Genomic DNA, 57,671 nt, shown 5'->3' with positions numbered 1-57,671 from the left:
AAACCTGCAACGAGCAATGCTGCAATGGATGCATCTGCTGCGGCAATCTGTTTTGCAACGGTAAACATTTCTGGAATTGCAATAACGAATGAGAGGGAAGTATCTTTTACAAGAGTAATTACTTCATTAGTTATTGAAGGAAGAACTATTTTAATTACTTGCGGTAACACGATTATAAAGAATGTTTCTATTTTATTATATCCGAGTACCTGTGCCGCTTCGTATTGTCCTTTTGGAATAGCTTCAATTCCACCTCTATAAATTTCAGCAAAGTACGCTGCATAATTGATTGTGAATGCAATGATAACTGCAATAAATCTATAATCAGCAGACAAATTTATACCAAATATGTAATACGGTGCGAAAAATACAATAATTAATTGTAACATCAATGGTGTACCTCTCATAATAGAGATATAAATCTTCATTAACCATCTTATTGGTGCAAAATTACTCATTCTTCCTCCGGCAACAACTAAACCGAGAGGAAGAGAGAATAATAATGTAAGTAAAAATATCTCAACTGAGGTAATCATACCTCCGAGTAATTGTTCAATTACGTTACTTAATATCATTTATCAAATTCTCCCTTCAAACTAATTAATTTATGGTTGGATTAAAGCATCTTCAGAGATACCATATTTTTGTGCAATTTTAGCTACAGTACCGTCTTTAAACATATCATCTAAAGTAGATTGTACTTGATCTTTTAATTCAGTGTTTCCTTGTTTGAATCCAATACCGTATTTTTCACTGGTAATTGAGTCTTTTAAAACTTGGAAATCATCAGTAGCGTTTTTATTTTTAATATCGTATTCTGCAACACCAATATCCATAGCGATTGCATCACATGCACCGGATTCTAAGTCCATGAATGCAGTGTTGTAATCAGCAACTTCGGTTAAAGTTCCGAAAGTGTCAGCTAAAGTTTTGTTGTCTCCTTGGAGAGCAGCTAAAGCTGAGGAATCTTTTTGGGTTTCAACAATTTTACCAGCTAAATCATCAGGAGAGCTGATTCCAGCATCGGATTTAACAACAAATACTTGTTTGTTGTCAAAGTAAGGGTTGGACCAAGTGTAATTGTCTTCTCTTCCATCCATGGTGAATCCGTTCCAGATACAGTCAATAGAACCGGAGTCTAATTCTGCATCTTTAGCATCCCAATCGATTGGTTGTGCTTTGAATGTCCAATTATTTCTTTCACAAACTTCTTTTGCTAAGTCTAAGTCGAAACCAGTGTAGTTTCCACTATCGTCTTTATATCCATATGGTGGGAATTCTGCATCAAAACCAACAATGAATGTATTATCATCGTTTGATGAATCGCTTCCTCCCATAAAATCAAATAAACCTGCGCTTACAGTAGAACACATCATTAAAGATATAACTACTAAAGCTAAAATAAAACCTATCTTTTTATTCATTAAAAACACCAGTATTTTTTATAGAATAGAGAAATTCTAATCTACAAATAAATTTTTGTTTTTGATATATTTATGCATTTATATTTAATTTTATTTGAAACACTGTTTAATTGATGTTAAATTAAAAATAAAAGGCAGTGAGTTTATTATTTATTTTTAATAAAATCACCTTAAATTTAAACATTAAGATATATATCTTCATTAATTTTTTAATGTGAACCAGTTATTTTTCTTAAAATAGGTATCTTATCAAATATCCACAATACTATCCATGTACTTCCAATAATCATGATCATTACTATTGGTAACCAGATAATTGGATTATGAGTGAATAATATGGTGTATTCATATTTGAGGAAGAATAATGGATTGTAATGTGCTAAATAAATACCATAACTAAAAGTACTTATTGAAAAGATTACTTTAAACATAAATGATTCCTTAAATATCAAATAAATCTTATTTTTAATTGATTTTGGATTATTGGAACTGACTAAAGCAAAGTATCTTATGAACATGAATAATCCTGCTGACTGCATTACAGTAACAATAGTTTCATATTTATAATAAAGTAACTTATTTTTTAAAAAACACATTGTTAATGTATAATCCATGTTGATGAAGGTGAATATTAAAAATATGAGTAATGATATCTTTAGTAATCTTGAATCAGTCAAATTGAATTTTTTGTTTGTTAAATAGTAACCTAATACAAAATAACCTAAATAACCTGCAAAATAACTTAATTCAAGTTGATGGAATGGGTACTGGCCAATATTATTTAAAAACATTACTGTTCCCCAGATTAATAAGAAATACTCAACACCTTTCATACCATATTCTTTAATGAATGAATTTATAATTGGGATAAATAAATAAACACCTAAAATCATCCAAACAAACCAGTAATTATTATCAAAGTATAATTTTATAAAATTAACTGCTGTTGCCGGTTCTCCTGCAAATAGCATTTTAGTTATTGGAAATATCATTGCCCAAAATAGAAATGGGATTAAAACTCTAGAATATCTGCGCTTTAAGAAATCTCCAAGCTCATAATCTCTATTCAATAGTAATGCTCCACTTATCATTAAAAATAATGGAACACCAAGCACACCAAAATCAATAAATGGTGCAACGAAATGAATATTAAAACCACCAGGATTAGCATTTTGAAAGAAAGCACGAGTTACATGAGCTAAAATTACCAAAATAATTGCTAATGCCCTTATAAAATCTAAATAAAATATTCTTTTTTTACCATTAACTATTTTATACATCCATATCACTTAATTTTTATAAATCCAATCATATGTTCTTTTACAGTTGTTTTTATCTGTGTGTTTGAAGAAATAATCAACTCTTTTTTTGTATTCATCTTCCATAACACATTTGTTATCCAGATAATACTTAATTTTACTAACCATTTTATCTTCATCCCTGATTACTTCACCAAATCCCATGGATTCATAATCAAAATAGCCATTTTCTGAGTCAAAATGGTAGTCATTTGCATATTGGTAGAATATTAAAGGTTTTTTGATATATGCAAAATCAAAGAAAATGGATGAATAATCTGTAATCAGCAATGCTGATTCATTAAATATTTCCTGATACTTCTTAACATGGTCAACAGTAACATATTCATTTGCATCAAACAGATCAATGTACTTGTATAAGTTCAAATGAGGTTTAAAGATGATTTCATAACCTTTTTGCTTAGCATATTCTATAAACTCTTCATTGTTTATCAGGGAATTCCATCTTTTGAAATATTCTGAATTTATCAAATCATCTTCATTTTTAATGTAATTTCTCCAGGACGGCATCAAAACAATCTGCTTTTTAGTATTTTCATTATTTAAATTATCATAACGTGTAAATCCTAATGTTTGAATAATTTCCTCATCATAGTTATATCCGACATCTAAAAATGATTCCTTTTCCAAATCAGATGTAGTTGAAATCAACGCTAAATTCCTGTTGAACTTATGCAGCCAAGATGAAATGTTATCTTTTGTAACCCCATGCTGCAGGAAATATACATCAGGATAAAAACCTGCAAACAATGTGATGTTCTTATTGAAGAAAGGATTATACAATGATACGGCAGGCTGTGATGTAATCATTTTTTCAGTAAATAAGAACAATAACCTATGTTTAAATGATCCAAAAGGAATAACATTTTTAAAGCTTTTAGACAATCTTTTAAAGTCAGATGTATCCTTATCCAATACATAATACTTATCAACATCATCTTTTTGACTTAAAGCATATTTAAATAAGTGTTCACCATTGTCATCTGCAAAATCACGTCTGTCCATAAACATCCAGATTTTTTTATTTTTCAAGAATGGATATAACAGCATTATCAATGTCCTATAAAACAATCCTCCTCTGTAGTATTGTGGTTTTTCCTTAATCAATTGCAGAATTGCCCTTAAGTCAAATTTATATTTGCTTTTTGAATTTAATGGCATTGAATAAAACGAATTATCTTTAAGCAGTATCAAAATATCATCTTTTATGAGATAATGTGAAAATTTGGATAAATGAGAATATTTCCGGGCAGAAATTCTATTTTTCCATATTACATACTCTGCGTTTTCATGATATATTGTCCTGAATGAAATTTTTTCTATTTCTTTTCCATTTAAATGAATTTTAAAGTCAAAATTGTATGAGAATATCCATGGAATTGATAAAAACTTGACGGTTCTGCGATCAGTTGTCGGATATTCAACAAATTTTCCTTCATAATATGCAATATCTCCGTTTTTGTCTTCAACGCATGCTTCAACAGTAATATTTTCACTGTAGCAAATGCTCTTTAGAAAACCTGATAAATTCAGTACACCTTTTCTTATTTCTACTACATCAAAATACAATCCATGACTATGTAAATTAAACATATTGTAGTTATTTGTCTTGAAAAATACCTTATGTTGTCTGCAATCGATATTGAATGACTGATTTTTAATGAATAATAAAAATGAGGCTACAAAACTGTCAATGAAATTATTGTATTCAATGGCTTTTTTAGAAATATTATCCAAGATTTCACACAGCAAATTCCAAAATCCATCCAATTGATTTGAATCAACAGTAATGAAATCTAAATCCTCGATTCGAACAATTGATTCCAATTCTTTTACAATAATATGCTGCAGGAATTCCGGATTGTCTTTTGAATATTTTATTAAGCTATTCAATAGATTTAATTTTCCCATAACGCTGCAATAGTTCATGTTATTGCTATTTTCTGGATTGTGATAGCAGAATATGTCTTTGATAAATCCAAATTTCCCATCATCAATTAATATCCTGGAAGTTACGCTTATTCCATTTTCATCAATATCTTTGTCTTCAAATTCATAGTTGTTTTTGCGAATAAACGAAGAACAGATAGGTAAATGAAAATAATAGTTCACATCTTCATCATTAACATTAATTATTCTATTGTCTGATGCTGGCAAGTCATATAATGGATTTTTATAAATATTATCAAACAATGGAACGGAAATTAAATTAATGTCCTTATTTGTATCGAACATTTCACTGACAAGTTTTAAGCATTTGACATCAAATGAGTCACCTGCTTTCATAAAGCTGATAAAGTCTCCATTTGCATGTCTTAGTGCTGAATTTCTGGATCCATTATCTAAAACTAGAATGTTATCAGGATATTGGGATATATATTCATCAATATCTAAAGCAATTTCATCATTCTCTTTAACAACAATCACTTGAGTATTTTCAATAAAGTCAAGCTGTTGGGATATTACTGAATCAATAGACACTTTATATCCTGAATTGTTTGGAATAATGATTGTAAACTTGAAATTAGCCATATATATTAACCTCCCTTCTAATGATTAATTAACCACTCATATATCCTTTTAGAATTGTCTGTATCATGGAACTTGAAAAACTTTGATGATCTCTGTTTATATTCATCTTCAAGTTCACAATTATGCTTCAAATAAAATTCAATTTTATCAATCAAATCATTTTCCGTTTTAATAATCTCACCGAATCCCATTGTTTCATAATCAAAGTATCCCTTTTCATAATGGAATTCCTCAAAGTCCTGGGTCTGATAGTATATTAAAGGTTTTTGAAGATATGCAAAATCGAATGCAATTGATGAGTAGTCTGTAATCATAATTGATGATTCACTGAATAATTTTGTATAGGATTCCTCAGATATTCTAAATTCATCAGGAATATCAAATAAATCAAGATATCTCCATAATTCGGGATGTGGTCTGAAAACCAATGAATATCCATATTCATGGGCAAGTTCAATCAATCTTTCATTATTTAAAACATTATTGATATTCTTAAAATACTCTGAATCAACTAACAGACGAGGGTCATCTAAATTACGTCTCCATGTTGGAATGAACAGTATCTGTTTATTGTCATTGTTGACCAGCTTATCATATCTTGGAAGACCTAGCAGCTGTATTCTATCAGTTTCAAAGTTATAATTTGTATGTGCAATTGATTCCCATTCCGCTTCAGCACTAGTAACGAATAATGACAGATTATAAACGTACTTTCTAATCCAATTTGATAAGTCATGTAAAATTACACCATGCTGGATGAAACACTCATCGTGCAGCACTGCACCATTATACAAGAACTCGTTACTAGCTAAAAAAGGATTTAAAATGAACTTGTTTACCTGTGAGGATACTAGCTTTTCTGAAAATGTAAAGAGTATCTTATGTTTTGCAGATCTAAAAGCAACAATGTTTTTGCATTCCTTTTTTAATCTATTATAATCTGGTGAGTCCTTACCTATGATAAAATATTTGTTGACATCATCATCTTGATTAATACAGTATTTGAATAGATGTTCAGCATTGTCATCGCCGGCTTCGACCCTGTCTCCCATAAGCCATATTTTCTTGTTTTTCATATATGGCAACAGAGTCAAATATATTCCTTTATAGCCAAGTGTTTTAATCTTATTTGTTGCATTGCTTTGAAGTATCTTTTTAATTGAGCTCAGTTCAAATCTTAAAACCTTTTTAAAGGAATATGGCATTATTAAAAATGAGTTCATTGTAAACAATACAATTCTTGAATCTTTAATGAAATAATGGCTAAATGCAGATAAACTGGCAAATCTTCTGAATTTAATATTCGGATTTACTGTAATCTCAGTTTCATCATCAGAATAAGTGAATCTGAAGGATATCTTGCAGTTCTGACAGTCTGAAATTGGAATCTGTACATCAAAATTATACATATATACCCAAGGAATTGACAGGAATGTTTTAACTTTACGCTCTGTAGAACTATAATCTACAAATTCACATGAAAATACTTCAGTTTTATTATTCATTTCCTTTAAAGCTTCAATGGCTATGAAATCATATTCACAGTAGCTGGTAATGCTTCCTGAGAAATTAATAAAGTCATCTTTGACTTCAATGATGTCCATCCAGATATCCTGTCTGTTTAAAACATTCAATGCATGGTTTTTTGAATATACTACGACCTCATTATCCTCTTCAATAGTAATGTGAAAATCATTATTTTTTAAATATAACATGAAATTCTGAGTATGATTGTTAATGAAAACATTTCCTTTGATATTGCTCGCATTAATATGATTAAATACATTATTTAGATAATCATATATGTCACTGGAAGTTAAACCATTGGTTAATACATCATCAATATCTTCGATTTCAACAATATCTGCAAGTTCAATTGCAAGCTTATATTGAATATAATTTGGAATATAACCTACTTTTTCACTGCAGAACTTAGATATATTTTCATAATAATTAATGAATTTTTCAAAGCTTGTTTCATTATCCATATAGTTTAAGCTTAATTTCTCAACTTTTGGATCAATTGCAAATCCCAACTTGGAATCTAGTAATAGTTCCTCGATATATGTTACATCAGATATATTAATGTTTTCTTTTTTTATAAAAAATGAACCTGAAATCGAATTAATGAATTCTGGGTGTTGAGATATATCAATGACTTTATTTGACTGTGTAAATCCATAGTCAATTGGAAATTTTCCTTTGCTTTCTTCTACACGAATAGCTGCAACATCCAATGAATTTATTTTATTAAAAAAAGCACTTATTTCACTTAAAGTATTATTGGATAAAACATCTCCACTATTTAAAAAGTTAAGATATTTTCCATTAGAATATTTTAAACCTAAATTAATGGTTTTATCAGAATTATCTATAATAAAGAAGTTTTCAGGATATTCCTTCCTATATTTTTGAGCAATTTCAGGAATATTGTCTTCTGAATTGATAAAAAGTATTTCCACTTTACTTAAATCATATTCCTGACTGATGATTGACCTAATTGAATGTTCAATACAATTTTCCATATTATATAATACAATTGTAAAATCATACTGTAAATTATTAGTTTTCTTCATAACGCTCATAAAAATTCCACAATACTTTATATAATTGTTAAATTTATTATTCGCATTATTTAAAAATTATCTATTTAGATAAATATTTATGTGAACTTGTTAATGCTATGAAGAACTCATTTATCTTGTTCTGTTATTAATAAATAGCTATTTATCAATTCATCATATGATAATTCATTTAAAGAGTTAATTTTTTCATATAACCAGCTATGAGATTCAATATAAGACTCTGGAATACTATTTATAATGGAATCATTATTTTTAGTATTGTAAAATACCTTTTTTCCATTCAATATTGAACTAACATTATAAATATTTGAATTATTATTAGACATATCTAAAGTAAAATCTTTATTCGTAATGCTTTTTACATAGTCTTCGGTCCAATCTCTGCAGGTAATTATTCCATATAACTGATTATCATTAATTAATTTCATGAATTCTTCAAAATCTTCTGATTTTACATGAGCATCAATCATTATGTTTTTGATATTGTTTTCTTTCAAATAACATCCAAATTCCATAAGATTAATTATACTTGCTTTGTCAATAACAAATGAAATGCCCTGAAATACAGATTTTGCTAATTTATTTTCATTGTTCTCAAAAGTTTCAGTTAATTCTTCAATTGTAGGATAGTCTCCAGGAATCAATAATGTATTCAATATTTCTGAATTACAATTAGAATACTTCAATTTTCCATGTATGTCATCTTGAGTGGATTTATCAAAGAATATTGTATCTTGGATATCTAGTTTTTCAAGTTTTTCTGCAATATATGGAAACATTTTATCAATTTGATTAGAATCATGTGGGAATAAGTATATTTTATTGTTTATCTCATCAGAATCAACATCATTTAAAAATAAATGTAATGATTCCCTTGTAGAAATTACAGTATTCGATCTTAAATTTTTAAGCACTTCAGATAATTTATACCCCATATATGGATGTAGATTATTTTTATCTTGTTCATGATTTAGATAACTGAAGTATTTATCAGATTTGAAAATGGAATTTATTAATTTCCTTTTTAAAGGATGGGACTTATTCCAATGTAAATAATTAATATTTAAACCAAATGGCATGTTTTTCTTTGATTTTGATTTAGTTAAAGATAATAATGAAACAAGATAATTTTGTTTCAATAAACTTTCAGCATATCTTAAAATAACATCATTTTCATAAGAATTTTCAAAGAAATCAGTTCCAATGATTGTAATTTTATTCTTTTGAAGAGAATAAATATAATTATAAATATCAATATTATGATTGTCCTGTTTTATGTACTCATAATCTATTTTTTCAGGATAAGTCTTTCTAAAAAATTCATTTATTTTATAATTTTTATTAATGATTTTTTCAATTAATTCAGAAGAAATTTTACTATTAATCTCATTAAGTTCTTCAAGATTACAATAAAAATCTCTCTTTTTCATATATGTTTCAATATCTGGTTGAAATAATAACACAGGTTTATTTAAAAATGTAAAATCATAAACAACAGAAGAATAATCACTAATCAAAAGTTCACTACTTACTAATTCATTCATTACATTAATTTCGGATGATTTAACAATTTCAATAATGCCTTTTTCTATGGTGTTATGTATTTCTTCAAAAATCTCATTATCAAAAAACTGATGAACACATAACTTTAAAGTAACATTTTCATCAATTAAAAATTTTTTTAACTTATGTGATTCTAAAACATTAGAAATATGTCTTATAAATAATCTAGTATCAGCATTATCTCCAAAATATTCTCTCCAGGTTATAAACCATAAAATTTGTTTTTTATTTTTAATTTGTTGATTTCTACGTACTAATTCACCAAATCTAGATTGAAAACAGAAATTAGGTAATTGATATTTTCTAAAATTATTATATTTAGCAAAAATATCATGCACATAATTATTATACAAAAACAGTCTAAACATATTATTATTATAAGAGTCACCTTTATACCCTATAGTTTTAATACCTACAGAGCCATGACCTAAATAAAAAATTGGTTTTTTGTTTTTTAAATTTAATTTTTGAAATAATATTTTATCTGGAAATACATCTTTATAGGATAATGTAACTATAAATAAATCAGCATCAAAGAATTTTTTAAAATGTTTATAGGAATTACGCCATAATACATATTTTTTTTCATACTCTGTGAGATTAACATAGGTTTCTAACGTATTTTTATTTCGCTCAAAAATAATATATTTTTCAACATCATCATTAATGTTTACCACTTTTTTCCATAAGTAAAAAGAATTATTATCAGCGGTTTTACCTAAATTTTCACCAAAAAGCCATATATAATTATTTACCATTTAATTAACTCCTATGCTGATATTATTTTAGTAATCTTAAAAATTTTTCAGATACTGTGTCTCTAGAGAATTTTTTCTGAATTTTATTGTAATTTTCGATTAATTCATCTAATGATAATTTATCAATATCTTTTATTTGAGAGCATAACCATTCATATGATTCTATATATGAATTAGGAATATTTTCCATTACTTCAAGTGATCCTGGATTTTTCATACAGAACACTTTTTTACCATTTAAAATACCTTCAATATAAGTCATACCAAAGCTATGATTTAAAGAAAAATCAATCATGAAATCATTTTCAATAATTTTTTCAGTGGCTTTGTTTGTTTCGCCTTTATATTGAATAATATCTAAAAGACCATATTTGTTTAATAAATCAATAAAAATTGGAACATAATTTCCACCACCATATACATTAATAATTAAAGTATTAAAGTTATTTTCTTTAATATATTTTCCAAAGTTAATTAGATTATCAAGATCATCTTTTCTATCTTCAGTTATTCTTACTAAATAAATTGCATTATATATATCTTTTTTTTCAATTGGAATAATTTCATCTTTATCAATCATTTTTAAATTAACTAATGAATTTCCAGTAATCTCATATAATCTATAATTATTATAATTAAATTTATTTTCAATAGCTTGTCTGTTCATTTCTGTAACAAATAATGCATTATCTAATCTTATTTGTTTAAGTTCCTCCATTAAATTAGGAAAAGCTTCATCAATCATATCAACAGGAGTATGAAAATAGAAAATCTTATTATTCACATGTTTTGAAGTGCAGTCATTAATGTATAAGTGAAGTGATTCTCTAGTTGAAACTATCGTATTTGATTTGATTTTTTTCATCAGTTCATTTAAACGATAATTCACATATGGATGTAAGAATTCTTTACTAAAATCATACTTTAAATAACCATAATTATGAGTTATTCCATTAATAAAATAGGTTAATTTCTCCTTAAAAATTGGTGTTTTATCATAATATAAAAATTGGACATTTAAACCGTTAGGTCTATTTTGTTTAAATTTTCTTAACCTTTTTAAAGAAAGTAATTCAACAAGATATCCTTTTTCCAATAAACCTTCTGCTAATGCCATTGTTGCATTAACTGTACCTCCAATACCATAAAAATTATATCCTATGAATGTAATCTTATTTTTTTGGAAACTTGAAAGATTATTATAAATTTCTTTTAAATGCTCATCATTCATTACAAAATCATAATCTATTTGATCTGGAAAAGCATTTCTTAAATATGGAATTTCACTAAATTCTTTATTACTAATTTTTTCTATTAATTCAAAAGGATTTTTTATAATATAATCATTTAATTCATTAATATCAAAAGTAAGATTTCTTCTTTCAATATATGGCAAATAATCTGGCTGGAACAATAAAACAGGTCTATTTAAAAAAATGAAATCATAAGCTATTGATGAATAATCTGTAATCAACAGTTTACTTTTAGATAATTCTAAATTCAAATCTGATTGTTCTTGATAACAAATTTTCATTAAATCTTTATCAATGAATTTAGAAATTTTTTTAATGACTGATTTTCTGAAAAACTTATGAAAACAGATTTTCAGAGTCAAATTATTTAATTTAAGAAATTCAATTAACTTTTCTGATTGAAGTACTACTTTGATATATTTAATAAAAGTTTTAGTGTCAATTTCATTGCTAAAATATTCACGGGATGTTAAAAACCATAAAATTTGATTTTTATCAGTATTTTCTGTATCTTTTACTAATAAATCTCCATATTTGGGCATATATTCCATATATTCAAGTTGATATTCCTTAAAATTATTATTTTCAATTAAACTATCGGAAATTGTTTTGTTGTAATTAAAAAATTTAATAATTTTATTACCATAGGATTTACCCTTAACGGAATATTGTTTCAATCCATGAACTCCATGTTGGAGATGAATGAACGCTTTTGCAAAAGTAAACTTCCTATTACTCTGTATTATGTCTTCTGGTGTAACATCTTTATATGAATGACTTATAAAAAGCAAATCTGCATCATTATATAATTTATGATGTTTATTTGAATCACGCCATACAATAAACTGTTTTTCATAATCTGATAAATTATTTAAATGATTTAAGTTATTTTCAGTTTTTTTTAAAATGAAATACTTCTCAATATCATCTTTAATATTTACACAATACTTCCAAAAATAATATGAATTATTATTTAATGTAGTACCAAAGTTTTCACCAAATAGCCAGATATATTTATTAATTAAAAACAACCCCAAATATATTAAATTTTATTAATTAATGATTGTAAATCCAATCATAACATCTTTTTGAATTGTTATGATCATTATACTTAAAGATTTCATCCACACGTTTCTTATATTTATCTTCCATTATGCAATCGTTATTCATGTATTCTATGAGTTTATCAACCAATTCATCCTCGTCTTTGATGACTGGACCGAATCCCATTGTTTCATACTGGAAGTAACTGTTTTCAGAATCATAATGGTAGTCATTTGCATACTGATAATAGATCAACGGTTTTTTAAGATATGCGAAATCGAAAAATATTGATGAATAGTCAGTTACCAAAACTGCTGATTCGTTGAATATCACTTGATATTTCTTATGTTCATCAATCTGAACATAGTCATTTTTATCAAACAGATCCAAGTAACGCAATAATTCAGGATGAGGCTTAAATAATATTTCATAGCCTTTTTCATTTGCATGTTTAATCAATCGTTCATTGTTAATTAATGAATTGAATCTTTTGAAGTATTCTGATTCTTTAAATATTTCTTCATTTGTAAGGTAATTTCTCCATGAGGGCATTATTACAATTTGCTTTTTAAGACCCTTATTGTTTAGATTATCATATCTTGGAAGACCTAACAGTTGTATTACTTTATCTCCATAGTTGTATCCTTCATCAAATAGTGATTCATATTCCATTTGGGTGGATGTGACGATGAGCTTTGGATTTCTGTCATATTTTCTAAGCCATGAAGACATGTTATCCTTTATGATTCCATGCTGCAGGAAATAAAAATCAATATTGGATATTCCTGCTGTTTGATAATATTCTCTGTGTCTAAACGGATTCAAGTAAAATTCAGATCCCTGTGAAGAGATAATTTTGCTTGCAAAGGTGTAATAGAACCTATGTTTTATTGATTCAAAAGCCAAAACATTTCCATATATCTCTTGAAGTCTGTCATAATCTTCACTTGTCCTATTAATTGAAAAGAACTTTTTGATACCGTCATTTTGTTTTAATGCATATTTAAAGAAGTGTTCTGCATTGTCGTCTGCTACCTGTTTTCTGTCCATTATTATCCAGATTTCTCTATTTTTCATGATAGGATATAATACCAGATACATCACTCTAAAGAATAATGCCTGCTTATAGAACAATTCCCTATTAATAAGAATACCAATTAATCCTTTAACTTCAAATCCAAACATTTTGATATATGAATAGGGCATGACATTAAATACATTGTTGTCAAACATTATGATCATGCCTTCTTTTACATAGTAATTGCTTTCGTATGTTATATTGCAGTAAGTTCTGAATCTGAGCTTAGGATTAAATTTAACAGAATTTTTATATTTTACGATTATCTTAATGCTTGATTTTTCATTTTTGCTTGTAATTGGGATTGCTAAGTCAAAATTATAGAAGTTTAACCATCTAAGGCCAAGCATTGAATTGAAATCTCTTGTTGGATAATGATAATATGATGCATCGATTGTTTCTGTATCCCCATTTTTAAATTCTCTTATTCCGGTAATGGAGATGTCATCATTATCAATTAGGCTTTCAAAGTATCCTGAGAAATATAATACGTCATCCCTTAATGTTGCAAAGTCCAGTATTAACTGTTTTGAGGATAAATCATAAATCAGATGTTCATTTGAAAATATCTGAACATTATTATCATTTGTATTAATGTTTAAATCAGGAGTTTTTCCAGTTAAAATATTATTAAATCCAATTTCACCTGTTTTTACTGCAATGAAAAAGGAGGAACGGTTTATGTTGTCGCATATTTCGATTATTTCATCAATATCAAAATAGGATAATATGTAGTGCAATGAATTAAAGAATTGTTCAAGCTCGTTTTCACTCAATAATTCGGGGATTTCTGTATCATCCATTAAAAATATCAATTTTCTTATTATTAAACGCTTGATAAATGTTTTTACTTCATTATGCTGCTCAAGAGAGTATTTAATCAAGTCCAATAAAAAATAGTTCATTTGAGTTAAATAGTATTCTTTACTGTCCATCAGTTCCTTGTGAACCATTCTTCTTTTTTTATAATAGTAATATGATTCATTTTCTAAAAGAACATAACTTTCGCTTTTTATGAGAACTTTATTTGCAAAAGCAATCTCTTCACCATCCACAATACGTGAATCAAATCGAATATCTTCTAAAATGTCTCTTTTAATGAATGATGAGTAGATAAATTTTAAAAAAAAGTTGGGGAATTCGTTAAGATCAATTAAACCTGTTTTTCCATATTTTCTAGGGAATTTTCTCTCATCATCTTCTTTGAAAGTTGCAACAGGTAAACAAATTACATCATGATTATATTTACCAAGTGCCTTGTCCAGTTCTTTAATTGCATTTTCATCCAGATAATCATGGAAATCCAAAAAGTTAACGTAATCTCCTGTTGAATATTCAAGACCCAGATTACGTCCATCAAAAATTGATGGGGAATCCTGAGTCAATAACAGGATATTTTCAGGAAATTTGCTTTCATATCTAACTGCAATCTCATGTGTTTCATCATCACTTGCACAATCAACTAAAATAATTTGAATATTATCTTTAAATCCGCAAGTTTGATTTATAACTGAAGACATAGCATCTTCAAGATATTGATGTTCGTCATGAAAAGCAATTATTAGTGAAAATTTCTTTTTAGTTAGTTTTTGGAGTTTTATTTTCATATATGAACCATCTGTATTGAATTAGCGATTAATAAACAATTTGTCTCATAATGTAAATCAATTGTTTGTATTGTGATATGTTTATTTTTATAATTATATGTTTATTTTTTTATCATTTATATATTTAGATGTTGGGTTTAATTTGTATACAAATACCACAATTAATGTAATAAAAACAATACATTCTAGGAATTAACTTCCCTATTTGTAAACAAATTTACAAATGTTAAAAACATACAGCATTATGCCTGAAATAATTAACATTGCAATGGTTCCGATTACAGTAAGATGAATCCATGACACATCCAATGGTAAATTTATCACTATAATTGAAAATATCGGTTGAATCAACAGGAATAAATAAGATATTTTTGAATAGAAATTGACTAATGAAGAATCTGAAAACACATCTGCTGATTTGAACAATATGAACAATGCTGAAACTTCAACAATAGTAAAAGGATCAATGCTAATCTGTAAAGTTGTATTCTTAAATAAAAGCATGAAAAAGCTATTCCATTCGTTCACTGAATTTGTAATCAATAAAGTCCTAATTGACAATGCAGCTGTAAATATAACCAATGAAATAATGATTAATTTCTTTTTGGACAAATTGAAATCCTTATTATCCAGATAATATCCTAAAACCATAAACATCAATGGTTCAGCAAAGAACACCAAATCAATATAATACATGCTAAAATCAAACTGTACACTTAATGACCATAATATGCTTGTTAAAATAAATAATCCAAGAATATATCTTATTCCATTTTCCTTTTCCAGTCTTAAGAATTCAATCAATATTGGAATGACAAGTACACATGAGAGAACAATCCATATGAACCAATTTGATGCAGTCATATTAGTTGCAAATGAATGGGTTCCATCGAAATATAGAATCAGTAATCCCAATACAATATTTAAAAGTACAAAAGGTGGAATGAGATATCTGTAGCATTTCTTAACAACTGCAAATGAATGTTCCTTTGTTTTTAGGACAATGACACCAAATACCATCAATAATAATGGAAATCCCAAATTGGAAAACAATCTTGTGAGTACATATGTTAGCTTATGGGATGCATTCAATTCATAGCCGGCCTGTGAGATAACATATGCTGAAATAAGAATGATTGAAAATACTTTTATCAAATCCAAATAACTGTTTTTTATTTCCAAAATAACACCTCAATGATACCCCGTTAGTTTGTTTATAATTGGAACATTATTTAAAATCATTATAACACCATATGAAATCATTAAAATAATGACTGCAATCAAAGGAACAAAAATTAAAGACGGTAAATCCACAAATGGGAAATTAATATGCTTTAATGTTGTTGTTATAAAATAATGATTCAAATAAATACCATAACTTGCCTAACTGATTGATATAATTAATGCAAGAACCATCTTTCTATTTCCAAATTCAGATAATCTTTTATAAATGCCTGAAGACACATTTGACATATATTTGAATATCAGATAGAGGGCTGAAACCTGAACTATACTGATTGTATCGATTTCCAAACGACTTTTTGTTGAGAAAATCATATATCTAAAGCTATATGGATCAAATGCAGTCTGGTTTGCAACAAATGTTTTAATCAAAGTCATTGAGATGAAAACAATTAGTGAAACAGTAATAATCTTCTTTGGAGACATATTAAATTCATTGTTGTGAAGGTAATAACCCAACATCAGATAACCGATCGGACCTGAAAACAATGTCAAATCCAAATAATGGAGTGAAAATCCGAAAATCTTTGATAATGTAATCATTGCAGTAGTAATTAACCAGATTATTAGAAAATATTTTACTCCTTCAAGTTTTGATGTTTTGATAAAGCTGGCCATTATTGGAATCAAAAGATAAACACCCAAAATCATCCAAACATACCATCTGTCAGACAGATAACACTTTATGACATATACAGCAACGTTTCCATCAAGAATATGAGGATTTAATAAGATGAAGAACATAATCAGCAAGGTCATCCAGAATAAAAATGGAATGATTACTCTAGGATATCTTCTTTTAATAAACTCTTTAATGGGCAGTTTATTATTTAAAAGTAAAACTCCGCTCAACATTAAAAATAAGGGAACACCAATACGTCCCAGTGAGTTATAAACTAATGCAATTTCGCTGTTTAGAATAATGCATTTTCCCAATTTGCAGAAATATGATTAAGAAGAACACCAAAAATTGCTAAAACTCTTAAGTAATCTAAATTATTCTTTTTTTAACATTGACTGACATAATATTTCAATTATTAAATTTGTTTCTATCTATTTTTAAATTTTTTGACAATGTAATATTTTTTTATCATTATTTTAATGTAATATATAATTGTCATTAAAATAAATTAACAATGATTAAAAAGAATTAGAATTATTTAAAAAAGTAAAAAAAGAGGAGTCAATAAACTCCTAAAGTATTAATACCCATCATCTATTGCAAATGAAACTTGGCTTTTTGATTCTTTTAAGAATAAAGTTCCATTGAATTTAGCATGAGCAGTGTAATTTCCGTTTTCAAGACCCAATACCTGAATTTGAGCACAGCCAGTATCATCTGTGGTTGCATTGTAGTTATGAGCCCAACCGGAATCATCTAAAATTTTCAAATCAATAACCTGATCTGCAATTCCATTTCTGTACAGGTCCTTAAGTTCTACAGTAATTGAGTCACCATTCTGTATTGTATCATTAGTAAGTATATTGATTTTTGTATCCTGAGTACTGATGGAGATATATGCAAATGCTCCAATAGCTATTATAAGAATTACAATAACTGCAATTGCAATCTTTTTTGCATCCATTTACTGTCTCCTTATTTATTGTGGACCAATAAAACATCAATATCTGAAAGCTTGAGCACTTTTTCAGCTACACTTCCAATAACAAATCTATGGATTCCACTTTTTCCTGAAGCAGAAATAACAATCAAATCAGCATTTTCTTCTTCAGCAACATCAATAATAGTTTCAGCAGGAAAACCGCATTTTACAACAGTTTTAACATTGTATCCTTCAGGAAACTTCTTTTCCATATTCTTAACAGCATCCTGAGCTTCTTCTAAGAATGCTTTGTTTAATTCATTAACATCTTTTCTTCTTTGAAAAGCACTGGTTGTTAATTTGCTTGCAACGGATAAAACTATTATTTCACCATCGTCTTTTATCAAATTAGTTACTCTGTCAATTTCCTGGTCAGCGTATCCTGACCCGTCAGTTGGTAATATAATTTTACTATACATTTCAATCCCTACATTGCGTTGTTAATTAATTTTTTAGTTATAATTATAAAAATATTATCCTAAAGTTATTCAGTTTTTGTTAATTTGGACCATTCAGCAACTTGTTCAAATCCTATAGAAATATGCATTCTAGTTGCAGATTCAATATAATAATATGAGAATATACGTTTATTTTCAGACATTAATTGACTACATAAAGCGGAAACAGTTCCTTTGGAAAATCCTTTTCCCCTATATGGTAATGAAGTAATTACACCACCAACTACAGCCAATTCTGGAATTTCAGCATATGTACCAGCATGACAAATGATATCACTGTTTTCTTCATCACGTAAAATAATGTTACGGCCAAAATTAGTGGTTTTTCTTTCGTAATATTGTGAGTATAATGAATCGAAGCCATATGGTTTTCCTATACCTTCATCTTCTGATATGATTCTTACAATCTCTTCAAGTTCTTCTAATGAAGCAGAGTATGCATCAGGGTTAGGTTCAATATTCAATTCCTTTAATTCACCAACAATTCCTGTACTTTGAGCATAATCCGGTAATAACTCTTTTATTTTGTCAGTGACCGGTTTAACAGCAAATAATACATTGGTTTCTTTTTGTTTGATGAAATCAACAATTTCTTCAACAATTAAATCTTCATCTTTACTATAAATTTGAACTCCACCATAATACTCGCTGATTACAGCACAAATTTCATCATTATCATATTGGATCCATACATTAAAATTTTCATCATCCAAACCATATTTTTTCATATCAATGAAAATGTACAAGCACTTCCCATAATCTTCACCAATATAATCAAACACTGTTTCAATCTTATTATTTGTACATTCTATAATCATATCATTCTACCTATTATATAGTATATCATTATTTAATTAATAACTTTAGTGATTATTCAATATAATATTCAAGTTTTATAATCTCATCAATTTTGTTTACTAAATGTTTTTTACCTTTTAACAATAATAATCTTCTAATCAATGCATCTGTTTTTTCATCAATGGAAAATGTCATTCCATTATTAGCATACATCTCCAATTTTTTAATAACAGGATTTAATGTAATTTCAAGTTCCTGCAATTGAGATTCATCATTTAAATCCAAACTTAATAAGTAATCAATATTTTCTTCAAAGAATTCTGTGTATCTGATTTGAGCATCTGTCATTTGGACTAACTTCCAAACATCGTTAACACATTTCTTTTCAGTTTTAACTTTGTCCCTTCCCATCAACAATTCTTCATGTGTTGATCTGATTTCATTTAGCAGTTCTTTTGTCTCACCAATAATCTTTTTATAACCTATTTCAGTATCAACAATAGCATTTATTCGCTCTGGTTTAAGTATAACATCAATATCATCTATATTTCTACCATAAACCTGTTTAAAGAAATTATTTGTGTCCTTAGGATAAGACAATTCCAGATTATCCACTTGATATATTGAAAGTTCATTAAAGTATTCAGAATTAATTATGCAATTAGAAATACGTACTTTTGAGTAATTCTGGATATCCTCCCATCTGTCAATGAAAATCCTGTTAAAAATTTTATCAGGATATTTTTTTCTAAAACCAGAAATATCATATGCTGCATCCAAAAGAGAAATACCTGCTTTAATAAGAAGATATTTTTTGTTAACGACTTTTTTATTTAAAAATCTGCGAAGTTTATTCTCTTTTATTAATTTGGAATCCATTATCTCAATTTTTTCATCATCTAATGTATATGCAGGGATAATTGGATAAATACGAATGTGAATTCCATGATGAATATTGTTGTTTAAACTAATCATATGATAATTGGTTGTGTTTTCATTGCCGTATGACACATACACAGGAAGATATTTAGGATTGTTGAACATTCCTTCCACATAACGATTAGGATTATTCTTATTTTCAACAATAGCACAAAAACGATTAATATCACCTAATGTCATTGCAACAGAAACATAATCATAATTGTTCTTTATTGTATGATTAATATAAGCATTGAATGAATTATTTCCAGTAAAAATGTATTTCAAACCATTTTTAGAACAGATTTCATCAAGTTCCTGAAGCAATTCCAATTGAATATCCTGTTTTGATTTCATTATTGTTCCCCCTCAATTATTTCACGTTCCATTTCCATACGGCTAATGCCACATTCATCCTCTACTTTTTGCCATATCAATCCGTTTCTAGTATTCATAATTGCTTTTTTATATAACTCAATTGATTCATCATTTTGACCTAATTCAGATTTAGCTTTTGCCTGAATTGCCATGGTCTCACCGTCAAATGAATATTTTTCCAATATCTCATCACATAACCTATCAATTTCATTATAATCTTCAGTGGATTTTGCATTGATTTCCTCAATCCATAGTTTTGCCCTAAGAATATCCAGTAGGTCAGTGACAATACCATCATAATCATCAATGAGTTTCTGAACTAAACTTTCATCCTTATCATCATATCTTGCTATGGATAATTTTCTGCAGAATTCAACTTCTTTTTCAATTGATTTCAATTCATCAGTAAGTGGAGCTTCACTTAATTTACGGATGCTTAGATATTTGTTGATATCATAATATTTTCCCTGTTTCAATAGATTCAATAGGAATGTTGCAAGATTCTGATCAGTTATCGGAACAGTAATCTTATATTTTCTGACATTACTATTTCCCTGCAATGATGAATATTCGCTAAACTTTTCAGACAATTCCAAATATTCTCCATTTTCAAGCAAGGAACGCAATGAATCCTCATTTTCCTTAAAGTTATATTTGAAATGCATGCATCCAACTAGAACTTTCTCTTTTGTAACTAACATTTCCCTTTTTTGACGAAGATAGAATGTATCAATGTTGTTACGTTTATTAATCTTGAACTTTTCAAATGCAGATTCACGATTAATCTTATGGAGATACTTATCAGTGTAATCTTTAAAAGATCTCTCACCTTCTTTTATTCCATTATGAACAATCTGCTCTTCAACTTCAGGAACATACATCCAACTATCTCCGTAAGCTATTCTTAGAATACCTTCCGGGTGTATACCGATTGGGAATTCTTTACCTTCAAACATTCCCATTTGACCTTCCTGGAATAGCTTCTTGTCGTAGATATAATCCTTTGTTCCCCAACACATACAATACTCGTTACAATCATCAATGGAATACTGTTGCAGTATAGCTTCAAGTTCATTGATTACTTTATCTTCACCTTCCTTATCAATCCTATCGCAGTATTTTTTATAGAGATTGTAGTGTCTGTCCCAATTTTCATAGGTTGCATGCTTGTTTACAATAAAGTAAGGTGAAACCAATTCAGTATAAACATGTAATAAGTCAAGATATTCCTGTTTTTCCGTTTCATCACTTGGAATCGGATCAAATATGAACAATTCTAAATGTTGGCCGCAAGCTTTTCCAGCCAAAGCCTGATTTCTATAAAGTGTTGTTGTAGTATCATCAATATATCTTGGAAGTACATTGGAGTAATATGGAGTGTTTTCCTTATATACAAAAGAACGGCCTTCTGGGAGAACATTCTCTTCTGTTTCCAGGATATGCCTTAATTTATTCCAATTTTCTCTTGTAATGTATAAATCAATATCATCATCCCATGGCATAAAGCTACGATTTCTGACTGCACCCAATGATGCACCTGCAGCCAAAAGATATTTGACATCATACTTTTTACAGATTTCATCAAATTCCACTAGCAACTGAAATAAATTTTTTTGTATAGAGTTCATATTACTCAAGCAATTATCTCCTATAAAATTATAAAATAAATTAATGTTTATACTGTTTAAACGAAGTTATTATAATAAAATATGTTTTTTTAAATTATTAATAATTATCATATATTCATTTTTTAAAATAAATTATTATCGATATATGATTGAATTTCAGATGAATTTGAGTTAAAAAAAATAAAAGTGATGTAGAAAATCTACATCTTATTTAATACTAATCAGAAAAAACATTTTCTTCAAGGAAACTTGCAAATGCATTACCATATTGTCCATAAGTGAATTTTGAGAAATGCAAATTGTCTGATGCAGTATATGGACAATTGTCCTGATTAACAATGTCATAAGCCCTTGTATCGAAATTATATAATGTTAAATATTCACAGCTGTTCCATTTATCGTATATGTTATCTAAAGCATCCTGATAATCAGTTAATGTTAAACCAATCTTGTTTGGAGTAACATCCCTGTTTTCCCTTATTGAATTAGTATATGTACGGTCAGAATAATATAAATCGACAAAGACTACTTTAATAGGTTCTTCACCTCTTTCAACACGCATTTTGCTTGCTTCTTCTATTTTATCCATAATATGGTTTAATGCACCATAGAAAGTCTTTGTATCTTTGGAATTTATTGATCCCAAAATTGTATTGTCAAGATAGTCATTGGTTCCTGCGGATAAAACAACAATATTGTAATCATCTATGGAAGTATTAGTTTCCCCTTCACTGTTTTTTGAAGTATCAAGATCTTTCCAGTTTCCAGGGAGATTTCCAACAGCTATCGCGTCAACAACTTCCCTACAAATACGATATCTGTAATAATTTGTATTTTCAATGTTCACTCCATTTTTCTGTCCCAAATCATGGTAAGTGGAACCTGGAATGGAAGGATTATAGTAAACGCATCCAAGCAATTCAGCTACCCTATATGGAATGGAGAATATGTGTCTTGTTGAAGTTGATTTATACGGTGAACCATATGTAATGCTGTCTCCAAAGTACAATATTCTATATTTTGAATTTTCCTGTGAGTAGTTCATTAGAGAAAATCCTGTGTCAAAATCACTATAGACAATCTGACCATTTTTAACTGCAAATGCCTTTACAGTATAATATGAATCATTATCAACATCATCCAAATTCAATGTAATTGTTGTTGATGATTTTTGAGTAACGTTACCTATAACAACCCAGTCCTCATCAGTACTGTTCATCTTAAGAATCAGATATCCGTCGGCATTTGGAACTTTACCCCATTTAATTTTATTATCTTTAAGTGAAACGATACATGGAGCTTCCAGATGAAAATCACCATCAACCAAGTATAAACCATAACTGGTCTTTGTGATGCTATATGCAGTTTTGGATGTGCATGCACGTACTGTATAAAACAGACTATTGAAACTTGGATCTGCAAATGTGCCACTGTTGAGAATGCTGCTTAATTGGCTAGCGGATTTTGAATAAACATCAGTATAACTGAATACGTTTGCACTAACGCTTCCTATGGATTTAAATGATCCGTCACGGCCAACCTTTCTGAAAATAATATATTTTGTTGCACCTTTAACTTTGTCCCATGTGATTTCTGCTTTAAGGTTCTGGAAATCTACAGACACGTTAGGGCTTTTCAATAACTTTAAACCCTCTGAATCATATGGTCCTAAAATGTTAGTGCCGCTTTTTACAATTATTTCCCTAACGGAGTATATGTATTTGGCACTGTCATCTATTTCATCAGTGAATGTTGCAACAGATGAAGTGGATTTGACTGTAGAAAGCAATGCATAGCTTCCATTTGTTTTTCTTAAAACTTGATATGAACTTCCAGCCTTTGAAATCCAACCTAATTTAACCTTATACTTTCCATCTGATGTTGGATAATAGGTCACGTTTTTCAATACTGTAGTTTTAATGGTATTTGAAGGAACTGATTTGCTTACTGTCACAGAAGAGCTTTTGCTGATTCTGTAGTTTTTAGTATTTGAAGTGATGATTAATTTATGACTTCCCAGTGACATTGTACTTGTTTTAAGCAACGCTATACCATTGGTATTGGTTGTAGCATAGTATGCCTTAATTTTCTTACCTGTATAGACATTGATTTTGAGTGAAACTTTTTTTACAGGATCATCATATGCATTCACAATTTTAATATCATATGAATTGCCTTTCTGCACCGTTTTAGCAGATGCAATCGCTTTTAATGTTGTAATTGAAGAAACAGTTCTTTTAATTACAATCTTTGAAGTTTTACTGACTTTATAATTCTTGTTGGATGTACTTATAATAATCTTATGGGTTCCCAAGGACAAGCCACTGGTTTTAAATGTTGCTATACCTTTATAGTTTGTCTTGAGACTATATGTTTTATATTTAGTTCCGGTATACACCTTAACTTTAAGAATAACATATTTAACGTAATTGTTGTGTGTATCCAAAACCTTGATTTTATAGCTGGTATTTTTCCTGAATTTTATGGTCTTGGCTGGAGCGTAAACTTTTGTTGTGGATTTGATTACCTTGATATAGGATGTTGCCCTTTTCACATTATCGAAAAATATTTCAACTTTGTGATATCCTATTGATAAATTAGGCACTTTAATTGAAGCTATACCGTCATTACCTATATATGCAGAATAAGTTTTATAATTACTACCAGTATATACTCTTAATTTGACAAGAGAGTTATATTTAGGGTCTTTATATTTAGTTCCATTGAAATTCAATACTGAATAGACTTTAACATTGTAGATTACATTTCCTGATGTATAGTCAGATATGATGGAAGAGTATTCCATGGTGGTCTTTTCGTATGCATCATCATATGTAATTAATGAATTATTATTAAAATTAGAAGAAGAATTGCTTGAATTACTCAAATGAGCATCAGATTCATCATTTACTGTATTATTTACCGTAGAAATATTATTTGCATTATACTGTTCTGTTGAATTAGCATCAGTGACATTATCGCTTGCGGAAATACAACCGATTGTTAAAAACAATAATGCAAATAATAATAAAATTGTTAAAATTTTCTTATGATATTTAATCAAAATTGTATCAACGACCTCACTTTTATTGTCGTTATATTTATAAATTCAGATATAAATCATTATTGAAATAATTCTGTGAAAAACAGCATCAAAAAAAGAAAAATTATAAAAGGGACTTGATAGCCTCTTTTACATCATTTAAATCTTCGGTCGGTTCAAAGCGTCTTATGACATTTCCCTGGCGGTCAACCAAAAATTTGGTAAAGTTCCATTTGATGTCATCATTGTCCTTGTAATGTCTGTCAACTGCAGTCAAAACCAGTTTAAGCTTTGTTGCACCCTTACCTGTAATTCCTTTGAAAGGCTGTTCCTTTTTAAGATAGGTGTATAAAGGTGATTCATTTTCACCATTTACTTCAATCTTGTCGAAAATTGTGTATGGAACAAGCCATTTTGAACGGCATACTTGAGTAATCTCTTCTGTAGATCTCGGTGCCTGTCCTCCGAACTGGTTGCATGGAAAATCCAATATTTCAAAACCGTTTTCATTGAATTCTGCATAAATTTCATTCAATTCTGTATACTGTGGTGTAAAACCGCATTTGGTAGCTGAGTTTACTATTAAAAGCACTTTATCTTTATATTGTGAAAGGGAAACAGTGTTACCTTCACCATCGTTTACTTCAAAATCATAAATAGACATGAATAAACCTCATTAAAGGTATTATTAAAATTTACAGTATTTAAACTTTTTACTCAAAAATAATAATTATTACTATTATCGGAACAAAGCTTGCAGGTAAGGCACCTGACAAGAACCATCCTTATGGATATGGACGTATTGAATACTTTGCATCAGTAATCATTGCAGCTATTGTGCTTTGGGCGGGAGTTACTGCATTTATGGAATCATGGCCAAAGATATTTAACCCTGATGTTACTGCATACACTACAGTTTCACTTGTCATCGTTGCAGTTGCAGTATTGGTAAAATTGGGACTTGGAAAATACGTTAAAAATGTTGGTGAAGAAATCAATTCACAGGCACTTGTAGCTTCCGGAAGCGATGCATTCTTTGATGCAATTTTATCCCTTTCAACATTAATCGCAGCTATCGTATCCATATTCTTCCACATTTCCCTTGAAGGAATTTTAGGTGTTATTATCTCCATTGTTATCATCAAGGCAAGTATTGATATGCTCAGGGAAACCGTTGACAGCATGATTGGTGCAAGGGTTGACCCGGAACTTTCCCGTAAAATAAAAGAATCAATATGTGAGGTTCCTGGAGTTTATGGAGCATATGATTTAAGCCTTCACAACTACGGACCTGAAGATATGCATGGATCAGTCCATATTGAGGTTGATGATGATATACCGCACATGACATTCAAAAATTAACCAGGAATATTTCCTATAAAATATATGATGAATTTTCAATAGGATTAACTATTGGAATCTATGCTAAAAATGATAATTATAATGAAATTCGTGACGACTATATGAAATTGCATCAAAATATGAGGAAGTACTTGAGATTCACGGATTCATGTAGAGGAAGACAAGAAATTAATCAATTTTGATATAATCGTTGACTTTGATGCTGACCGTAATAAAGTAAAAGAAAAAATCTACAATGAAATTAAAGCAGAACACCCTGAATTTGAATAGTTCATTATTGATGATTATGACATATCAGATTAATATAGTAGTTCATTAAAACTAATAATCAAGGTGTAATTATGGAAAATAAAAATATTTTACTCATTGCAATAGCAATTCTTGTTGTTGCATTAATAGCAGTGGGTGCTTACACAATGTTTAATGGCAATGACACCCATTTAAACATCACTGACAACACCACTGCAACAGACACTAACACCAGTGTTGAAGAGAATACCACTGTCGTTGGAGACAATTCCCCGCGTAATGATGAAAATTTAACCAACAACAATACTACCTACAAGGTATACAATCCTCAGTCCGATTCATACGTGCCGGTTATTGGTGAAAAGTTCGATGAAGAGGTAAACAGATGGTATACCTACGATGACCAAGGTGTTAGATATTACAATACAAGAATTAATTAATTTTAATTCTTGCTTTTTTTATTTTTTTAATCGAAAAAAACACCATTAATCAAGTTATCCCTATATGTAGTCTCGTCTTTTAAGCCTTCAATATGATGGATAACATTCAATTTCAAATCTTCTAGTTTTATACGTGTTTCAATGTCACTAAAATCAACATTGAATATGAATACATATTTGATTTCCATATCATAGTCAAATACGATCCAATTGGGTCCATTGATATCCAGAAGCTGAATGGACCATTTTGACATTAAACTGTTAATTTTTGATGTAATCTCATCTACATCAAAATCAGCTTCTATGAATATTTCCTTCATTGGTACAAGTCCTGTGATACTGCAGGTGCGGTAATTTCTTCATCATCATCTTTTTTGAATACACCGAATGCAGTTATTTCCTTTTTAAGAATTGACATTGCCTGTGAAGACTTTTCATCTTCAATAGAAACCAAAGATACATTTACCCAGTCGTCATCTTCAGATAAATATTGGCATGGTTCAAATAATTGAAATTTTGAAATGATGGTCAAGAGCACATCACTGATTTCAACGGTGTTTCCTGTTTGCTCAAAGTGTAATTGTATAATTCTTTCCTTAATATTCATGGTAATCATTTTTGTATTTAATTTTAAAAAGCCTTTTCGTATGATTCTAGTTTTTCAATATGTCTGTTTGCAACTTCAAATCCTTCGCTTAATATAAGCCATATTGCCTGCATAAAACCTTTTTTTGTAAGCTGCTTGCAGTTTTCATATGCAAGCATTTCATATTTTGGACTGTCTCTTGTATCATTGAGGAACTGGTCTTTGATTTCACGCCTTAAATCATCATCAAGATATGATTCAAGAATGTCCTTGATTGTTATGGAAAATGTGTTTCCAATGGATTTTGCTATCTCTATTTCCTCTTCAGGCATTTCACCTTTAAGGGATTCCTGTATCTGGATGAATGAAGAGTAATCCTGATATCCGTATGCAGTGAATCTTCCTTCAACAGTATGCGCTGAATATTCATCAATCAGCCTATTTAACGGCGAATATGTCAATATGAATGTGGAAATTGCATCTATCAATGAATTTTTATTGCAGTCAAGTATGCTGCAAATGATTTGAGACAATATCTCTTTTATTAAAAAGTGTGAAAGTTCATGAGTCAATGTGGTTATTTGAAGTCCATCAACCTGTCTGTCATCAATATCTATTTTATTAAATGTGAATACACCCAATTCCTGGCCGTATGATTTATAGTCGACTTCAACAAATGATTTTGTAAACAGAAGCACTTTATCCAATATGCTTAAGTAGTCAAGAACCATTTCATTTGACCTGACCAGATTGTCGAATTCACTTAAAGCAGCTATTTTGATGTTTTTTATTATATTATTGTATTTTTGAGGTGTAAATTTAAAATTTTGGATTTTTTCCATGTTTTCAGGAGTGAAAATCTCCTCAAATGTTGTATAGGATTTAAATCCTTCAACCTCAAAACTTGGTTTTGATTGAATATCCCTAACTTTTGTGATATCATCAATTCTTTTAAGACGAATCAGACATTCAGAACAGAAATTTTCCATTTCAGGATATTGCCTATGGCATTTTGGACAGTATTTTGTCTTTGGAATTTCTGGTTCTTCAAGACAAATGCAAGCATCCTCATTACAATCTTCATGTGAATAATATTCTGAATCTGATAATTCAGGGACAAACTCACTGGATTCAAAAAGGACTTCATTTTCAATAGAACGGATTAATTCATCGATTGCCCTTCTTTTTTTGCTGTCTAATCTTAAATAATCTGATAATCCACTATACATAAAATATTCATCTCATTAATAAGAATGATATGATCCAAATTATTACAGAAACACCAATTATAATCTTTCCGTGACGGTTTGCTTTATCAGAGTCATTACGGGTTACCAAATAAATACCAAAAATCAATCCAAACAGAGGTATTAAAACAGCACAGATATAACCTATGATTGTTGCGGCTTTGTGTTCATTTTCAACTTTTGGAACTTGATAATACTGGTTTGATTGCTGGAAATTTTGAGTATTTGTTTGTCTGTTTTCCAGACTTGCTCCGCAGTTTTTGCAGAATTTAGCTTCATCTGTTAATTTTTCACCACATTTTGGACAGAATTTTGACATTAAATCACCTATTTAAATAATTTTTCAATTAAGTTATCTTCATTTTTATAAAAGTCAAGTTTCACAAGTTCCATTAGGGAATTTGGTGCTCCAACAAGCTGTGTTGCTGTAAAAATTGGCATGTATGCTTTTTTAGCTCCCTGTTCAATACAAATTTTTAAAGTTTCAGGCAAGTTTTGTGAATGTTCATTACTTAGTATTACTGTACCATCTTCCAAACTTTTATTTTGATTGACTGATTCATTTGCAATCATTTCCTCAAAAGCAAATGTATTAGGTTCACCATCACCAGTTAAATTATCGATTATAGTTTCATTATTTTTAATAGATATTTTGAAGATGTCTGAACCTTCAAGGAAATGCACTTCACCAACATCAAGTGAAGTGTCAAGCAAAGATCCTATTCTCCAGGTATTTTCAACTACTTCAGGTTCTTTGTCTTCCTCTCCAAGTGCCTTTTTGAGCGCTTCATTTGACAAGTACAATTCACCTAAATCAATTTGCGGTTTAGGAGGTTCCTCTTTCTTCTCATTAGCGATTATTTTTAAAAGACGAATGATTTCCTCATTCTGCTTTTCAATGTTTTTATTAATTTGAATCAATTCTGATAATTCTGACATAATAATGAGTATATAACATATGATTATTAAAATTTTATATTATTTTAAAGAGATAAAACATGGCTTCTGATAACCTTTCATCATTTGCATACATCTCAAAGCCAAGAGAATATCTGAGAAGTGTAGTTCTTGGAACCAGAACATTATCAGTTTCAGGATTTAAAATAAGACCGTCCATATCCTCAGTCAGGATGAAATTGACAAGAGTTGCAAGATTTACCAGTTGGGAATACTTGTGCTTTTTGGTGTTTACCGCATTCATCTTTTCTTCTGAGGTAAATACTGTTGCATAGATTCCTCCAACCTTGTCAGTATACATTGAAGCGACAGGTCCGCTTTCCTTAAGTGAAGTCATCTCATTTTTGAGCTTCAAGTCAGAAAGCATCAGTGCAAGCAGCTGTGATTGCGCCATCTTCTCAAACAATCCTTCAAAGTCACCGATATTGGCCCTGTTTGAAATGAACTCTTCAAGATCTTTATTGTCAGCTGATTTTTTTAAAGCCAATAATTCCTCTTCTGAATACGGGTTTGTAGTGTAAAAATTAGTTTTTGGAATATTGTCTATTGCCAATATGAATTCCTTCTGGAAGAGATACTTTTCAGAAGCAGGATTTAAGACATAACCTCCAATATCTGTTGTTTTGAGGACATTTTGGTATAATTCAAACGGGTTCTGTAAAATCTGAATGGATTCATCATTTTTATAGAACTTCCTGAATTCATCCATATCCGTAAACAATGGAGTGAATTTTGTATCACCATCTTCATAGATAATGAAATTTAAGGTATCATTTTCCCTTTTGGCGGGAATATACAAGTTGGAGTATCTGAATTCATGTATCAGACGAGCAGTGAGTTCTTCAGTTAGTTTATTTCCATTTGAATATATGTCTTCAATAACAGTACGTAGGTGTTTGTGATTAGTCATTAATGGTAATCTGTTAATTATTGTTATAATATTTATTCATTCGCTCAACGATGACAGTTTTAAGATCCTTTGCATTATATGTTCTGAATGCCAATGCATCATCCTTCAGTGTAAGAACAACCAGTCCGTTGTCAACGCTTACGTGCTTTATTTCATCGAAATGAAGTGTGAATTTTTGAAATGACAAGTTCCTCCTCAAGGATTACAAGTTCCGCCCCAACCCAGGACATGTCTTTGGAGTTTTTAGCTATTACTCCACCGATCAATGCACCGGCACCAAGTGTTGAACCTATAAGTCCTACGGTTGCAGCAGCTCCAATCAAGCCTCCTGCACTTCCGACTATTTCAGGTGAAAGCATTTTGGATATCTTTTCTTTTGATTTGGAGTCAACAGGAAATTCAACTTTTGACTTATTATGCTCCATGATATATTTTAAAGACTCTTCAAAGCCTTTCTGAGGCATATTGTTTTCTTTTTGCCTGAGCACATCATCAACTATTTCCTTAGGTGCTGTAACCACATTGATTGCAGTGTCTTCAACAAATTCCTTTGTTGTTTTAATCCTGTCTAAAAGTGTATGTCTCTTTTTTTCTATTTTTCTTTTAATTGGGATTTCATCATCCATTTAAACACCTAAAATATTTTTCCAATTCCAAAACCGTTTGTTCCGAATGATACAAAGGTACGTGAGGATTCCTTTTGAGGATAATCTGAAGGCTGTGATTCTATTGCATGTACAATCTCATAGTTATTGTATTCTTCATTTAATGTACTGTAGAATTCCTTATGAGTGTATGCTGATTTTGATCCGCTTTTGACTATTTCCTTAATGTCTGAGGTTATATTATGTCCAATCCAGTTGATATAATAGAATTCATCTCCTGCTGAAAACCATAAAATTGAATTGTTTGTCCCGTCATGTCTGTCATAGTATGTGAAGTGAACTGCATCATGTCCTGATACATTGACCTTTTTTGCATGATACTGGCTTATGAAATAGCCGTATAAACTCATAAGATTGGGATTTACATATCTGAGTGTGAAAACATCAATATTCTCATCAAACTCATACATGTCAAAGTCGCTGATGTATGGGTTATTGTACTGCGGAGGTATCTTGAATGTCTCATAACCGACAGTGGTTGTATTCCAGTTTGATGAGTCAACAGCACTTGCTGCACTCATCAATACAAATACTGCAATCAATGCAATCAGAACTTTTTTAAACATTTTTCATCAATAATTTTTAACAGAATCAATTAAGCTATCCATATCCTCAAAGACATTGGAGACATTGTCTTCCTCTTCGTTTTCATTTAAGCTCAATACAAGTTCATTTACAAGTTCATCCATCTTTTTGACAAGTGACTCGAGAATGTCAAGTCTGTTGTTGATTTCATGATCTATTTTTGCACTGTCCTGTGAAGCAAGCCCAATAATGTTTGAAACAGCATCTGAGTGCATGTTAAACATCTTGGTTGAGTTGTCAACAGATGCAATGAATCTGTCATAAGTCAATTGAGGTGGTGTGAAACGTTTTTCAATTAAACTTCTTGCGTTTTTCTCTTTGATTTCATACATTATGGATAATTCACTTAATTTTTTCCTGTATTTGTCAAATTCATGTACATTATATGTATTTGAAGATGTTTTTGGCTTTTCAACCTTGATTCCGGTTGTTTTTTCAATTAAAGGTTCTGCCTTTTTAGCTACCTTTTTAACAGGTCTTGAAGTGAGGAATCTGTGGATTGCATATCCAACGGCAAATGCTGGTGCTGAAAAGAAAAAACCGAAAACGAAAAATGCAAATGGATTTCCCGGCACTTGTGCAATACCAACACACGCAAAGATAAAGAAGATAATAAGTGAAACTAGTTTAGTTTTTGATATTTTATATTCACCATTTTCCCTATCCTGCCAATATCCGAATAAATGTATTAAATCTTGAATTAAACCTAAATTATTATTCTTAAAGTAAATCTGTGATCTGCTATTCTTATCCATTAAAGCTCTTCTAAGAGCATAACCCATTGCATAAACTAAAAATGCTATAATCAATGAAATTAATATTGTTCCAGGAGTTTGAAATGCTAAAGTTCCAAATACGATAAATGTAATTAATGCTCCAACCTTAGCTTTTGATAATACATAATAATTGTTCTGATATTTGTAAAGTAAATTCTGAACAAAGGTAGCTTTTGGCTTTGCAAGCTCATTAACGTTTCTAAATGATTGTGATTTGCATTTGGGACAGAAGTTGACATTTCCATCCACTTTATTTCCGCAGTTTGTACAAATTTTTTCACTCATTTTCATCAACCAAAAAATCTTCGTATGTTAAAGTATTTAATTCTTCGTCAGTTATATTGTCTTTTGCAGCTAATCTGTTAGCCTGATTAGTTATCACTTCTTCAAATAGATTTCTAACAGCCCTTCCGTTAGCAAAATTAGGTGATCTATTTTCATATATTCTTTTAAAGTAGTCATTTATATACTTATCTCCAGGAGCATCCAACGTTAGTGATGAGTCTTCACACATGAGCCAGAATATATTGTAGAGTTCATCTTCATTGTAATCCTCAAAACAGATGAATTTATTGAATCTTGACTCAAGGCCGGGATTTGAGTATAGGAACTTTTCCATCAATGCAGGATATCCTGCTACAATTACAATCAAATCGTCACGGTGGTCTTCCATTGCCTTTAGAAGTGTGTCTATTGCTTCGTTTCCATAGTCGTTTTCACTTTTTGATGTTAAGCTGTAAGCTTCATCGATAAACAGTATTCCACCAAGTGCAGACTGGATGACTTCCTGGGTTTTAATTGCAGTCTGTCCGACATATCCGCCAACAAGACCTGAGCGGTCGGTTTCAATGAGATGTCCCTTTGACAATAAACCGATTTCGTGATATATTTTGGACAACAGTCTAGCAACTGTTGTCTTTCCGGTTCCGGGATTTCCTGAAAAAACCAGATGAAGGCTCATCGGCGGCTGTTTGATTCCACGTTCTGCTCTTAGCTTTCTGATTTGAACCAGATTGATTAATGAATTGACATCCTTTTTAACCTTTTCAAGGCCAACAAGCTTATTCAGTTCATCCATATATTCATCAAATGAATGTTTTTCCTCTTCAGGCATTGTTTTGTTATTTGGACGGTCAATCGGTTTGATTGTAACGTTTTTGCTTTTAAGAGAATCTTCCAGCTTTGTAATATAATTGGAATAGATTTTCAGTACATCCTCGTCAAGCTCATTATCGACAGTTATGAAGAATTTTCCAAATATCTTAAAGCAGTTGAACAGTTCATTGCAGGAGTTAAGCTGATGCATATCAAAGTTTTGGCAGTACTCATCCACTTCTTCAATGCATTTGAAGGAATATGGCAGTGTATCGATTTTAGCATCAGCCAAAGCTGTAATATCTTCTTTTGAAAAATTGGTGTTCAAAAGTGAATTTATGAATTCAACTTCATTGTCTGTGACTTTGCCATCTCCCAAACCAAGATATGAAAAGTATTTAAACAAATCATCGATTATGATGCTTTCCAGTGTGATATTTGACATGTCCTTTGTGGAACTGCAGTATGGAGTAAAAATATTCAATGTCTTTAAAAGAAAGTTCAAATTGTTTAGATAATCTTTTAGATAATCAATATTTGCTTTTTCGACTTCCCCTTGACAATTTGGACATTTATTTTGAGAATTATCCAATATTGTACCGCAGTTTTTACAAATGGTCCACTCCAACATAGAAAATACCTTTAACTTTCTTGATAATATATTTGTGTTTAAAAAGTTAATATAAGTTGTGTTAATATTTTATGCAAAATCAAAGTACCCCATAGCTGCAAGTTTCTCTAATCTTTTAGTTAATTGACTGGATTTAGCGCCGGTGCTTAAGAATTGCATGATTATTTGAACTTCATTTTCATACATCCCAGTTTCATGAAACATTTTTGATAAACAGAGATATGGATATAGGTCATTTTGAAAGAGTTCATTATCCAATAACTCCTTAAAAAACATGATTCCTGATTCATAGTCATTGTTTTTTATGTATGAATCGCCGATTTCCATTAATCTATTCTTTTCTTTTAAATCGAGTTCATTTCCTTCAATTGCCTCTTTAAATGTATCTGGAAGGAAGTTGTTTGGAAATGTTTCCTTTATATATGTCTTGAATCGACTGTCAATAACATAAGTGTGGCAATAATCCTCATTGTGCCTCATTCCCCTTCCATGTGTCTGGACAATGTTAAGGCAGGTTTTGTAGTCGTACCATTCCCTGTCGATTTCTGTTCTCTGATTTATCTGCTTGTCTCCCCAATCGGGAAACGGCAGTTTGTAGATTATCTGAAAACGACATAAGTCTCCTGGAAGATCAACACCCTCACCCATAGATGGGGATATTAAAACCAGAGGTTCATCTGAAGCGATGAATTCATCAAGAATTTCAGTTCTGTTTTTGCTATCATGAGTTATCAGTCGGGAATTGTCAATATTGTCCATCAGGAAATCTCTGCATTTCATGCTGACAGTATGAATTATTCCTTTCTCATTTTTGTGCTTTTCGAGGATTTCATTAATTGACCTGATGCTTTTGGGAGCATTGGCCCTGATGAAGTTTCTTGATAAATTATACTCGTCAAATGCAGTAATAGGATTGTTTTTAATGTCAAATGGGCTTTTTCTCCTTATTGCATATATCTCATCACGAGGTATTCCAAGCCATTTGGAAAACAGTTCCCAGTCAAGGATTGTTGCACTCATGAATACACATACATCAGCATAATCGAATAATGTATTTTTAGCGTAATTGTCAATTTTCAAGGGTTTAAACTGTGCCAGCTGATAATCATCATCCCAGTCAAAAATCCATGTTTCAGGGTCATGTATCAAATGGTCAATAAACCTGCTGCAGTCATTGATTTGATGTTTGATGAAAGCTATTTTTTCTCCAAGCTCTACTTTATTTAAGCTTTCAAGTTTATCCAATTCTTCCTGGTATCCTTCCTTAATCTCATTGATGAATTTAATCCATTTTGAATAATGAGGATTGTATAATTCTTCAATCTTATCATATGTCAATTTGTAATTGATATATTCTTCAAGGTCGCTTTTGGAGAATTCAAGAGTCAATTCATCCATTAATGTTGACTCCAGGTTATGTGCTTCATCAAAAATCAGCAGATTTCTCTTCTGAAAATCCTTGACGTAATTGAGCTCCAGGAACATGTAATAGTAATTGGAAATGACTGTTTTTGTATTTAACGCTAAATATTTCTGATAATAATATGGACAGGTATTGTCTTTTCTTATTTCATTTTCCCTGTTTTTTAAAGAGAATTTGCAGTCATATCCTTCAATCAGGCATTTGCCTTCCTTGCAGGATTGATTTATGTAATTCTGGCATTGGAAGTTTGATCTTCCCTTAACCACTTTGAAATCATTGAAATCCCTTAAATACTGTTCCTGGAGTTGTTTGGTGACGGTTAAAATGTATGATGATTCTGACATATTGGCTAATGTTGCTGCAATTGCGGATTTACCTGTACCGGTTCCTGCTTCAAGTACTATATACTTATAGCCCTGATTAATTGCATCCATAATTTCAGAGATTGTCTCAAGCTGATCATCGCGGGGATTTTCAAATGGGAAATTTTCCCTTGCTTTAGGATTTACTTTTGAATAATTACTATATTGCCAGTCCATCATTATAGTCTGATATTTAAATTTAATAATTAAATCAATTAATCCAAGAGCATTTGAAAAGTAATATTTATTATAATTTCATGAGTTCAGTGCAATTTTTTGTGAGTTTAAAAAAAATAGTTTTTATTCGAATTTCAGATGGCTGAATATTCTTTTCATGTATCTAATGGCATCATTGAAACATTAAAAGTTTTAAAGTCAACAGATATAATGGTATTGGAGATATTTTGAGATATTCATACTAAATCACTCTTTAAATCCAAATACAAACATATTGATCAAATTGTTCAATTCCATTATTCTTAGTGAACTTATCCATATGATTGCATATTTCAATAAGAATTTTATCCAAGGCTTCTTCAGTAGTTCCATTTAATTTTTCAAATTGGTAGATGTACTCCTGTGTATCTATGTCAGGATCTTCTATTAATGTCATTTCACCCAATTCATCGAATTTCTCAGTGAAATCTAAAATTTCACTTGTATACAATTTTTCTGAAGGCTCCATTCGTTTTCTAAAAAGTTCCAATCTTGTTGTCATAATATCAAAATTTAGTTTTAAATCGTATAAAATCCAAATTTTTCAGCTGAAAACTACAATATTAAGTATTGTATTTTTAAAATATAAAATTAACTATTTATGATTTGTTAAATGTAAAAATAAGTATTTTAAATCAATATTTTAGTATTATAACAATTTTATTATATTAAAATAATTAAAAAAATAGTGAATTAGGCTTTTTTAATGTAGCCGTCATCACTATACAACATATATAATGTGCTTACTGATGTTGCCTTAAGCCTGTCATCACAAAATGCATCCTTACAGTTTTCCCCATAGATATCAGGTGAATCATAGATAAAGCAGACATCATCATATAGGTTTTTAATGAAGTTTTTACAGTCTTTTTTGTAGTCATCGCGAAGCTCGTCAATAAAGCAAAGAACATTCTATTTTCTTTCATCTCCTGCAACTTCAAAAAGCAGTTCAGTTACTCTTTTTTCTAATTCATCAAAATCCATTGGATATTTTTTTTACCATATTTACTGCACCTACATGTATTCTGTATATGCCAAGTCAATCATAAGTTTCTCTGCTGTTAACCAGTTTAACATACCCTTCAACAGGTTCATAAATATATCCCATTGACATTAACTGTATGATTAGTGCTTCATACTCATTGTCATCAAGATATCCGGTTTCCTGTCTGATTTTTTTAGTAAGACAACACTCCTCTTCATTTGATATGATCCTGATTACATCATAGAATATTGAGTAAATGTATGAATATAATGGACCGGTAGCATCAGCATTAAGTGGTTCGAGTCTGAAACTGCTTTTGCAGTTTGGACAGTGCATATTATCATCATCAGAAGAAATCACACATCCTCCAAGTTCAACTTCACCTGCTTTATACTGTTCCATCAATATTTCATTTGGAAATCCATATATAATAGGAATCAGTTTTGATCCGCACTTCGGACATGTCTCTGTATCGTTTTTATAACCAATGCGATAGATCCATGACATATAAAACTCGCCATCCCAGTTAGGTTATATATCAAGGTCATACTTTACCATTAATGTTTTTAGCCTATCAATGACTTCAATATCTGTAGGATTTTCCTTTAGCTTCCCATTATAATAATCTGCAAGCAGCTTAAGCTCAGCCTCTTCAAGTGCATTTGCCATATCCATTGGAATCAGTACAGATGGATTTTTCAGATAATAATCAATGACCTCACTGAATTTATTGCATTCAAAGAGCAGTTCCACAAATGTTGATTCATGACATTCCAGTGAATTGTAGAATTTTTTGGCTTCATCCACCCTGTCAAGATACAATAATGCTTTAATCTTGTTTGTTTCAAGCCAGTCAAAGTCCTCGATTTCAAGACCTCTGTTGCAGCACTCCAGAGCTTTTTCATATTCTTTTAAAGCAATGAAAACAAGAGCCTTGTTGTTTAATGTATAGTAGTTTTCAGGATATAGTTTCTGAGTTTTGTTTAACAGATTTAAAGCAAAATCATACATACCCAAGTAGTAATATGCAATCGCTTTGTAGTTTAAGGCAATGGGATTTTTATCATCAATTTTTAATACTTCATCACACTTTATAAGCAATTCCTTGTAATCTTTGAGGAAGTATGAAAAATCACATTCCTTCAATAATTCTTTTACAGTCATTTTTATCAATCCTTTAAAATTATCAAAGTAGACACAATTTAATAATAGTGTGTATAAAGTGTTAGTATAATGTAGTTTATAAATGTTTTGGAAATTTTATTATCAAGAAAAGAGGTACAATCAAATGTTTAAATATTTTAACTAATATGTCACTATTGAATTATAAAATAATTAAATTCAAATAAACTACCTTTTAGATTAACACTTCTTTGAATTTTTCCCATATTTTTACCATAGCCCAAGTGTCAAGTTCACAATATTTAAGCAAATCATTTCTAGTCTTTTGTTGTTCTTCAAGTGTTTGATTTTTCAGATTTAGGAATGCATTTGATGCTTCACCACCATTATGTACTCCGGATAATTGAGTGTAATCCAAATCAGGGTCATTCGGATACAATGCAGGCAGCACATATTTGATTGAATAAGATCCTTTCATTTCTTTTGTATAGTAATCCCTATTTCTAAATGGAATCATCAAATCAACCATATTACTGTTGAATCTTTCCATTTCATCATTTAAATCAGGATACATTTTTCCAATTTCCTTATTACGGGTAGCTTCAAACGCTTTGTTATAGACAATGACACTGCCGTCTTCAGGCATGTCTTCAATCATGCTTTCTGCAAAGTGCCTAATGATGTTTGTATCATCGGCTTCTGCCAAAAATTCCCTATGTTCAACTTCACCATTCTCATTGATGATATGCAAGGAGTACTGGAAAGGGATTTGCTGATAGGGTTTTGTTCCATCAAATTCTGGAATTGCAAAATTGCAGCTTTCATAGTCAATGAAATACAATGGATAATTAAGAGAGTCCAGTACATCTTTTACTGCTTCATTTACAATTTTAGGTTCCCTGTCGTTTAATTCAAAATCAATCTGCTCCAAGTATTTTTTATTGAGTTTTTCATTTGCCAAATCTTCAAATGAAATATTACCCTCATTATACTGTTTGAATTTAGATTTGGTCTGCATTCCACTAATGTCAAAAACGTTAGGTTTCGGTAAATCCCTTGTACAATAGTCCCAGAAATCACATAAATATGGATCAAAACAGAATCTTCCTATTTCCTTAACAGGTTCATTGTTTTCATCATATGTTTCCATCAGCTCATTGATCATGTAAATATTGTTTCTGATTTCATCCTGTTTTTCTAGAACCTCAGCAGTCAGATCATCAATCTTAAACAATTGGGTCATATCCAAATCCCCGTTTCTGACATATTCATTGTTTATATAGACAATACATGCTTTTTTTACATTTAATCCTACATTGGACAAGACGAAATACTGGTATGCGACATCATCAATGTAAATATCCTTGACTTTAGTAGAGCTTTTAACTTCATATATTTCCACACCATCAACATCATTCTTTAGAATATCAACACTGCAGAAATTATTATCAAAACTAAATGATGCTTCAGTTATGATATTTGGCTTGTTTTGAAGCAAATCATCTGTTTTTTTAATCATATTGCTTCTTTTATCATATTTGACATCCTCATAATCACCAAATAGTCCTTTTGCAAGTTCGCCCACTTTTCGCCCGGTTTCAAAAATAGCTTCATTATCCTCAACTGCTGAACCATTTGAGCAGTATTCATTTAACCAGAGAATCTTTTCACACTGTACGCATTGACAATATCTTGATTTAGATAAAAATGTTTTATTCATGATATGACTCCATAAAATCATCATTATGTTTCCGTATAATAATATTGTATCTAAATTATTTATAATTGATGTGATAAAATAATAATTAGATGATTTTATGACATCAAGAGGACCAACAATTGCAAAAAGTTTAGGAGTAAAAAAGGAATTTGACTATGAAATTTCAATGATCAGTCTTGAAATTGACTTGGATTCACCATTCATATTCTACGAATATGATGAAAATCTGACAGATATTGAAAATATCAAAAGGAAATATATATTAAAAAAGAGAGGCATGATCTTAAGCAAAGAAAAAAGATTTGATGATGCAATACTATATTTCAAATATCTAACAAAAAACTCCTATTTCGAAAATGACTGGTACCCCCACAGACAACTAGTTATCATTTCAACCAAAATAAAAAATTATGAATTAACCTTAGATGTCATACGTGAACTATTTTTAAGTAATATCTATCTCGATGGATATCAATATTACTGGTTTTTGAATAAATTAAGAATTGCACTTGAAAAATTCCCTGTTGAAGATAAAGAAGTCCAAAAATGGATTGAATATTTTGAACTTGATAAATCATTCAAGTCACCTAAGATTCATGCAGATAGAATAAAAGAAAGAGATGAAGTCATAAAAGTGCAAAGCAGAAATGCATTCGAGATTCATGAAGAAGTTTATCGTCTTGAGGAAATTGGGAGAATATATGAAAAACATGAAAATTATGAAATGGCCATCTCCCATTATTTAGACATAATTTCAGGCAAATATAAACTTAATCGATTCTATCAAAGATTATGTTATTGTTATGAGAAGATTGGTGACTTTGAATCTGAACTTGAACTTTTAAACTCTTATTTTGAAAATCCTACATTAAATAAAAGTGAAAATTATGATGAATGGTTTAAAAATAGGTTAAAGAAGGTTAATAATTATTTAATGAAAGAATTATAATTATTATTTTCAAAAATTAAAGAAGAGGATTAATTACTTAATATAATATCATATTAAAATATCTTTTATTTTTGTAATTTCTTTAATTTATTACTTACCAAATTCTCTCTCTATTTTTTTATATACTCCGTTTAATCAAACAATAATTAAATATTAAAATTTCAAATTTAAGAGCTCGAATATATGATTCGTAAAAATGATAAACATCTATTGCATTAGGTTCATGAAAATATCGTTGATTTTACAGACAAAGATGATAAATCTGGGCTAAGGTGGACTAGTTCCAGATACGAAGCTAAAAATATTTGCTTTCAATTCCTAAAAGGAATAGAGTTCAAAAATATGGATTTTATTCTCTTACGGATTATTTTTGTCTAGTAGAGTCATCCGACGATATAAAATATTGTCTAGAAAATGATCTAATCTCAAAAGAGACTTGCTCTCAAATCTATAAATGGAATAAACAGATTAGGCGTGAGAAGTGGAATATGGAGGACATTGAAGATATTCTCTGTAAGGATTTTAGAAACTGTATGAGCAGGAATTTCTTTTATAGTAATATTAAAAACTTAATAGAGCTAGGAGTAATAGAATTTGTCAGTTATGATGCAGAAAATGGAAGATTGTTTAGGGTAACTGAAAAAGGTGAGATGGTTCTTAAAGAAGTTTATTAACTGCTTTTTTTGAGATTTTTATATTAATTATTTTTTATTTTTTAATTATTTTTTTCTATAAGTTTATTAATTTTTTAATTCATATATTTAATTAAGTATATAATTTATATTAAGTTGATTTAAAATTATTAATAATTATTCTGGATTAATATGACTGCTAGAATAACTGAAAGGAGTTTGTATCCTCCTTTAGATGGATATTTAAAAGAATTGGGGTTTAATAGCGCCTCCGAAATTCGAGATGTAGAAGGACAATTAGATATTATTGCAATGAAAGACGGGAAAAAATATATTATTGAAGTTAAAATTGGTAATCCTCAAGAAAAGATAATACAAGGATTAGCTCAAGCTTTAAAATATGCTAAAGATAACGATACTCATAATGTTATAGTAATTAATTATCCGAATGAAATTAGAACAGAAAATGTTGAAGATTTAAATATAAAGCTTTAACTACTATAACTAATACTTTTTCATCTACGGACTATTTAAATGATTCAAAAGATGTTTCTCCTAAAGACTTATTTGATGAATTAAATAATTTAATTGTTCAATAGAAAAACGGATTTGGTCGATGTTAATTAGTGGTTAAAGCTATTTCTGAATCTATAAACTCGATTAAATCTACTTTAAAGAGATTAAATGCAAATGATTTGGCTAATTTGATGGATTTGATAACTGGAAAATTAGACTTATTTATGGCTTTATCTGAATTAAAAAAGGAAGATGAAGTTCAAGATATGGTTTTAAACTTAATAAGTTATTTACTAGTTAATCAAATGTTATTTTATCACGTTTTTAGTAAAAAATCCGGTAGAATTCCAGAATTAAAAGAATTAGATACCTTAAATAGTTTAAAATTACAATTTAAGAATATAACTAATATAGATTATAAATCTATTTATCAAATTGACATTATTTCAAGATTACCTGAAAATAATAATATTTTAAATTCTCTAAATGAAATTATAGCCGTTTTTCAATTAGTAAAACCGGAATTAGTAGAAACGATTTAATTGGAAGGCTGTTTCATGATTTGTTACCTTATGAAACTAGGAAAATTCTAGCTGCATTTTACACTAATCCAATTGCTGCGGACATTTTATAAATTAAAATTTAAAGAATTATCGGTGTGCGATGATGTAAAAGAACATTATGATTATTTTAGATACAATATTAACTTTAATAAAGTTTATTAACAGGAACATATTCATTTAAATCATTGAGATAAATATTTTTATTAAAAACCTGAATTGAATCTTTATCTACTAAATAATAACCTGAATATTCACCATTACTTTCTTCTGAAATATCAATGAATATTCCTTTCCCAATTAGTTTACCTTCATATTGGAATAAAATCAAAGTTTTGCCAATGAAATTAAATTTACTTTTGAAATAAAAACAACAGTTATTTTGAGTTATTAGTTTATTCAATGAAAAATCAATTGCATCATCATATGTTGGACTAACAACATCACTATTTGACATTGGTAAAATACGAATTTCTTTAATATCAGACATCTTTTCACCTTACTATTATTCTTTTAAATTATTAATAACAGGATATTTCAAAGCATTCTTTTCCATCTTATTTAAAACAATCTCTTTAACATCCAAATCAAGTGCATCTGCCATCAAAATGCAATAATTCAGCACATCTGCAAGTTCATCTGCAACTTCATCAATATCATATTCTTTTCCCCATTGAAAGTGTTCGAGAAGTTCTGCTGCTTCGATTGATATTGATTTTGCGAGGTTTTCAGGTGTGTGAAACTTTTTCCAGTCTCTTTCCTTTTGAAATTTAATTATTTCATCCCTTAATTCATCCATAATCTATGATATTTTTTTATCAATATTTACTTATTTCTAAAAATGTAAAATTCAATTTACTGATAATAAATTATTTAAAATCAAATAAATAAACCTAAACTTATATAAGGTGTTTAATATGTTAAAAAAATTAATTATAGGTTTGATAATTTTAGTTGCATGCATTGGTGTTGTCTGTGCGGTTCCGAGTATCACTGCACCTGACGGCTACACTGCTGCAGGTGACGGGTTTGTCAGCACATCCGACAGTGATGTTGCTGTTGTAATCAGCAGTTGGAACGATACAAATTTATTATATGAAAACGGAACTGATTATGGAATCTCTGAAATAGAAGACAACATATATCTTTTTGTTGATAAAACAAACAATAATTCCGGTGTAAGGGAAGCTGTTGAAATCGACGGTGACAATTATACTATAAGCATCATCGGTACCAATTGGGTTATCGATCATAATGATGACAATGACATGTCCAAAGCCAAAGAGTTATATGATGACTTAAAAGAATTCAACAAAGAGAATGATTTTGAACCTTTGGAGATATAATCCATTACCAAACTGGATTATTTTTACTTTTTTTATTTAAATCAAAATTTAAATAGCTTTTTTTATAAAATAATAACTAGTGTTTAAAATGAATGACCTTGCAAATGACTTAAACAATCTAATCGACAAATTCGGTTTTGGTGTTGAATTTACAAAAGAAGATCTTTTCAGTTATTTTGAAAGTGAAAAGGAAGCGGATTTAAAAATCAAATTGCTTATTGAAAACGATTTATTAAACCAGGATATACTTTCAAATAACTATTATATTGCAGATATTTTTACCTGCAACAATTTTTTAAGTGAATATCTAATCCAGAAAGAAGAAACAGTAAAAGAAACAATCATCAAAGCTGAAGGATCTATTAAAGCCAATGATTTTATGGAGTTTTTCACTGAATTCAAATCAGATATTGAAAAACTAGAATTGAAAAAATCAGATAATAAATTCAAAGTAAAATTGGAATTAAAAACCAAAGATGATTCAATTAAAGAAAAAATAGAAAAAAGAGGATTAAAAGTTAATTAAAATCATCCTCACTTTCATAATCATCTTCTGAGTAGTCAGTATCATCATAATCATCATAATCAGACTCATCATCATAATCATAACTGGAATCATCATAACTACCGCTGTCACTGTATCCTGAATCATAAGAATAGTCATATGAGTCATAATCAGTATCATCAATATACCAAGGATAGAAAACAACAACTGTATTGTTGTCATCACCTGAATGACTTCCACTTCCTGAAGATCCTGTATATGGCTGCACCTGAGCGGCATTTGTAATGTTACTTACTCCAAACTTGATGCTTTTAAGCATGTGCAATGCAACATCCTTGTCTTTTGCAACGATTATTATGTTGTCGTTTGTTGTTGCATTCTTGACTTCAATAATAAAGCATCCCAGTTTCTTATTTTCATATACCGGAACGCCGTCCTCAAATGTCTGTGTTGTATTTACCTTCTGTTTTTCAAACTGAGTTCCTATCTTTTGAGCACCATCAGTTGATGCCTGTTCCTGACCGTTCCAGCTGATTACCTGAACACCACTCTTTTCATCCTGATAATACTTGATTCCAAGTGAATCATTAAAAAAAGTGGAATTTTCAGAAACCGGCACTTCCATTGTTGTTGCATTGCTTATTGCAATTGTCTGGTATTCAACCTGATTTTGAGTGAATACTGTATATGCAATTAAACCTCCCAGAACAAAAATGACTGCTATCAATGCAATAATAATTAATTTTTTAGTATTCATAATTCTCTAGTAATACTTTATGAAAAAAGATATATAAATTATTTTTAATTTATTAATAACTCAACTGTTAATTTATTCATATTGTTTCAATTTGTCATTGAATGCATTCTGGAATTTGCAAGCCATCTCCAAATGCCATTTAATAGCTTCATCCCAATTCTTATTCTTTTTAACATCAAAATTTTTATAGATATCAATACGTGAAGCTTTTTTGTTATCCAATCTTTCCCAGGTTAACTCAAAACCAATTTCATCTTCAATATCATTTTTATATTCATATAAAAAATCAAATAACTCTTTATCATCATCAATCCAAAGTTGTGTTGTTAATCTTTTTTTAACTGTATTGATAACTAAAGAAACATGAGCTAAATGTTTTTCTAAAGATAAATTGTAATAATTTTGAGGATATGGACTATGAGAAATTAATTCAGGGAAATTTTCATCAATTTCATAGGTTAACTGTTCCCAATAATTATACTGTAACATTTGAGTAGCTGAATACTTATCATTACCAGTTATTCTAATTATTTTAGACCAATTATTAGGACTTGAAACAATCTGAAATTTTGGAGCTAATTTTGAGTCATCAATTTTCCATAATTCTATTCTACATAAAAATATGTTAATTTCACTGTCTGTATGTTCATTTAACCAATCAACAGCTTGACGATGCTCTTCTCTAACATCTTTAACTACCAGATAATTGTTTTAGCATCATGCCCTGATGCATAAGTAATAATTTTTCCCAAATGATCATGATCTGTTTTTTCAAGCTGATTTTCAATTACAATCTTATTATCACTGCCTGATTCTACAGCAAGAATATCAACACTAAAAGAACCTGTAGATACCTCAGTATCAATAAGTTCCATTTCAATACCAATTTCATTACTTAAAATAGCTAAATTTTCTTCTTTTGCAAGCCATTTTGTAAAATCATAAGCTTCATTTTTCCAAACAGAACGCAAATCCCTTACTCTTTGTAAATTACCTAATTGCATAGTAAATCCTCAAAAAATATTATATAAAATATAACTTAAAATAATTTCGAATCAATCGTAAAACGGCTGCCTGACACATTTCCAAACTGAAGTAAACTCATCAATATCCTCAACAAACTCGAATTCACTTCCAGGTGCAATGAAAATGTCCAGGAAATACTTTGACAGTTCATCACCAATGTCCAATATCTTTGAAGATTCAGGCATCATCAGAATATTCAAATACTTCAAATCCTCTTCACTATCCCTTGAACTTACATTAAACGGCAATTTTGGTGTGAAAACCCCATCAACTGCACTCTGTTTCATGTGATCGCTGTCGCTTCTTGAGAAGAATACTGTTTCCTTTTCAAGTTCAACTGAGCTTTCATGTAAAAGATCCAGAATCATATTTGTCAAGTCTTCATTGTGATTCACTTCAAACAGGCTTATGAACACATCAACGGGCATTCCTATTTCCAAACCGGTGAATGGATTTATCAGGATATCTGAATATTTTCCATTTGACTGTTTTAGCATGCCTGCAAGATGACTCATTTGAAGAACAATAGCAGAGCTTTCAATATCTGTTTCATCCATGAGTTTGGCGTCTGTAAAAAGTGGCACTGCCTTTTTGCCGCCTTCACCTGTCAGGTAGTTGATGCTGAATCCCACTTCCTCATCAAATGTTTGAACTTCACCTGCTTCAAATTTCTTGATTTCATCAAACATTTCTTCACTCATAACAACAGTTAAAAACAACTGTGAGCGTACAAGTTCACTTAGGAATTCATTCTGTGTCTGGCTGTTCGGTTCTGCATTAAATCTTTTTATCAGTTCTTCAAGTTTTGAATTGTTCATCAAATCCATAATTCCACCAATCTAATTAATATTGTATTGTTCGTTATTATATTAATATTGTGTATAAAATTTAAATAATATGATTTTTGGACTTCAATTTTTTAAAATAGCTTCAACAAGCCTTAAATATCAATTCAAAGAATAGTTAACTTATAAAAACCTCAAAAATAATAATCAATGGAAGTTGATACACATGATTTTGATTGTCAATTATTTAATCTGCAATTCAAATAAATGTTATAACATTCCTTCATTTTTTCCTCTGGAGGTGAATTTTTGGAGTTCTTTATACTCTATTTGGAACATATTATTTTAATATACTCCAAATTGTTAGAATAATATCTGGAGTATAACACTTAAATTTCACCTCTTTTCGAGCAATTGAACATTATTATTTTCAATGATGGATTTTTAAAAATTCTCCTTTTTGTGAGGTTTTTGCCTAGAAAAATTATTCAATTGCTCAATTAAAATAAAAGATAATTATATTTATTATATGACATTCCATAAAATAACCTACAAGAGAGTTATCTTAGGATAATCTCCAGATGAAACATGTCTTACTGGGATATTGTAGAGTATTCTTCTCTTCAATAAAGACATTGACTAATTAAATTATTTTTTATTTACTTTCATTTGATTAAAAGTAATCAAAACAATATTTATTTTAACATAGATTAATCAATCAAACCTTTTTAAAAATAGAAATTTCAATCATCAATTTTATCGGCAATATCCTCACCGACTTTGGTCAGACGATAAAGTCTTCCCCTTTTTGCTTCCTCGTTGATGCATTCTACAACACCCTTTTCCTTAAGTTCACGTAGTACTTTGGAGATATGGTTTCTTCTAATTCCAGTATCTGCTGCAAGCTGTGTTGGGATTTTCATATCATCATTCAAGGATTTTACTGCTTTTTTTCTGTAGCTTGAAATGTTTACATAAGCATATTTCTTTAATGTTTCATCATCCAATCTAACACTCCCTATATATAATATATTAAAAAATATTATATATAGGTTGTGTTTAAATTAGGTTTAAAATTTCTGGCCTATTTCATAAGCCTTTTCAAGATACTCCTCATGTTCATCCACATCACCTATGAATTTAACGCCAGGAGCTATTAATGATTCAATGAATTCCAATTCAGTGTTCATTTTAAATGGCTGGTTTTCCAATAATTCAACATGTGGTTTGTAAATATCCTCATCAGGATAAGCATGATCTATGATTGCTGCTTTTCCGTCAATGTCCGAAGTAAATCGGAGAAGCCAATATCACACCAGCACCCTCTGCAAGCTGATCAATGAAATAAATTTTTCATACTCATTTTACCATCACCACATCAACTTTCATTGTTGTAATTAAATTTTTTTGAAATGTTGAAAATTTAAAAATTAATGCAATTTTTGATATTGTAATATTGCTTTAACTTCAATAAATTATTCTCTAAACGAACGTGGAGTAGTGGGTCTTGGAATATCCTTATGGAATTCAAGAGCCAAATCCATAATTTCCACTGAGATATCACCCATTCTTTCGAATGATTTCACCACACGAGATATGTAAATATAATAATTCGACATTTCAACATCATCAAAAGAAGTTTCAACCATCTGATTAGCGATGAGATTCATGGCTTTCTGTTGGGTTTCATGAATTTTTTCTTCCGTATCCATCAAATCTCCGCGTAATTCTATACTGCCTTTAATAAAAGCATCAGTTGCATATGAAATAGACCTTTGTGAATATTTATGCATTTTTTTTAATATCTTTAAAAGTTCATCATCAACGGGGGACTTCTCATTGATAACAAATTTAGCAATATGGCCTGAATAATCCCCAATGCGCTCGTAATTGTATGCTGCCTCGCTGAATAACAAGATTTTAGAAAGTTTGGAATGAGGATCAACATCAACAACAGTTTCAACAGAGGAACGAACTTTTTCATACATGTTATTAGTGGTAAAATCTAATTTTAAAGCTTCTTCTGCTAATTTCTTATCATTATTTAAAATAGCATCAAAAGACATCTGGACCTGTTCCTTAACATGTCCGCTCATGCTGCCTAACATGTTTTCAATTAAGAAAAAGGCGGAATGCTGTTTGATGTTAAAAATTGGATTTGAAGAACCATATTTTTCATCATATTTATTTAAATCAATGACATATGCCCTTTTGACAATGTCTTCTTCAATCAATGGTTTAAGTAACTGAGTAACATATCTACGGCTAATTCTTAATTTATCTGCAATTTCATCTTGAGTAGAGGGTTTATCATAAAAAATAACATCCAAGATATCTTCTAATGTTTTATCACTCCGTGCCATAAAATCCTCTCCAATATTTAAAATAAAAAATTAAATAAACAGTGACTGTTTTATCTGTATTTTATATACTCAATATCCATTCCTCATTTAATTTAATTAATATGCATTATTCATCTTTAGGATAATCCAGATTTTTTGAATGCAAATATTTTCATATTCCTTAATTAAAACAATGATTTTAGACTTATTTAAACTTTGCTAAAATGTGAATTTTCATTCATAAAAAGTGAATCAAATTAATTGAAAAAAATATTAATAAATTTAACAATTCCAATAATGAGAATAGAAAATAATGAAAAATATATTTAAATGAAACAAAAAAATGTAAGAGTTTTAATATGTCTTGAATAAGAAATAGGAAGAATCATAGGCAATATTCATCACAAATACTCCTTAAAATCATTCTCAAAAAAATACTTTATTATATCTTAGTTTAAAATCAGACCACTATTCAAAAACGTCCATTAATGTTAAGATAAAAAAAATTGCTATTACTTAATATTTATATCACAATATATAATATTCAAAAGGAAATTTCCACCTCATAGTGAAGTTAATTTTATCCAATTCATAATCTATTTGATCATAAAATTCATTTTTAATGCACAAAATCTGAATTATCTTGCTTAATATGGATAAAATAGGTGCTTTTAATTCATATTCTATGAAATTTTGAGAGTTAAATGATATTAATTTATATACCTATTTTTTAAATGACTATTTTAATTAGCATGTTGTGTAAAGTGAAGGTGGACACTATTATAAATAAAGACAATTCAAGAAAAATTCAACATCCCTACCGGGAAAAGACAGATAAACGTGTTTTAAAAAGAAATCCGTGGCGAGATTATGGCCTACATTTAACTGTGCTTTTTTTGACAATTGTTGCAATGTATATCGGTCCAATTGAAATAACCCCTACAAAAGGGGTTACAGTTTCAGTAATGCCCTTGTTATACACAATGATTTTAGGCTTAATATTCTACCTTGCAAAACCAATAAAATGGATCCAAAGAAAACAATCCAGAATTGCTGAAGGTGCCATGATGCTTTTCATTGGAATTTTAATCGCAAAATTAGCAATATCCAGCGGTCAATCAATACATTTATTATTGGAAATGGGGCCTGCATTAATGTTACAGGAGTTAGGGCACCTTGCAACAATTTTAATCGCACTTCCTGTAGCCTTACTTTTAGGATTTAAACGAGAATCAATTGGCTTGACAAATTCCATTGGCCGTGAACCTGAAGTTGCAGTTGTTGTTGACAAGTATGGATTTAATTCTCCTGAAGCAAGAGGGATATTTGCACTATTCATAGTCGGAACAATAATTGGAACTGTATTCATTAGTTTTTTAACAAGTATTAGTGTTTCAATTCTACCATTACATCCTTTTGCATTTGCAATGGCAAGTGGAGTAGGCAGTGCAAGTATGAATGCTGCTTCTCTTGGACCCACACTTGCGGCATTTCCAGGTTTAGAAACTCAAATTGAAGCATTTGCAGGATTCAGTAATTTGTTGTCCTTTTCTGTGGGAATATATATCGTCATGTTTTTGGCTCTGCCATTCACTGAAAAATTATATACAATTTTAGAACCAAAAATCGGAAGAAAAGATATAAACCAAAAATGAGGAAGAATGAATGTCTGATTTAATCGATGAAATAACTGAAATGACATCAGAGGGCATTTTAAATTGGATTTTGCTTTTAACCATATTTTCAATTATCACAGTAATTGGTAATTGTGCGGGTTATAAACATCCCATATCAGATTCTTTAGTTGGAATAGTGATTTTATCATCTATTGTCCTTTTAAGCGTTTTTTTAGAACGAAAATTACCAATTAAAATTCCATCAATTATCTTTATTATTATAATAGGCATTATTGTAGCATTTCCCGCAATGCCTACTTCACATTTTGTTTTATATTATGTGTCTCAAATTGAAATTTTATCAATAGGTACAGTTTTTATAGGGTATGTTGGAATTGGCCTGATCGGAAATGAAACTGAGTTTAAAGAAGACAGATTGCGCGTGATTATATTTACAATATTAGTTATTTTATCTTCTTATATGGGATATGCAATGGTAGATATGTTATTTTAGTGAGCGGTGTGTTTCAGTCTGGCATTCATTTTTAATATATGAAAACAACTCTAAAACTCAATTGGCTTTGGATTGTGATGTTTGGTATCATCATCCATTTTGCTGTTAGCATTGAGGAGTCATCCATCATAAGCTGAAATTGTTCAGGTTAATTAATATCGCAGAATACCTGGGAAATTTAATGTTCACATTCATGTTGAGTATACAATTGATAAATTACAAATCATGTTAATTTTGGAAAAAAGAAAATTACCGCGAAGTTACTTTTCAAATGATGCTTATTTTTTCTTCAGCAAAAAATCTGTTCATTTTTTAGGTATTTTTTTATTTTTTTATTACATGCCCCATCATTTATTATTCACATTATGTGAATTTTATTTCACTAAATAGTAACACTTAAATAATGTAAAAAAAGACTTTCAAATTGTAGGAGAAAATCAGATCCTACATTTAATCAATTACAAAGAGGCAAAATAAATGAAAAAGAACCATAGAATTGCAGTTATTGTTATTGCAACCGTGTTAATCATTATGAGTGGAATTTTACTATTTTCAGGATTTGGAAGCTCCGAAAGAATTGATATAGTAGGTTCCACATCTGTACAACCGGTAGCTGAAAAACTAGTAGAAGAATATAAAATTACTCACCCCAATGCAAACATTAATGTTCAAGGTGGAGGATCTAGCGTAGGCATTAAAAGTGTCCATGAAGGAAGTGCAGAAATTGGTACAAGTTCAAAAGAATTGGACGATAATGAAAAAGAAGGATTAAAAGAATATGAACTTGGTCAGGATGGAATTGTATTAGCTGTTAACAGAAATAATGATGTATCAGATTTAACTAGTACCCAATTAAAAGACATATTTTCCGGAAAAATCACCAACTGGAAAGAAGTTGGTGGAAATGATGGTAAAATCCATGTTATAGTCCGTGAAGAGGGATCAGGTACTTTAGATGCATTTAAAAGTATTGTAATGGGAAATACAAAAATCAAAAGTGATGCCATTGTTCAAAGTTCAACTGAAGCTGTAAAACAATCTGTCAAACAAGATGAAAACGCTATTGGTTTTATTTCATTCGCACACATGTCTGATGATGTGAAATCTTTAAGTATCGAAGGAGTAGCTCCAAGCACTGAAAGTATCGCAGACGGTTCTTATGAATTAAAAAGACCATTTTTATTCCTTGTTAAAGGAGAACCATCAGGTGATTTAAAAGACTTTATCGACTGGATAAATAGCACTGAAGCAGATAATGTTTTAAAAGGAGAAAAAATTATCAAATCAAAATAAATAACCCGACAACAGGAATTTAAAAAATAAATATGATAACTAATGTTTTCATTATATTTTTTTATTCTTAATTTTTTTATACTGGAGGGATTTAACATGTCTAAACTTACATCTGAAACAATAATAGAGAAATCATTGTTTATTATTGCATTATTCTCTTGTTTGGTGATTTTACTTATAATAAGTTTTATATTTATCGAGGCTTTCCCTGCAATACAGGAATATGGAATCGCCCAATTTTTATTTGGAAATATCTGGGCGCCAAATGAAGGGCAATTTGGTGTTTTTGCAATGATAATTGGATCATTATATGTTACATTCATTGCACTTTTAATGTCAGTTCCTTTATCTCTTTCATGCGCAATATTTATGGCAGAAGTTGCAAGCAGTAAAGTTAGAAAGTTTTTAAAACCCGTTATTCAAACATTATCTGGAATCCCTTCTGTTGTTTATGGATTTTTTGGTCTAATTTTATTAGTCCCATTTATAAGATCTCAATTTGGGGGAACTGGCTTCGGCATACTTACTGCAGCAATCATATTGTCCATCATGATTTTGCCGACTATAATTTCGGTTTCTTATGATTCATTAAGAGCAGTTCCGCAGGACTACAAAGAAGCATCTTTAGGTTTAGGAGCAACAAACTGGCAAACAATTCGTAGAGTTGTTTTTCCATCAGCACTGCCGGGCATTATTACCTCAATTATTTTAGGAATGGGCAGGGCTGTGGGTGAAACATTGGCTGTACTAATGGTCATAGGCAATGTTGCAAAAATACCAGCATCGATTTTAAGTCCTGCTAGAACTTTGACCTCAAATATCGCATTGGAAATGAATTATGCAATCGGCATTCATTATAATGCTTTATTTGCTACTGCAGTCGTGCTGTTTATAGTAATTATTTCATTGTTAATTATTGCAAATCATATTCAAAGGAAATACAGTATGGATATTGGTGGAGGAACATTATGAATACAAAAGGAGGTATGAAAAATGAATTTTAATTTTATATCTGCAAAAATTTCTCAAAAAATAATGAATTCAATATTTCTACTTTCAGGAATTATTACATTAACAATTCTGGTAATTATTTTAGCATATATTTTAATTAAGGGCCTTCCGGTAATAAATTTAGAATTTATTTTCGGTCAAGTTGAAAATCAGGGTGCATCAGGCGGGATATTTCCAATAATCGTATCAAGTTTATATGTAACTTTGCTTTCAGTTTTAATATCCACTCCATTGGGAGTAGGTGCTGCTATTTATATGGTGGAATATGCAAATGATGGAAAATTAACTAGGATAATACGTTTTGGAGCCGAAATATTAGCTTCAATTCCTTCAATAGTGTATGGTTTGTTTGGATTATCTTTTTTTGTCATATTTTTAAATTTGGGATGGTCCATATTTTCAGCCAGTTTAGTTTTAGCTATTATGGGGATTCCAACAATATTTCAAGTTTCAGAAGTATCTATACGCTCAGTGCCAAGCATATATACAGAAGGAAGTTATGGATTGGGCGCTACAAAATGGCAGACCATTTATAAAGTTGTCCTGCCTGCAGCACTTTCCGGAATTGTCACTGGAATTATATTGGGAATGACAAGAGCAATTTCTGAAGCAGCCGCTGTAATGTATGCTGTAGGCTCATCCATTACCATGCCAATTTCAATACTCGATCCGGGTAGGCCATTGCCGCTTCATTTGTATATTTTAGCAACTGAAGGCATTTCTTTACCTAATGCCTTTGGAACTGCAGCCGTTCTAGTGATTATTGTATTGATTATTACATTTTTAACTAATTATTTCACAGAAAGATATCAAAATAAAATGATGGGAAAATAAATAAAGTAAGGAGATTTAATTATGGAAAAAATTACTGTTGAGCATTTAAATACTTATTTCGGAGATGCTCATATTCTTAAAGACATAAATTTTAAAGTAGCTGAAAACACAGTCACTGCATTAATCGGTCCATCAGGTTGTGGCAAATCAACTTTTTTAAGGTCAATTAATAGGATGAATGATTTAATACCAGCATTTAAATGTGATGGAACTCTCCTTCTTGATGATGAAGATGTTTATGCTCCTGAAATGGATGTTGTGGATTTGAGAAGAAAAGTAGGAATGGTTTTTCAAAAACCCAATCCTTTTCCAAAATCCATTTTTGAAAATGTAGCTTATGGTTTAAGAATTCATGGAGAAGAAGATGAAGATTTTATAAAACAAAGAGTTGAGGAAAGTTTAAAATCAGCAGCAATTTGGGATGAAGTTAAAGATAAACTTGATAAATCCGCAATGGGATTATCTGGAGGTCAACAACAAAGATTATGTATTGCAAGGACGATAGCCAATAATCCTGAAGTTATTTTAATGGATGAACCCTGTTCTGCTCTAGATCCAATTTCAACATTAAAAATTGAGGATTTGATTCATGAACTTAAAAAAGGTTACACAATCATTATTGTAACGCATAATATGCAACAGGCATCAAGAGTTTCAGATTACACTTCCTTTTTCTTAAATGGAGAGATTATTGAAAGTGGAAGGACAGAACAGATATTTGTAAGTCCAAAAGAACAAAAAACAGAAGAATATATAACCGGAAGGTTCGGATAATAAATTAAATTAAGGGGGTATAATAATGAATGAAAAATCTCCAAGCATCACATTTCAAAATAGAATTAACAATATTAAAGAAGGTTATGAAGAATTAGGAAATTTAACCATTAAATTAACTGGAACTGTTGTCAGATTGCTTGAAAACTATGATGAAACAGATTTTGAAAATATTGAAGAATGTTCTACTACAATAGATATTAAAACAATTGATTTAGAAAGAGAATGTATTAAATTCATGGCTACAGAACAGCCCTTAGCTAAGGATTTGATGTTTATCGAATCAACACTTCGGGTAATAAGCCATTTTAAAAGAATTTCTCATATATGTTTAAAAATTGCTAAATTAATTAAAAACATTCAATGTGCAGACATTCCTGAAAAAATTCTTAAAGAATTGGAGTATATGGGAGATTATACCTTGATTATATTAAAAAAATCGTTCTTTGTATTTTCAAATCAGGATTTGGATAAAGCAAAAGAATTACCTATTGATGATGATAGAATCGATGAGATGTATGACTCAATTTTAAATGAAGTTACCGAAAATATGATTAAAAATAATGAGTTGATTCCCTATTTTGTTGATGTTATTTTTCTGGCCAGATACTTTGAGAGAATTGCAGATAAATCAGTTAGCATAGGATCTAGAACAATATTCATGTTAACATTGAGAAGACCAAGTATTGATGATTGAATTTTGAATAATTTTATTTCTAGTGAGTATAAATCTTTCATTCACTTAAATATTTTTTATATTTCATTACTAAAATTTCAAAACTGCCAACAGTTATAATCAAGATTCAAATTAGGAATGCATATAAGTTTGATATAAATATTAAAATTATTGCGATTCCCGAAATTACCAATGTTCCATCCATTATTAACAAGACAAAAGATTATTGCAATTTGATTTGGCTTGAAAATTTAAACTTGAGGGGCGAGTATAAATCAACCATCTTAAATTATATTAAAGAAAAGTACCCTGATTTATTTCCATTATATGATTTGACATATAATAAAAAAGATAGGAGCTATTGGAAGAGCCTGAATAATGAAATTAAGGAATACTGCGAAAATCAAGGATTGCTGTATCTTAGGGATAATGACTCTATCATACAACCTTTTGATGAACCTCCAATTGTTGTAAATTATTTCTATCATGAAGAAATAACAAAAACTGCAAAAAGAAAGACAGATGCCATTAGCTATTCAAAACTCACATTCTGAAACGCTTCATATATCTCAGTCCAAAATCATATTTGATTTCCAAAATCACTGCCGTTAAGTCAATATCATCTAAGGAAATGAAAACAAAAAAAGTAGCTATTGAATTTCTCAACATTAACATCGAGTATTATGCAGGCAAGAGGTTACGAACTTTAAAACAATTCGTATAAAACGTATGATATAGTTCGCAACCTTATCGATTTGAACTACTAAACTCTGATAAAAAATTTATTTTTTGACAATTATAAAATTTTTGGAGCACTTCGAATAAGCCCATTAGACTCTTTCAAAAACTTTGTTGATTTTCAAAATCGTTTTTTCGATTTTGGTTTCAAATTAAATCTCTGCGATATATTCGTTTTAAAACACCTCGTTTGGTCTTGAATGTTCGTTTCCTTGATTTTGGCATTGTTTTTTG

57 protein-coding genes (1 of these 57 running past the window's edge) are annotated in these 57,671 nt (G+C 29.8%); 17 read left to right on the top strand and 40 right to left on the bottom strand.

Features of this window, described 5'->3' with window-relative positions; all coding sequences use genetic code 11:
* The 9 genes from MR875_10035 to MR875_09995 form a co-directional block, all read right to left on the bottom strand.
* Positions 1-575, bottom strand: the 5' portion of a protein-coding gene (locus tag MR875_10035) for an amino acid ABC transporter permease (GenBank protein MCI6995177.1). The gene continues 76 nt to the left of window position 1, outside the view; the window shows 575 of its 651 coding nt (coding positions 1-575); its start codon is at positions 573-575; the stop codon falls past the left edge of the window.
* Between the two features lie 30 nt (positions 576-605).
* Positions 606-1,424, bottom strand: coding sequence for an amino acid ABC transporter substrate-binding protein (locus MR875_10030; protein ID MCI6995176.1), 819 nt, complete (start codon positions 1,422-1,424; stop codon positions 606-608).
* Between the two features lie 209 nt (positions 1,425-1,633).
* Positions 1,634-2,704 carry an acyltransferase family protein gene (locus tag MR875_10025; GenBank protein MCI6995175.1) on the bottom strand — a complete coding sequence of 357 codons (1,071 nt, stop codon included), beginning with the start codon at positions 2,702-2,704 and terminating at the stop codon, positions 1,634-1,636.
* Positions 2,705-2,713: 9 nt separating this feature from the next.
* Positions 2,714-5,275 (bottom strand): bifunctional glycosyltransferase family 2 protein/CDP-glycerol:glycerophosphate glycerophosphotransferase, encoded by a 2,562-nt coding sequence (locus MR875_10020; protein MCI6995174.1) that lies wholly within the window; start codon positions 5,273-5,275, stop codon positions 2,714-2,716.
* A gap of 17 nt (positions 5,276-5,292) precedes the next feature.
* Complete coding sequence (locus MR875_10015) at positions 5,293-7,860, bottom strand: CDP-glycerol:glycerophosphate glycerophosphotransferase (GenBank protein ID MCI6995173.1); 2,568 nt, start codon at positions 7,858-7,860, stop codon at positions 5,293-5,295.
* Between the two features lie 107 nt (positions 7,861-7,967).
* A complete protein-coding gene (locus MR875_10010) occupies positions 7,968-10,181 on the bottom strand; it encodes a CDP-glycerol glycerophosphotransferase family protein (GenBank protein MCI6995172.1) in 2,214 nt (737 codons plus the stop codon).
* Between the two features lie 22 nt (positions 10,182-10,203).
* Positions 10,204-12,465: a CDP-glycerol glycerophosphotransferase family protein gene (locus MR875_10005; protein ID MCI6995171.1), complete on the bottom strand. Its 2,262-nt coding sequence runs from the start codon at positions 12,463-12,465 to the stop codon at positions 10,204-10,206.
* A 25-nt stretch (positions 12,466-12,490) separates the two neighbouring features.
* Positions 12,491-15,163 carry a bifunctional glycosyltransferase family 2 protein/CDP-glycerol:glycerophosphate glycerophosphotransferase gene (locus MR875_10000; protein ID MCI6995170.1) on the bottom strand — a complete coding sequence of 891 codons (2,673 nt, stop codon included), beginning with the start codon at positions 15,161-15,163 and terminating at the stop codon, positions 12,491-12,493.
* A gap of 201 nt (positions 15,164-15,364) precedes the next feature.
* Positions 15,365-16,345, bottom strand: coding sequence for an acyltransferase family protein (locus MR875_09995; protein ID MCI6995169.1), 981 nt, complete (start codon positions 16,343-16,345; stop codon positions 15,365-15,367).
* Between the two features lie 28 nt (positions 16,346-16,373).
* On the opposite strand from MR875_09995, the gene MR875_09990 reads away from it, so the two are divergent.
* Positions 16,374-16,520, top strand: a complete 147-nt coding sequence (locus tag MR875_09990; protein MCI6995168.1) for a hypothetical protein — start codon at positions 16,374-16,376, stop codon at positions 16,518-16,520.
* Between the two features lie 26 nt (positions 16,521-16,546).
* Here MR875_09990 and MR875_09985 read toward each other — a convergent pair whose 3' ends face one another.
* The 8 genes from MR875_09985 to MR875_09950 all read right to left on the bottom strand — a co-directional run bounded on the left by MR875_09985 (position 16,547) and on the right by MR875_09950 (position 25,896).
* Positions 16,547-17,341 (bottom strand): acyltransferase family protein, encoded by a 795-nt coding sequence (locus tag MR875_09985; GenBank protein ID MCI6995167.1) that lies wholly within the window; start codon positions 17,339-17,341, stop codon positions 16,547-16,549.
* Between the two features lie 266 nt (positions 17,342-17,607).
* On the bottom strand, positions 17,608-17,991 hold the full coding sequence (locus MR875_09980; protein MCI6995166.1) for a hypothetical protein: 384 nt from the start codon (positions 17,989-17,991) through the stop codon (positions 17,608-17,610).
* An 11-nt stretch (positions 17,992-18,002) separates the two neighbouring features.
* On the bottom strand, positions 18,003-18,428 hold the full coding sequence (locus MR875_09975; GenBank protein ID MCI6995165.1) for a universal stress protein: 426 nt from the start codon (positions 18,426-18,428) through the stop codon (positions 18,003-18,005).
* Positions 18,429-18,493: 65 nt separating this feature from the next.
* Positions 18,494-19,285, bottom strand: a complete 792-nt coding sequence (locus MR875_09970) for a hypothetical protein (GenBank protein MCI6995164.1) — start codon at positions 19,283-19,285, stop codon at positions 18,494-18,496.
* 52 nt (positions 19,286-19,337) lie between these two features.
* Complete coding sequence (locus MR875_09965; protein ID MCI6995163.1) at positions 19,338-20,540, bottom strand: hypothetical protein; 1,203 nt, start codon at positions 20,538-20,540, stop codon at positions 19,338-19,340.
* The gene (locus MR875_09960) at positions 20,540-22,153 is read right to left on the bottom strand and encodes a LicD family protein (protein ID MCI6995162.1); all 1,614 of its coding nucleotides are present in this window, start codon (positions 22,151-22,153) and stop codon (positions 20,540-20,542) included. Before MR875_09960 ends, MR875_09965 begins: the two co-directional genes overlap by 1 nt.
* A 253-nt stretch (positions 22,154-22,406) precedes the next feature.
* Complete coding sequence (locus MR875_09955; GenBank protein MCI6995161.1) at positions 22,407-25,253, bottom strand: SGNH/GDSL hydrolase family protein; 2,847 nt, start codon at positions 25,251-25,253, stop codon at positions 22,407-22,409.
* 103 nt (positions 25,254-25,356) lie between these two features.
* A complete protein-coding gene (locus MR875_09950) occupies positions 25,357-25,896 on the bottom strand; it encodes a glutathione peroxidase (GenBank protein ID MCI6995160.1) in 540 nt (179 codons plus the stop codon).
* Positions 25,897-25,973: 77 nt separating this feature from the next.
* Between MR875_09950 and MR875_09945 the strand changes: the two genes are divergently transcribed.
* Positions 25,974-26,594 (top strand): cation diffusion facilitator family transporter, encoded by a 621-nt coding sequence (locus tag MR875_09945; GenBank protein ID MCI6995159.1) that lies wholly within the window; start codon positions 25,974-25,976, stop codon positions 26,592-26,594.
* A 341-nt stretch (positions 26,595-26,935) separates the two neighbouring features.
* Positions 26,936-27,283, top strand: coding sequence for a hypothetical protein (locus MR875_09940; protein MCI6995158.1), 348 nt, complete (start codon positions 26,936-26,938; stop codon positions 27,281-27,283).
* A gap of 26 nt (positions 27,284-27,309) precedes the next feature.
* Here MR875_09940 and MR875_09935 read toward each other — a convergent pair whose 3' ends face one another.
* The 15 genes from MR875_09935 to MR875_09865 form a co-directional block, all read right to left on the bottom strand.
* Positions 27,310-27,603 carry a hypothetical protein gene (locus tag MR875_09935; GenBank protein ID MCI6995157.1) on the bottom strand — a complete coding sequence of 98 codons (294 nt, stop codon included), beginning with the start codon at positions 27,601-27,603 and terminating at the stop codon, positions 27,310-27,312.
* Positions 27,600-27,890 carry a hypothetical protein gene (locus MR875_09930; GenBank protein MCI6995156.1) on the bottom strand — a complete coding sequence of 97 codons (291 nt, stop codon included), beginning with the start codon at positions 27,888-27,890 and terminating at the stop codon, positions 27,600-27,602. The genes MR875_09935 and MR875_09930 overlap by 4 nt, the downstream gene beginning before the upstream one ends.
* Before the next feature lie 23 nt (positions 27,891-27,913).
* Positions 27,914-29,098, bottom strand: coding sequence for a hypothetical protein (locus tag MR875_09925; protein MCI6995155.1), 1,185 nt, complete (start codon positions 29,096-29,098; stop codon positions 27,914-27,916).
* Positions 29,099-29,105: 7 nt separating this feature from the next.
* Positions 29,106-29,435 carry a zinc-ribbon domain-containing protein gene (locus tag MR875_09920; GenBank protein MCI6995154.1) on the bottom strand — a complete coding sequence of 110 codons (330 nt, stop codon included), beginning with the start codon at positions 29,433-29,435 and terminating at the stop codon, positions 29,106-29,108.
* An 8-nt stretch (positions 29,436-29,443) separates the two neighbouring features.
* Positions 29,444-30,055 (bottom strand): hypothetical protein, encoded by a 612-nt coding sequence (locus MR875_09915; protein MCI6995153.1) that lies wholly within the window; start codon positions 30,053-30,055, stop codon positions 29,444-29,446.
* 34 nt (positions 30,056-30,089) lie between these two features.
* Positions 30,090-30,983, bottom strand: a complete 894-nt coding sequence (locus MR875_09910; GenBank protein ID MCI6995152.1) for an SseB family protein — start codon at positions 30,981-30,983, stop codon at positions 30,090-30,092.
* A gap of 152 nt (positions 30,984-31,135) precedes the next feature.
* The gene (locus MR875_09905) at positions 31,136-31,609 is read right to left on the bottom strand and encodes a DUF3482 domain-containing protein (protein ID MCI6995151.1); all 474 of its coding nucleotides are present in this window, start codon (positions 31,607-31,609) and stop codon (positions 31,136-31,138) included.
* A gap of 8 nt (positions 31,610-31,617) precedes the next feature.
* Entirely contained in the window at positions 31,618-32,214 is a 597-nt protein-coding gene (locus tag MR875_09900; GenBank protein MCI6995150.1) for a hypothetical protein, read from the bottom strand.
* Between the two features lie 6 nt (positions 32,215-32,220).
* On the bottom strand, positions 32,221-33,294 hold the full coding sequence (locus MR875_09895; GenBank protein MCI6995149.1) for a zinc ribbon domain-containing protein: 1,074 nt from the start codon (positions 33,292-33,294) through the stop codon (positions 32,221-32,223).
* Positions 33,287-34,735 (bottom strand): AAA family ATPase, encoded by a 1,449-nt coding sequence (locus MR875_09890; protein ID MCI6995148.1) that lies wholly within the window; start codon positions 34,733-34,735, stop codon positions 33,287-33,289. The genes MR875_09895 and MR875_09890 overlap by 8 nt, the downstream gene beginning before the upstream one ends.
* A gap of 69 nt (positions 34,736-34,804) precedes the next feature.
* Positions 34,805-36,700 carry an ATP-dependent DNA helicase gene (locus tag MR875_09885; GenBank protein ID MCI6995147.1) on the bottom strand — a complete coding sequence of 632 codons (1,896 nt, stop codon included), beginning with the start codon at positions 36,698-36,700 and terminating at the stop codon, positions 34,805-34,807.
* 250 nt (positions 36,701-36,950) lie between these two features.
* A complete protein-coding gene (locus tag MR875_09880; protein MCI6995146.1) occupies positions 36,951-37,238 on the bottom strand; it encodes a hypothetical protein in 288 nt (95 codons plus the stop codon).
* 537 nt (positions 37,239-37,775) lie between these two features.
* On the bottom strand, positions 37,776-38,228 hold the full coding sequence (locus MR875_09875; protein ID MCI6995145.1) for a hypothetical protein: 453 nt from the start codon (positions 38,226-38,228) through the stop codon (positions 37,776-37,778).
* Positions 38,229-38,252: 24 nt separating this feature from the next.
* A complete protein-coding gene (locus MR875_09870; GenBank protein ID MCI6995144.1) occupies positions 38,253-38,885 on the bottom strand; it encodes a hypothetical protein in 633 nt (210 codons plus the stop codon).
* A gap of 193 nt (positions 38,886-39,078) precedes the next feature.
* The gene (locus MR875_09865) at positions 39,079-40,563 is read right to left on the bottom strand and encodes a DUF2779 domain-containing protein (protein MCI6995143.1); all 1,485 of its coding nucleotides are present in this window, start codon (positions 40,561-40,563) and stop codon (positions 39,079-39,081) included.
* Between the two features lie 97 nt (positions 40,564-40,660).
* Here MR875_09865 and MR875_09860 point away from each other — a divergent pair, with 97 nt between their 5' ends.
* The 4 genes from MR875_09860 to MR875_09845 all read left to right on the top strand — a co-directional run bounded on the left by MR875_09860 (position 40,661) and on the right by MR875_09845 (position 43,202).
* Complete coding sequence (locus MR875_09860) at positions 40,661-41,512, top strand: hypothetical protein (GenBank protein ID MCI6995142.1); 852 nt, start codon at positions 40,661-40,663, stop codon at positions 41,510-41,512.
* Positions 41,513-42,000: 488 nt separating this feature from the next.
* Positions 42,001-42,186: a hypothetical protein gene (locus MR875_09855; protein ID MCI6995141.1), complete on the top strand. Its 186-nt coding sequence runs from the start codon at positions 42,001-42,003 to the stop codon at positions 42,184-42,186.
* A 150-nt stretch (positions 42,187-42,336) separates the two neighbouring features.
* Entirely contained in the window at positions 42,337-42,639 is a 303-nt protein-coding gene (locus MR875_09850) for a hypothetical protein (protein ID MCI6995140.1), read from the top strand.
* Between the two features lie 131 nt (positions 42,640-42,770).
* Positions 42,771-43,202: a hypothetical protein gene (locus MR875_09845; protein ID MCI6995139.1), complete on the top strand. Its 432-nt coding sequence runs from the start codon at positions 42,771-42,773 to the stop codon at positions 43,200-43,202.
* Positions 43,203-43,368: 166 nt separating this feature from the next.
* On the opposite strand, the gene MR875_09840 is transcribed toward MR875_09845, so the two are convergent.
* Positions 43,369-43,710 (bottom strand): hypothetical protein, encoded by a 342-nt coding sequence (locus MR875_09840; protein MCI6995138.1) that lies wholly within the window; start codon positions 43,708-43,710, stop codon positions 43,369-43,371.
* Positions 43,711-43,725: 15 nt separating this feature from the next.
* Positions 43,726-44,019 carry a nucleotide pyrophosphohydrolase gene (locus tag MR875_09835; GenBank protein ID MCI6995137.1) on the bottom strand — a complete coding sequence of 98 codons (294 nt, stop codon included), beginning with the start codon at positions 44,017-44,019 and terminating at the stop codon, positions 43,726-43,728.
* A 118-nt stretch (positions 44,020-44,137) separates the two neighbouring features.
* Between MR875_09835 and MR875_09830 the strand changes: the two genes are divergently transcribed.
* Complete coding sequence (locus tag MR875_09830) at positions 44,138-44,566, top strand: hypothetical protein (protein MCI6995136.1); 429 nt, start codon at positions 44,138-44,140, stop codon at positions 44,564-44,566.
* An 88-nt stretch (positions 44,567-44,654) separates the two neighbouring features.
* Complete coding sequence (locus tag MR875_09825) at positions 44,655-45,092, top strand: hypothetical protein (GenBank protein MCI6995135.1); 438 nt, start codon at positions 44,655-44,657, stop codon at positions 45,090-45,092.
* On the opposite strand, the gene MR875_09820 is transcribed toward MR875_09825, so the two are convergent.
* From MR875_09820 to MR875_09795, 6 genes are all read right to left on the bottom strand, one after another.
* A complete protein-coding gene (locus tag MR875_09820) occupies positions 45,085-45,828 on the bottom strand; it encodes a hypothetical protein (protein MCI6995134.1) in 744 nt (247 codons plus the stop codon). The two genes, MR875_09825 and MR875_09820, sit on opposite strands and share 8 nt — an antisense overlap.
* A gap of 72 nt (positions 45,829-45,900) precedes the next feature.
* On the bottom strand, positions 45,901-46,317 hold the full coding sequence (locus MR875_09815; GenBank protein ID MCI6995133.1) for a DUF4268 domain-containing protein: 417 nt from the start codon (positions 46,315-46,317) through the stop codon (positions 45,901-45,903).
* 206 nt (positions 46,318-46,523) lie between these two features.
* Positions 46,524-46,832, bottom strand: coding sequence for a hypothetical protein (locus tag MR875_09810; GenBank protein ID MCI6995132.1), 309 nt, complete (start codon positions 46,830-46,832; stop codon positions 46,524-46,526).
* Positions 46,833-46,883: 51 nt separating this feature from the next.
* A complete protein-coding gene (locus tag MR875_09805) occupies positions 46,884-47,681 on the bottom strand; it encodes an SseB family protein (protein MCI6995131.1) in 798 nt (265 codons plus the stop codon).
* Positions 47,682-48,382: 701 nt separating this feature from the next.
* The gene (locus tag MR875_09800; GenBank protein ID MCI6995130.1) at positions 48,383-48,646 is read right to left on the bottom strand and encodes a winged helix-turn-helix domain-containing protein; all 264 of its coding nucleotides are present in this window, start codon (positions 48,644-48,646) and stop codon (positions 48,383-48,385) included.
* Positions 48,647-49,114: 468 nt separating this feature from the next.
* A complete protein-coding gene (locus tag MR875_09795; GenBank protein MCI6995129.1) occupies positions 49,115-50,002 on the bottom strand; it encodes a winged helix-turn-helix transcriptional regulator in 888 nt (295 codons plus the stop codon).
* A 749-nt stretch (positions 50,003-50,751) separates the two neighbouring features.
* Between MR875_09795 and MR875_09790 the strand changes: the two genes are divergently transcribed.
* From MR875_09790 to MR875_09755, 8 genes are all read left to right on the top strand, one after another.
* Positions 50,752-51,636 carry a DUF3100 domain-containing protein gene (locus MR875_09790; GenBank protein MCI6995128.1) on the top strand — a complete coding sequence of 295 codons (885 nt, stop codon included), beginning with the start codon at positions 50,752-50,754 and terminating at the stop codon, positions 51,634-51,636.
* A 10-nt stretch (positions 51,637-51,646) separates the two neighbouring features.
* Complete coding sequence (locus tag MR875_09785) at positions 51,647-52,111, top strand: hypothetical protein (protein ID MCI6995127.1); 465 nt, start codon at positions 51,647-51,649, stop codon at positions 52,109-52,111.
* A gap of 477 nt (positions 52,112-52,588) precedes the next feature.
* Complete coding sequence (locus MR875_09780; protein ID MCI6995126.1) at positions 52,589-53,404, top strand: phosphate ABC transporter substrate-binding protein; 816 nt, start codon at positions 52,589-52,591, stop codon at positions 53,402-53,404.
* Between the two features lie 96 nt (positions 53,405-53,500).
* A complete protein-coding gene (pstC, locus tag MR875_09775) occupies positions 53,501-54,376 on the top strand; it encodes a phosphate ABC transporter permease subunit PstC (GenBank protein ID MCI6995125.1) in 876 nt (291 codons plus the stop codon).
* Between the two features lie 21 nt (positions 54,377-54,397).
* Positions 54,398-55,249, top strand: a complete 852-nt coding sequence (gene pstA / locus MR875_09770; protein ID MCI6995124.1) for a phosphate ABC transporter permease PstA — start codon at positions 54,398-54,400, stop codon at positions 55,247-55,249.
* A 21-nt stretch (positions 55,250-55,270) separates the two neighbouring features.
* Positions 55,271-56,023, top strand: coding sequence for a phosphate ABC transporter ATP-binding protein PstB (pstB, locus tag MR875_09765; GenBank protein MCI6995123.1), 753 nt, complete (start codon positions 55,271-55,273; stop codon positions 56,021-56,023).
* A 25-nt stretch (positions 56,024-56,048) separates the two neighbouring features.
* Positions 56,049-56,720 carry a phosphate uptake regulator PhoU gene (locus tag MR875_09760; protein MCI6995122.1) on the top strand — a complete coding sequence of 224 codons (672 nt, stop codon included), beginning with the start codon at positions 56,049-56,051 and terminating at the stop codon, positions 56,718-56,720.
* 212 nt (positions 56,721-56,932) lie between these two features.
* A complete protein-coding gene (locus tag MR875_09755; GenBank protein MCI6995121.1) occupies positions 56,933-57,253 on the top strand; it encodes a hypothetical protein in 321 nt (106 codons plus the stop codon).
* The last annotated feature ends 418 nt before the right edge of the window (positions 57,254-57,671 follow it).

Origin of the sequence: Methanobrevibacter sp. (genome assembly GCA_022775905.1) — an archaeon.
Classification (GTDB): domain Archaea; phylum Methanobacteriota; class Methanobacteria; order Methanobacteriales; family Methanobacteriaceae; genus Methanocatella.
This window is presented reverse-complemented; position numbering and strand designations above follow the sequence as displayed.

What these genes read in the sequence shown, in the direction of transcription:
- MR875_09820 (MCI6995134.1), bottom strand. Translation starts at nt 45,828, where the DNA reads ATGAATACTAAAAAATTAATTATTATTGCATTGATAGCAGTCATTTTT.
- MR875_09855 (MCI6995141.1), top strand. Translation starts at nt 42,001, where the DNA reads ATGGAGGACATTGAAGATATTCTCTGTAAGGATTTTAGAAACTGTATG.
- MR875_09970 (MCI6995164.1), bottom strand. Translation starts at nt 19,285, where the DNA reads ATGATTATAGAATGTACAAATAATAAGATTGAAACAGTGTTTGATTAT.
- MR875_09965 (MCI6995163.1), bottom strand. Translation starts at nt 20,540, where the DNA reads ATGAAATCAAAACAGGATATTCAATTGGAATTGCTTCAGGAACTTGAT.
- MR875_09780 (MCI6995126.1), top strand. Translation starts at nt 52,589, where the DNA reads ATGAAAAAGAACCATAGAATTGCAGTTATTGTTATTGCAACCGTGTTA.
- MR875_09895 (MCI6995149.1), bottom strand. Translation starts at nt 33,294, where the DNA reads ATGAGTGAAAAAATTTGTACAAACTGCGGAAATAAAGTGGATGGAAAT.
- MR875_09890 (MCI6995148.1), bottom strand. Translation starts at nt 34,735, where the DNA reads ATGTTGGAGTGGACCATTTGTAAAAACTGCGGTACAATATTGGATAAT.
- MR875_10025 (MCI6995175.1), bottom strand. Translation starts at nt 2,704, where the DNA reads ATGTATAAAATAGTTAATGGTAAAAAAAGAATATTTTATTTAGATTTT.
- MR875_09875 (MCI6995145.1), bottom strand. Translation starts at nt 38,228, where the DNA reads ATGTCATGGATCTATCGCATTGGTTATAAAAACGATACAGAGACATGT.
- MR875_09980 (MCI6995166.1), bottom strand. Translation starts at nt 17,991, where the DNA reads ATGGATGCAAAAAAGATTGCAATTGCAGTTATTGTAATTCTTATAATA.
- MR875_09915 (MCI6995153.1), bottom strand. Translation starts at nt 30,055, where the DNA reads ATGTCAGAATTATCAGAATTGATTCAAATTAATAAAAACATTGAAAAG.
- MR875_09885 (MCI6995147.1), bottom strand. Translation starts at nt 36,700, where the DNA reads ATGATGGACTGGCAATATAGTAATTATTCAAAAGTAAATCCTAAAGCA.
- MR875_09860 (MCI6995142.1), top strand. Translation starts at nt 40,661, where the DNA reads ATGACATCAAGAGGACCAACAATTGCAAAAAGTTTAGGAGTAAAAAAG.
- MR875_09785 (MCI6995127.1), top strand. Translation starts at nt 51,647, where the DNA reads ATGTCTGATTTAATCGATGAAATAACTGAAATGACATCAGAGGGCATT.
- MR875_09925 (MCI6995155.1), bottom strand. Translation starts at nt 29,098, where the DNA reads ATGTATAGTGGATTATCAGATTATTTAAGATTAGACAGCAAAAAAAGA.
- MR875_09935 (MCI6995157.1), bottom strand. Translation starts at nt 27,603, where the DNA reads ATGAAGGAAATATTCATAGAAGCTGATTTTGATGTAGATGAGATTACA.
- MR875_09880 (MCI6995146.1), bottom strand. Translation starts at nt 37,238, where the DNA reads ATGACAACAAGATTGGAACTTTTTAGAAAACGAATGGAGCCTTCAGAA.
- pstA (MCI6995124.1), top strand. Translation starts at nt 54,398, where the DNA reads ATGAATTTTAATTTTATATCTGCAAAAATTTCTCAAAAAATAATGAAT.
- MR875_09930 (MCI6995156.1), bottom strand. Translation starts at nt 27,890, where the DNA reads ATGAATATTAAGGAAAGAATTATACAATTACACTTTGAGCAAACAGGA.
- MR875_09825 (MCI6995135.1), top strand. Translation starts at nt 44,655, where the DNA reads ATGAATGACCTTGCAAATGACTTAAACAATCTAATCGACAAATTCGGT.
- MR875_09975 (MCI6995165.1), bottom strand. Translation starts at nt 18,428, where the DNA reads ATGTATAGTAAAATTATATTACCAACTGACGGGTCAGGATACGCTGAC.
- MR875_09795 (MCI6995129.1), bottom strand. Translation starts at nt 50,002, where the DNA reads ATGGCACGGAGTGATAAAACATTAGAAGATATCTTGGATGTTATTTTT.
- MR875_10015 (MCI6995173.1), bottom strand. Translation starts at nt 7,860, where the DNA reads ATGAGCGTTATGAAGAAAACTAATAATTTACAGTATGATTTTACAATT.
- MR875_09865 (MCI6995143.1), bottom strand. Translation starts at nt 40,563, where the DNA reads ATGAATAAAACATTTTTATCTAAATCAAGATATTGTCAATGCGTACAG.
- MR875_09900 (MCI6995150.1), bottom strand. Translation starts at nt 32,214, where the DNA reads ATGTTTAAAAAAGTTCTGATTGCATTGATTGCAGTATTTGTATTGATG.
- MR875_09830 (MCI6995136.1), top strand. Translation starts at nt 44,138, where the DNA reads ATGTTAAAAAAATTAATTATAGGTTTGATAATTTTAGTTGCATGCATT.
- MR875_09760 (MCI6995122.1), top strand. Translation starts at nt 56,049, where the DNA reads ATGAATGAAAAATCTCCAAGCATCACATTTCAAAATAGAATTAACAAT.
- MR875_10000 (MCI6995170.1), bottom strand. Translation starts at nt 15,163, where the DNA reads ATGAAAATAAAACTCCAAAAACTAACTAAAAAGAAATTTTCACTAATA.
- pstB (MCI6995123.1), top strand. Translation starts at nt 55,271, where the DNA reads ATGGAAAAAATTACTGTTGAGCATTTAAATACTTATTTCGGAGATGCT.
- MR875_09850 (MCI6995140.1), top strand. Translation starts at nt 42,337, where the DNA reads ATGACTGCTAGAATAACTGAAAGGAGTTTGTATCCTCCTTTAGATGGA.
- MR875_09835 (MCI6995137.1), bottom strand. Translation starts at nt 44,019, where the DNA reads ATGGATGAATTAAGGGATGAAATAATTAAATTTCAAAAGGAAAGAGAC.
- pstC (MCI6995125.1), top strand. Translation starts at nt 53,501, where the DNA reads ATGTCTAAACTTACATCTGAAACAATAATAGAGAAATCATTGTTTATT.
- MR875_09920 (MCI6995154.1), bottom strand. Translation starts at nt 29,435, where the DNA reads ATGTCAAAATTCTGTCCAAAATGTGGTGAAAAATTAACAGATGAAGCT.
- MR875_09805 (MCI6995131.1), bottom strand. Translation starts at nt 47,681, where the DNA reads ATGGATTTGATGAACAATTCAAAACTTGAAGAACTGATAAAAAGATTT.
- MR875_09840 (MCI6995138.1), bottom strand. Translation starts at nt 43,710, where the DNA reads ATGTCTGATATTAAAGAAATTCGTATTTTACCAATGTCAAATAGTGAT.
- MR875_09815 (MCI6995133.1), bottom strand. Translation starts at nt 46,317, where the DNA reads ATGTTACAGTATAATTATTGGGAACAGTTAACCTATGAAATTGATGAA.
- MR875_09950 (MCI6995160.1), bottom strand. Translation starts at nt 25,896, where the DNA reads ATGTCTATTTATGATTTTGAAGTAAACGATGGTGAAGGTAACACTGTT.
- MR875_09810 (MCI6995132.1), bottom strand. Translation starts at nt 46,832, where the DNA reads ATGCAATTAGGTAATTTACAAAGAGTAAGGGATTTGCGTTCTGTTTGG.
- MR875_09940 (MCI6995158.1), top strand. Translation starts at nt 26,936, where the DNA reads ATGGAAAATAAAAATATTTTACTCATTGCAATAGCAATTCTTGTTGTT.
- MR875_10010 (MCI6995172.1), bottom strand. Translation starts at nt 10,181, where the DNA reads ATGGTAAATAATTATATATGGCTTTTTGGTGAAAATTTAGGTAAAACC.
- MR875_09910 (MCI6995152.1), bottom strand. Translation starts at nt 30,983, where the DNA reads ATGACTAATCACAAACACCTACGTACTGTTATTGAAGACATATATTCA.
- MR875_10030 (MCI6995176.1), bottom strand. Translation starts at nt 1,424, where the DNA reads ATGAATAAAAAGATAGGTTTTATTTTAGCTTTAGTAGTTATATCTTTA.
- MR875_09905 (MCI6995151.1), bottom strand. Translation starts at nt 31,609, where the DNA reads ATGGATGATGAAATCCCAATTAAAAGAAAAATAGAAAAAAAGAGACAT.
- MR875_09870 (MCI6995144.1), bottom strand. Translation starts at nt 38,885, where the DNA reads ATGACTGTAAAAGAATTATTGAAGGAATGTGATTTTTCATACTTCCTC.
- MR875_10020 (MCI6995174.1), bottom strand. Translation starts at nt 5,275, where the DNA reads ATGGCTAATTTCAAGTTTACAATCATTATTCCAAACAATTCAGGATAT.